At 52.8% G+C, this 57,671-nt stretch carries 51 protein-coding genes and 2 pseudogenes (1 of these 53 running past the window's edge); 41 read left to right on the top strand and 12 right to left on the bottom strand.

The annotated features are described in order from the left end of the window. The 7 genes from SJI19_RS15395 to hcr all read left to right on the top strand — a co-directional run. Positions 1-861 carry the end of a carbon starvation CstA family protein gene (locus SJI19_RS15395; protein WP_323479150.1) on the top strand. Its footprint begins 1,290 nt before the window's first position, so the window shows 861 of its 2,151 coding nt (coding positions 1,291-2,151); its start codon lies off the left edge, out of view; it ends in the stop codon at positions 859-861. Between the two features lie 62 nt (positions 862-923). Next, complete coding sequence (locus SJI19_RS15390) at positions 924-1,127, top strand: YbdD/YjiX family protein (protein WP_323479149.1); 204 nt, start codon at positions 924-926, stop codon at positions 1,125-1,127. 91 nt (positions 1,128-1,218) lie between these two features. Then, entirely contained in the window at positions 1,219-2,178 is a 960-nt protein-coding gene (gene yjiA, locus SJI19_RS15385) for a GTPase (protein ID WP_323479148.1), read from the top strand. Between the two features lie 298 nt (positions 2,179-2,476). Beyond that, positions 2,477-2,662 (top strand): GhoT/OrtT family toxin, encoded by a 186-nt coding sequence (locus SJI19_RS15380; RefSeq protein ID WP_323479147.1) that lies wholly within the window; start codon positions 2,477-2,479, stop codon positions 2,660-2,662. Positions 2,663-2,742: 80 nt separating this feature from the next. Continuing rightward, the gene (locus SJI19_RS15375; RefSeq protein ID WP_323479146.1) at positions 2,743-3,168 is read left to right on the top strand and encodes an Rrf2 family transcriptional regulator; all 426 of its coding nucleotides are present in this window, start codon (positions 2,743-2,745) and stop codon (positions 3,166-3,168) included. A 204-nt stretch (positions 3,169-3,372) separates the two neighbouring features. Further along, positions 3,373-5,031 carry a hydroxylamine reductase gene (gene hcp / locus SJI19_RS15370; protein ID WP_323479145.1) on the top strand — a complete coding sequence of 553 codons (1,659 nt, stop codon included), beginning with the start codon at positions 3,373-3,375 and terminating at the stop codon, positions 5,029-5,031. Between the two features lie 11 nt (positions 5,032-5,042). Then, positions 5,043-6,023: an NADH oxidoreductase gene (gene hcr, locus SJI19_RS15365; RefSeq protein WP_323479144.1), complete on the top strand. Its 981-nt coding sequence runs from the start codon at positions 5,043-5,045 to the stop codon at positions 6,021-6,023. Positions 6,024-6,042: 19 nt separating this feature from the next. Here hcr and SJI19_RS15360 read toward each other — a convergent pair whose 3' ends face one another. Next, on the bottom strand, positions 6,043-6,936 hold the full coding sequence (locus tag SJI19_RS15360) for a MurR/RpiR family transcriptional regulator (protein WP_323479143.1): 894 nt from the start codon (positions 6,934-6,936) through the stop codon (positions 6,043-6,045). A gap of 39 nt (positions 6,937-6,975) precedes the next feature. Beyond that, positions 6,976-7,752, bottom strand: a pseudogene (locus SJI19_RS15355) (ABC transporter substrate-binding protein); the annotation flags it as partial. Between SJI19_RS15355 and SJI19_RS15350 the strand changes: the two are divergent. From SJI19_RS15350 to argE, 10 genes and pseudogenes are all read left to right on the top strand, one after another. Beyond that, positions 7,742-7,957 (top strand): annotated as a pseudogene (locus SJI19_RS15350) (TonB-dependent siderophore receptor); the annotation flags it as partial. The pseudogenes SJI19_RS15355 and SJI19_RS15350 overlap by 11 nt on opposite strands. Positions 7,958-8,266: 309 nt before the next feature. Further along, positions 8,267-9,142, top strand: coding sequence for a MurR/RpiR family transcriptional regulator (locus SJI19_RS15345; protein ID WP_323479142.1), 876 nt, complete (start codon positions 8,267-8,269; stop codon positions 9,140-9,142). Positions 9,143-9,189: 47 nt separating this feature from the next. After that, positions 9,190-10,158, top strand: a complete 969-nt coding sequence (locus SJI19_RS15340) for an agmatinase (RefSeq protein WP_323479141.1) — start codon at positions 9,190-9,192, stop codon at positions 10,156-10,158. An 80-nt stretch (positions 10,159-10,238) separates the two neighbouring features. Then, on the top strand, positions 10,239-11,027 hold the full coding sequence (locus tag SJI19_RS15335; protein ID WP_323479140.1) for a transporter substrate-binding domain-containing protein: 789 nt from the start codon (positions 10,239-10,241) through the stop codon (positions 11,025-11,027). Between the two features lie 31 nt (positions 11,028-11,058). Then, entirely contained in the window at positions 11,059-11,430 is a 372-nt protein-coding gene (locus SJI19_RS15330; RefSeq protein ID WP_323479139.1) for an MmgE/PrpD family protein, read from the top strand. Further along, positions 11,430-12,104: an amino acid ABC transporter permease gene (locus SJI19_RS15325; protein ID WP_323479138.1), complete on the top strand. Its 675-nt coding sequence runs from the start codon at positions 11,430-11,432 to the stop codon at positions 12,102-12,104. Before SJI19_RS15330 ends, SJI19_RS15325 begins: the two co-directional genes overlap by 1 nt. Then, on the top strand, positions 12,101-12,763 hold the full coding sequence (locus tag SJI19_RS15320; protein ID WP_323479137.1) for an amino acid ABC transporter permease: 663 nt from the start codon (positions 12,101-12,103) through the stop codon (positions 12,761-12,763). The genes SJI19_RS15325 and SJI19_RS15320 overlap by 4 nt, the downstream gene beginning before the upstream one ends. Further along, entirely contained in the window at positions 12,756-13,508 is a 753-nt protein-coding gene (locus SJI19_RS15315) for an amino acid ABC transporter ATP-binding protein (RefSeq protein WP_323479136.1), read from the top strand. Before SJI19_RS15320 ends, SJI19_RS15315 begins: the two co-directional genes overlap by 8 nt. Before the next feature lie 197 nt (positions 13,509-13,705). After that, a complete protein-coding gene (locus SJI19_RS15310; RefSeq protein ID WP_323479194.1) occupies positions 13,706-14,113 on the top strand; it encodes a RidA family protein in 408 nt (135 codons plus the stop codon). Between the two features lie 13 nt (positions 14,114-14,126). After that, a complete protein-coding gene (gene argE, locus SJI19_RS15305) occupies positions 14,127-15,275 on the top strand; it encodes an acetylornithine deacetylase (protein ID WP_323479135.1) in 1,149 nt (382 codons plus the stop codon). A gap of 11 nt (positions 15,276-15,286) precedes the next feature. Here argE and SJI19_RS15300 read toward each other — a convergent pair whose 3' ends face one another. From SJI19_RS15300 to SJI19_RS15290, 3 genes are all read right to left on the bottom strand, one after another. Further along, a complete protein-coding gene (locus tag SJI19_RS15300) occupies positions 15,287-16,678 on the bottom strand; it encodes an L-cystine transporter (RefSeq protein WP_323479134.1) in 1,392 nt (463 codons plus the stop codon). Positions 16,679-16,867: 189 nt separating this feature from the next. After that, on the bottom strand, positions 16,868-17,770 hold the full coding sequence (locus tag SJI19_RS15295; RefSeq protein ID WP_323479133.1) for a LysR substrate-binding domain-containing protein: 903 nt from the start codon (positions 17,768-17,770) through the stop codon (positions 16,868-16,870). A 100-nt stretch (positions 17,771-17,870) separates the two neighbouring features. After that, positions 17,871-19,292, bottom strand: coding sequence for a PLP-dependent aminotransferase family protein (locus SJI19_RS15290; protein WP_323479132.1), 1,422 nt, complete (start codon positions 19,290-19,292; stop codon positions 17,871-17,873). 170 nt (positions 19,293-19,462) lie between these two features. On the opposite strand from SJI19_RS15290, the gene pdxS reads away from it, so the two are divergent. The 6 genes from pdxS to SJI19_RS15260 all read left to right on the top strand — a co-directional run bounded on the left by pdxS (position 19,463) and on the right by SJI19_RS15260 (position 26,165). Further along, positions 19,463-20,350: a pyridoxal 5'-phosphate synthase lyase subunit PdxS gene (gene pdxS / locus SJI19_RS15285; RefSeq protein ID WP_323479131.1), complete on the top strand. Its 888-nt coding sequence runs from the start codon at positions 19,463-19,465 to the stop codon at positions 20,348-20,350. A gap of 1 nt (position 20,351) precedes the next feature. Continuing rightward, positions 20,352-20,918 (top strand): pyridoxal 5'-phosphate synthase glutaminase subunit PdxT, encoded by a 567-nt coding sequence (gene pdxT, locus SJI19_RS15280; protein ID WP_323479130.1) that lies wholly within the window; start codon positions 20,352-20,354, stop codon positions 20,916-20,918. Between the two features lie 262 nt (positions 20,919-21,180). Continuing rightward, positions 21,181-22,170, top strand: a complete 990-nt coding sequence (locus tag SJI19_RS15275) for a LacI family DNA-binding transcriptional regulator (protein ID WP_323479129.1) — start codon at positions 21,181-21,183, stop codon at positions 22,168-22,170. A gap of 144 nt (positions 22,171-22,314) precedes the next feature. Continuing rightward, a complete protein-coding gene (locus tag SJI19_RS15270; RefSeq protein ID WP_323479128.1) occupies positions 22,315-23,124 on the top strand; it encodes an inositol monophosphatase family protein in 810 nt (269 codons plus the stop codon). 277 nt (positions 23,125-23,401) lie between these two features. Next, positions 23,402-24,748 carry an MFS transporter gene (locus SJI19_RS15265; protein ID WP_323479127.1) on the top strand — a complete coding sequence of 449 codons (1,347 nt, stop codon included), beginning with the start codon at positions 23,402-23,404 and terminating at the stop codon, positions 24,746-24,748. A 115-nt stretch (positions 24,749-24,863) separates the two neighbouring features. Continuing rightward, complete coding sequence (locus SJI19_RS15260; protein ID WP_323479126.1) at positions 24,864-26,165, top strand: histidine-type phosphatase; 1,302 nt, start codon at positions 24,864-24,866, stop codon at positions 26,163-26,165. A gap of 182 nt (positions 26,166-26,347) precedes the next feature. Here the strand turns inward: SJI19_RS15260 and SJI19_RS15255 are convergent, their stop codons facing one another. The 3 genes from SJI19_RS15255 to SJI19_RS15245 all read right to left on the bottom strand — a co-directional run bounded on the left by SJI19_RS15255 (position 26,348) and on the right by SJI19_RS15245 (position 29,441). Next, positions 26,348-27,808, bottom strand: a complete 1,461-nt coding sequence (locus SJI19_RS15255; protein WP_323479193.1) for an AMP nucleosidase — start codon at positions 27,806-27,808, stop codon at positions 26,348-26,350. A 71-nt stretch (positions 27,809-27,879) separates the two neighbouring features. Continuing rightward, entirely contained in the window at positions 27,880-28,371 is a 492-nt protein-coding gene (locus tag SJI19_RS15250; protein WP_323479125.1) for a DUF1456 family protein, read from the bottom strand. 194 nt (positions 28,372-28,565) lie between these two features. Further along, positions 28,566-29,441 (bottom strand): DMT family transporter, encoded by an 876-nt coding sequence (locus SJI19_RS15245; RefSeq protein ID WP_323479124.1) that lies wholly within the window; start codon positions 29,439-29,441, stop codon positions 28,566-28,568. 164 nt (positions 29,442-29,605) lie between these two features. Between SJI19_RS15245 and SJI19_RS15240 the strand changes: the two genes are divergently transcribed. From SJI19_RS15240 to SJI19_RS15210, 7 genes are all read left to right on the top strand, one after another. Continuing rightward, complete coding sequence (locus SJI19_RS15240) at positions 29,606-30,178, top strand: AraC family ligand binding domain-containing protein (protein WP_323479123.1); 573 nt, start codon at positions 29,606-29,608, stop codon at positions 30,176-30,178. 221 nt (positions 30,179-30,399) lie between these two features. After that, positions 30,400-31,635, top strand: coding sequence for a serine hydrolase domain-containing protein (locus tag SJI19_RS15235; protein WP_323479122.1), 1,236 nt, complete (start codon positions 30,400-30,402; stop codon positions 31,633-31,635). Positions 31,636-31,789: 154 nt separating this feature from the next. Beyond that, entirely contained in the window at positions 31,790-33,001 is a 1,212-nt protein-coding gene (gene mdtH / locus SJI19_RS15230) for a multidrug efflux MFS transporter MdtH (RefSeq protein WP_323479121.1), read from the top strand. A 317-nt stretch (positions 33,002-33,318) separates the two neighbouring features. Next, positions 33,319-34,023 (top strand): ABC transporter ATP-binding protein, encoded by a 705-nt coding sequence (locus tag SJI19_RS15225; RefSeq protein WP_323479120.1) that lies wholly within the window; start codon positions 33,319-33,321, stop codon positions 34,021-34,023. Further along, positions 34,023-34,907, top strand: a complete 885-nt coding sequence (locus tag SJI19_RS15220) for a metal ABC transporter permease (RefSeq protein WP_323479119.1) — start codon at positions 34,023-34,025, stop codon at positions 34,905-34,907. The genes SJI19_RS15225 and SJI19_RS15220 overlap by 1 nt, the downstream gene beginning before the upstream one ends. Next, on the top strand, positions 34,904-35,782 hold the full coding sequence (locus SJI19_RS15215; RefSeq protein WP_323479118.1) for a metal ABC transporter substrate-binding protein: 879 nt from the start codon (positions 34,904-34,906) through the stop codon (positions 35,780-35,782). The genes SJI19_RS15220 and SJI19_RS15215 overlap by 4 nt, the downstream gene beginning before the upstream one ends. Before the next feature lie 286 nt (positions 35,783-36,068). Further along, complete coding sequence (locus tag SJI19_RS15210) at positions 36,069-36,626, top strand: RBBP9/YdeN family alpha/beta hydrolase (protein WP_323479117.1); 558 nt, start codon at positions 36,069-36,071, stop codon at positions 36,624-36,626. A 95-nt stretch (positions 36,627-36,721) separates the two neighbouring features. Here the strand turns inward: SJI19_RS15210 and cycA are convergent, their stop codons facing one another. After that, positions 36,722-38,116 carry a D-serine/D-alanine/glycine transporter gene (gene cycA, locus SJI19_RS15205; RefSeq protein WP_323479116.1) on the bottom strand — a complete coding sequence of 465 codons (1,395 nt, stop codon included), beginning with the start codon at positions 38,114-38,116 and terminating at the stop codon, positions 36,722-36,724. Positions 38,117-38,456: 340 nt separating this feature from the next. Between cycA and dcuC the strand changes: the two genes are divergently transcribed. The 6 genes from dcuC to SJI19_RS15175 all read left to right on the top strand — a co-directional run bounded on the left by dcuC (position 38,457) and on the right by SJI19_RS15175 (position 47,571). Then, positions 38,457-39,812, top strand: a complete 1,356-nt coding sequence (gene dcuC, locus SJI19_RS15200; protein WP_323479115.1) for an anaerobic C4-dicarboxylate transporter DcuC — start codon at positions 38,457-38,459, stop codon at positions 39,810-39,812. Between the two features lie 181 nt (positions 39,813-39,993). After that, the gene (gene licT / locus SJI19_RS15195; protein ID WP_323479114.1) at positions 39,994-40,839 is read left to right on the top strand and encodes a BglG family transcription antiterminator LicT; all 846 of its coding nucleotides are present in this window, start codon (positions 39,994-39,996) and stop codon (positions 40,837-40,839) included. Positions 40,840-41,196: 357 nt separating this feature from the next. Then, the gene (bglF, locus tag SJI19_RS15190; RefSeq protein WP_323479113.1) at positions 41,197-43,086 is read left to right on the top strand and encodes a PTS beta-glucoside transporter subunit IIABC; all 1,890 of its coding nucleotides are present in this window, start codon (positions 41,197-41,199) and stop codon (positions 43,084-43,086) included. A 40-nt stretch (positions 43,087-43,126) separates the two neighbouring features. Continuing rightward, a complete protein-coding gene (ascB, locus tag SJI19_RS15185; RefSeq protein ID WP_323479112.1) occupies positions 43,127-44,521 on the top strand; it encodes a 6-phospho-beta-glucosidase in 1,395 nt (464 codons plus the stop codon). Positions 44,522-44,706: 185 nt separating this feature from the next. After that, positions 44,707-46,341 (top strand): carbohydrate porin, encoded by a 1,635-nt coding sequence (locus SJI19_RS15180; RefSeq protein WP_323479192.1) that lies wholly within the window; start codon positions 44,707-44,709, stop codon positions 46,339-46,341. 45 nt (positions 46,342-46,386) lie between these two features. Further along, positions 46,387-47,571, top strand: a complete 1,185-nt coding sequence (locus SJI19_RS15175; protein ID WP_323479111.1) for an alpha/beta hydrolase-fold protein — start codon at positions 46,387-46,389, stop codon at positions 47,569-47,571. Between the two features lie 106 nt (positions 47,572-47,677). Here SJI19_RS15175 and SJI19_RS15170 read toward each other — a convergent pair whose 3' ends face one another. Continuing rightward, a complete protein-coding gene (locus tag SJI19_RS15170; RefSeq protein ID WP_323479110.1) occupies positions 47,678-48,493 on the bottom strand; it encodes a GntR family transcriptional regulator in 816 nt (271 codons plus the stop codon). A gap of 316 nt (positions 48,494-48,809) precedes the next feature. Here SJI19_RS15170 and SJI19_RS15165 point away from each other — a divergent pair, with 316 nt between their 5' ends. The 4 genes from SJI19_RS15165 (at position 48,810) to SJI19_RS15150 (ending at position 52,951) form a co-directional block, all read left to right on the top strand. Then, a complete protein-coding gene (locus tag SJI19_RS15165) occupies positions 48,810-49,580 on the top strand; it encodes an ABC transporter substrate-binding protein (RefSeq protein WP_323479109.1) in 771 nt (256 codons plus the stop codon). Between the two features lie 108 nt (positions 49,581-49,688). Continuing rightward, positions 49,689-50,663, top strand: a complete 975-nt coding sequence (locus tag SJI19_RS15160) for an SIS domain-containing protein (RefSeq protein WP_323479108.1) — start codon at positions 49,689-49,691, stop codon at positions 50,661-50,663. A 73-nt stretch (positions 50,664-50,736) separates the two neighbouring features. Then, positions 50,737-51,624 (top strand): PfkB family carbohydrate kinase, encoded by an 888-nt coding sequence (locus tag SJI19_RS15155; protein ID WP_323479107.1) that lies wholly within the window; start codon positions 50,737-50,739, stop codon positions 51,622-51,624. A gap of 214 nt (positions 51,625-51,838) precedes the next feature. Continuing rightward, positions 51,839-52,951 (top strand): amidohydrolase, encoded by a 1,113-nt coding sequence (locus SJI19_RS15150; protein ID WP_323479106.1) that lies wholly within the window; start codon positions 51,839-51,841, stop codon positions 52,949-52,951. 119 nt (positions 52,952-53,070) lie between these two features. Here the strand turns inward: SJI19_RS15150 and cadR are convergent, their stop codons facing one another. Next, positions 53,071-53,502: a Cd(II)/Pb(II)-responsive transcriptional regulator gene (gene cadR / locus SJI19_RS15145; protein WP_323479105.1), complete on the bottom strand. Its 432-nt coding sequence runs from the start codon at positions 53,500-53,502 to the stop codon at positions 53,071-53,073. An 81-nt stretch (positions 53,503-53,583) separates the two neighbouring features. On the opposite strand from cadR, the gene SJI19_RS15140 reads away from it, so the two are divergent. Further along, entirely contained in the window at positions 53,584-55,833 is a 2,250-nt protein-coding gene (locus SJI19_RS15140; protein ID WP_323479104.1) for a heavy metal translocating P-type ATPase, read from the top strand. 137 nt (positions 55,834-55,970) lie between these two features. Here SJI19_RS15140 and SJI19_RS15135 read toward each other — a convergent pair whose 3' ends face one another. Continuing rightward, positions 55,971-56,279 carry a hypothetical protein gene (locus SJI19_RS15135; RefSeq protein ID WP_323479103.1) on the bottom strand — a complete coding sequence of 103 codons (309 nt, stop codon included), beginning with the start codon at positions 56,277-56,279 and terminating at the stop codon, positions 55,971-55,973. Between the last annotated feature and the right edge of the window lie 1,392 nt (positions 56,280-57,671).

Raw genomic sequence — 57,671 nt, 5'->3', positions numbered from 1 at the left:
GCGGCGACAGTGAGCTCCTGGGGTTTTGTTATCTCTCCGGATCAGATTTTGCAAACCGCCAAGGACATCGGCGAACCGTCGGTGCTTAACCGTGCCGGTGGCGCTCCGACGCTGGCGGTGGGTATTGCCCATGTATTCCATAAGATCATACCCGGCGCGAATATGGGCTTCTGGTACCACTTCGGTATCCTGTTTGAAGCGTTGTTTATTTTGACCGCGCTGGATGCCGGTACCCGCTCCGGTCGTTTTATGCTGCAGGATTTGTTGGGAAACTTTGTGCCTTTCCTTAAACAGACTAATTCGTTACCCGCCGGTATTGCCGGGACCGCAGGTTGTGTTGGTTTGTGGGGGTATTTACTTTACCAGGGCGTGGTAGACCCCTTGGGCGGCGTGAAAAGTTTATGGCCGTTGTTTGGTATTTCCAATCAGATGCTGGCAGCGGTAGCACTGATCCTCGGCACGGTGGTGTTGATCAAAATGAAACGGGCCAAGTATATCTGGGTTACGGTGACGCCGGCCGTGTGGTTGTTGATTTGTACCACCTGGGCGCTGGGTCTGAAATTGTTTAGCCAGAATCCGCAATTGGAAGGTTTCTTGTACCTGGCGCATGAATATAACCGCCGGATCGCTGAAGCCGGTGCGCAGGTGACTGCGCAACAAATTACCAACATGCATCACATAGTGATCAATAACTACACTAACGCTGTGCTGAGTGTCCTGTTTCTGATTGTTGTATACAGTATATTATTCTATGGTATTAAGACCGCCATCAAGGCGTTCGGCAACACCACGCGTAGCGATAAAGAATCGTCGTATGTCGCGACACCGGCAGAAGGGGTGATCACCTCGTCCAGCCATTAAGCGCTATCCCATTGGCCCAGCATAATGTTTCGATTATGCGGGCATTTACCTGGAGAAACCCTATGTTTGGCAATTTGGGACAGGCGGGAAAATATTTGGGACAGGCTGCCAGGATGTTGGTAGGTATTCCGGATTACGATAATTACGTTCAGCATATGGCACTTAATCATCCCGATCAGACGGCGATGACCTATGAGGAGTTTTTCCGCGAACGTCAGGAAGCACGTTACGGAGGCAATGGCAAAGGCGGTTTCCGCTGTTGCTGAAGGCCGCTGGAAAACCCACCTTTAAAAGAGGGGGGTGATCCTGTGCATTGACCCCCGCTCATTACCGCACCAACGTTAGAGGGAACTCCCCATGCTTAAGCCGCTGCCGGCCACTATCCTGTCCGGCTTTTTTGGCGCCGGCAAAACCACGCTGCTACGTCATATCCTGCATGATAATCATGGCGAAAAAATTGCCGTGATCGAAAATGAATTTGGTGAAAGTCCGATTGATAACCGGATTCTGGGAGAAGGTAATACCCAGATAACCACCTTAAGTAACGGTTGTATCTGCTGTAGCAGCGCCAATGAGCTGCAAAACGCACTGCTGGATTTATTAACCGGTATTGACGAAGGCAAACTGGCGTTTACCCGACTGGTGATTGAATGTACCGGCATGGCCGACCCTGGCCCGGTGATTCAAACCTTTTTTTCCCACCCGGTGTTAAGCGAGCGCTTTTTGCTTGATGGGGTGATAACCCTGGTGGACGCAGTGCATGCCGATCGGCAACTTACTGATTTTACTGTGGCGCAGGCTCAGGTGGGTTTTGCCGATCGGATTTTGTTGACCAAGACCGATATCGCCACTGACAACGACGCACTGTTGGCAAGGTTACACGCCATTAATGCCCGGGCTCCGGTCTATACGGTATTAAATGGCCAGATCAGGTTGGCGCAGTTGTTCAACCTCGATGGTTTTATTCTCAATGACCGACTGGAGTTGGCCAAACCGCGTTTCCGGCCATTATTGGCACCGCAAACCAGAATTAAATCTCTGGTCGTGAACCTGGACACGCCGTTGGCGCTGGCAACCGTATCGGACATGATGGAGAACCTCTTGGCCACCTATGCGGATAATCTCCTGCGCTACAAGGGCATTTTGGCGATCAAAGATGAACCACGCCGCTTGTTATTCCAGGGGGTACAACGCTTATACAGTGCTGACTGGGATCGTGAATGGGCGGAGGATGAACCTCGGACCAGCGTAATGGTGTTTATCGGCATCGATTTGCCGGAGCAGGAGATCCGCGCCGGTTTCGCGGCGTTAGTCTAAGGGTGGGGCGGCTGGGTATAATAGGCCTATCGCGTTGACCACCGGTGCTGTCAATGATCATCGTTTCAGCGTTTCATGGCATTTTCCGACACACGACGTTGCCGTTCTTTCGGGAAGATATTTCCGGGATTTATCCCGTGCACCCATTGTATTAATTGAAAATAAACCCCAGGTCACAATGGGCCGCATACAAGGGTGTCAGGATATCACACAACAGATGTGATGATGATCGATGGCGCCCTGATCGCAGTCGTCATCCGAACACGCAACAACCATGTAACTAGAAGCCAATCATGTTATGGACGAACTTACCGGCTGGGATTTTGTAAAAATCGCTTACGTCTGCGGTGCTGTGGTTGCGGGTAGCATAACCTTTCGGCTAACGAGTGACCCCTCAGTAACCATACGGTTACTTTGCGCCGTTCTGATCGCCTACACCTGGCCACTGAGTTTGCTGGTGGTACTGGTTATCGGCATGTTTTAATCTTGTGCGAACCGGAGGTTGCCCCCCCAGGGTGAAGATTCTTATGCTACCCTAATGGCCTTTAGTGTTGAGGTACCGTCATGAAACTGTCGCGTTATACCGATTATGCCGTGCGGGTGGTTATTTTCCTGGGTGCCCACGGGGAGGGGTTGTGCTCTATCGCCGATATTTCGCGCCAATACGCCATTTCCCATAATAACCTGATGAAAGTGGTGCAGGATTTGGCCCGGCTTGGTTATATCGACACGCTGCGTGGACGCAACGGCGGAATTCGTCTCGCTCGCCCCCCGAGTGAAATTAATATTGGCACCCTGATCCGCCATACAGAAAAGGGGTGCGCCATGGTTGACTGTGAACATTGCGTTATTGCCCCAGCCTGTAAATTACCCGGCGTATTGGCCAAAGCGACCGATGCCTTTTTTGACGTGCTTGATAATTATACGTTGGCCGATTTATTGACCGACCGCAGCCAGATCCAGCAAATTGTTAGCTTACTTGACGTCTGAAACTGTGGTTGTTTTTAGCGAGATCCGCCGTAAACCCTCGCCCAATGCGGGCAAGGATATAAGGTAATAAACCCGCCTTGCCACTGTGCCAAAACTTGCGCTAAATCAAACAATACCTCGATAAGCAGGGAAATGCTGTTCTTTAGTGGCCGCTAACCATAACCTTAAAGATGCATTTAAAATGAATCTTATAAAGAGGCCATCATGTTTTGTGTGCAATGTGAACAAACCATCCGTACTCCATCCGCTAATGGATGTGCCTATACCCAGGGCATGTGTGGTAAAACCGCAGAAACCTCCGACCTGCAAGATTTGCTGGTAGCTGTGCTGCATAGCCTGTCGGCTTGGGCGGTCTGCGCGCGCGCGCAGGGTGTCGTCGACCACGATGTGGACAGTTTTGCCCCCCGTGCTTTTTTTTCCACCCTGACCAATGTCAATTTTGATTCGCAGCGTATCGTTGCTTATATACACCAGGCCCTGGTGCTACGTGATGCTCTCACTGCGCGTTGCCTCGCCGAACAGCCCGAATGTCAATTGGATCATCCGCTGGCCTATCTGCAGGTGGAAGCGACCAGTTTGGCCGGATTGCAAGAGCAAGCCGGGCACTATGCTCTGGATCTGGATAAAACCGCCGTGGGTGAGGATATCCATGGGCTGCGTATGCTCTGCCTGTATGGGTTGAAAGGGGCCGCGGCCTATATGGAACACGCGCATGTGCTGGGGCAGTTCGACGAGGATATTTATCGCCAATATCACGAGATCATGGCTTGGCTGGGTACGCGTCCTGCGGATATGGCGACATTGCTCGCCCAGGCGATGAATATCGGTAAGATGAATTTTTCCGTGATGGCGATCCTGGATCGTGGTGAAACCGAGGCCTATGGACATCCGGTGCCCACGCGGGTGAATGTCCGCCCGGTAGCCGGTAAGGCTATTTTGATCTCCGGTCATGATTTAAAAGACCTGCGCCTGCTGCTGGAACAAACGGCGGGTAAAGGTATTAATGTCTATACCCATGGAGAAATGTTACCCGCCCATGGCTATCCGGAATTAAAAAAATATGCCCATCTGGTCGGCAACTACGGCAGCGGTTGGCAAAATCAGCAAGCAGAATTTGCGCGTTTTCCTGGCCCGGTCATCATGACGTCCAACTGTATTATCGACCCGGCAGTGGGCCAATATAACGATCGGATCTGGACGCGCAGCATTGTCGGTTGGCCAGGCGTCAAACATCTGGACGGTGAGGATTTTTCGCCAATAATCGACCAGGCCCTGAGCATGGACGGTTTCCCTTACAGTGAAATTGAACACCTGATCACCGTCGGTTTTGGCCGCCAGACGCTGCTGGACGCGGCGGATACCGTCATCGATCTGGTCACGCGCAAAAAATTACGCCATGTGTTCCTGGTGGGCGGCTGCGACGGCAGTCGCGAAGAGCGCAGCTATTACACCGATTTTGCCCGTGCAGTGCCAGAGGATTGCCTGATAATGACGCTGGCCTGCGGAAAATACCGTTTCAACAAATTGGATTTCGGCATGATTGAGGGTCTGCCACGGCTGCTCGACGTCGGTCAATGCAACGATGCTTATGCGGCTATCACGCTGGCGGTAAAACTGGCGGACAAGCTGGGCTGCGGGGTTAACGATCTGCCGCTAAGCATGGTGTTGTCCTGGTTTGAACAAAAAGCCATCGTGATTTTGCTCAGTTTGCTGTCTCTCGGGGTCAAGAATATTTATACCGGTCCGACGGCACCGGGTTTCTTAACGGAAAATCTGATGGCTGTGTTGCACCAACAGTTCGGTATGCGTTCCATCACCACGGTGACGCAGGATATGGATACGATTTTGGCCGTCCCGGCCTGAGGAGTCTGGTTATGAACTCACCTTCACCTCTGTGCCAATATCGCATGCAGGTACACCATATACATCAGGAAACGCCGGATGTCTGGACGCTGTCGTTGATCAACCATGATGTCTATCCTTATCAACCGGGACAGTTCGCGCTGGTCAGTATCGCCAACAGCGATCGGCTGCGGGCCTATACGCTGTCTTCTTCACCGGGACACAGCCAGTTTATTAGTCTGACCGTCCGGCGCGTAGTGGGCGGTCAGGGTTCCCATTGGTTGACCGATCAGGTGAAACCCGGCGATTATCTCTGGTTATCATCGGCCCAAGGCGAATTTAGTTGTCAACAGGAACAGGCCGACCGTTATCTGTTTCTGGCGGCCGGCTGTGGTGTGACGCCGATCATGTCCATGTGCCGCTGGTTAGTCGCTGAGCGTCCCGAGGCAGATGTGCAGGTGATATATTGCGTACGCACCCCAGAGGACATTATTTTTGCCGACACCTGGCGATCACTGGACAACCGGTTGCGGTTAACGGTTTATACCGAACGGGGCGGCGGGGCGACGCATCAGCCTGGCCGCCTGCACTTGGCCGCCCTGCGCGCCGAGGTGCCCGATATTGCCGCCAGAACCGTCATGATATGCGGTCCGGCACCCTGGATGGCACAGCAGCAGGCTGACGTGCAGGCGCTCGGTGCCGTGAAGGTGTTGCTGGAACGCTTTCATACCCCGGCTCCGGTGCTGTCCAACGGTCGGTTTACCCTTACGCGTACCCGCCCGTTGGCTACCCTTGACGCGCCGGTGGGGGTCTCGCTGTTGGCTGCCCTGGAGGCCGGGCAATGGCCGATTACCGCTGCCTGTCGTGCCGGCGTCTGTGGGTGCTGTAAAACCCGCATTACCGCAGGGCCTTACCACAGCACCAGCACGCAAACCCTAAATGAAAATGAGATCGCCGACGGTTATGTGCTGGCCTGCAGTTGTTACCCTGATGGCGATATCGTGATGGTGTGAACCGCCGAGCGGACTACGCTCAGCCGTGCCCCGGTCGACCGATGACATGGTAGATATCATGCAAACGTTCCATGGCGGCAATGGACACCCGTGGGGTGGTCGACGCCAGAGCCAGTATCATCATCTCCAGGCAGACTAATACCGGGCCGTGCAGCGGCATGCTGCGACCTTCACCACCCCGGGGTATCAGGATAACCGTATGGGCCTGCTGGCAAAATGGCGATCCGCCGGCCCAGGTCAACAAAATCGTCGGCACCCCAAGGCGTTTGGCTTCGCGTAGGGTCGCCAGCCCTTCGCGATGGGCCTTGCGCTGGGCCATCATGATCAATACATCCCCTTGGCGCATGCCAATCAGTTGCTCGGCCAGCGCCACCCCGGTCCGGTTCAAGGGGTAGGCGGGGGTGCCGATACGACTGAACAGCCGCGCGGCGTAATCAGCCAGAATGCTGGATGCACCTATGCCAAAAATGCCAACGTTCTGGGCCCCTTGCAGCCGTTGCAATGCGCGAGCCATGGCTTGGCGATTATGCGGTTCGGACAAAGCCAGACAACCGCGTTGATGTCCTTGCAATACAAAGTCGATACTGGCATCAAGGCCTTGCGACAACGCCAAGACTGTCGAGCTCATCTTATCCGTGGCGGACAAGGTGGGACCGTACTGGTTTTCCAGCGTTCGTTTTAAATCGCGCAGTCCGGTAAAACCTAACGCCTGAATGGCTCGCACCACCGTCGCGTCGGACGTCTGGGTGGCGGCGGCTATTTGCAACGCGGTATGTTCCATGATCACATGACGGTTTTGATTAGTATAATCCGCTACAGCAAGCAAACGCGGTGACAGCACATGGCGGCGGCAGCGAAAGCGTTCGCCATACACATCGGTGGGTCTTTTTTTAACGTTAGCCACGGTTACCATGATTGCGTCTCGGGTTAGGGGCAGGGCAGAACCGGGTGATCAGTGTATCGACCCGGGCAAGGGGCGGCCGGACAGATGCGATTGAATGTGCGACACCATCAGGCTCAATGCGGCATAGGAGTTCGAAATGACCTCCTCGCGCGACAGCAGGATATAGCGCCCTTCGCGGCAGGCGCGTAATACGGTGCAGTAACCGGGCATGACCTGGTTCATGGCGTCAATTTCGTCCTGGGGGCCCCCACCGGTATCGGCACGATAGGTATCAAAGATAAAATCCGCATCCAGTTCGGGCAGGCGTTCGGCGCTGATGTCCACCCGATCCCCTTCGCCAATTCGCTCCACCAGCGGTGGAAAATGGAATCCGGCGTCGCGCAATACCCGCCCCAACGCCTGATAGGTATGGTGAACGGTGATTTTGCCGCCGTTGGCCTGTATTACCGACACGGTAATATGCTGACTATCCACCCGTTGCCGGAGTTGGTTGAGCTGTTGTTGATAGCGGTTTTCCAGTATTGCCAGACGGTCCTGGGTGCCCGTCAGTTCGGCCAGTTTGGCGTAAATACGCGGTGCCCCACCCAAAAGATGGTTGATACTTACGGTCGGTGCAATCTGCTGTAACCGTTCAATGGGCACATTACGACTGGGCTCTGTGATGATGAGATCGGGTTTGGCGGCAACAATGGCTTCGATATCGATATCCATCGCGCCAATAAACGCAATAGAGGAATTATTGAAATCCCCGCCGGTAAGCAAGGCACCGGAACGCAGGTAACGCGTGCCATCGGCACGGATGCGGCCATGGCTGGCCACCAGCGGCGCCGATTATTACCTGCCGTCTTATATCGTGGCGGATGCATTTGCCGCCTACCATATTAAGGCAACGCATCCGGTAACGTTACAGCTCAATTTGAAGAATCTGTTTGATAAAACCTACTACACCTCATCCATTGGCACCAATAACCTGGGCAATCAGATAGGCGAACCGTTCCAGGCGCAGTTTACGGTTAAGATAGCATTGTGACGTACGCCCGCTTATGGGGCACGTACGTCCCATAAAAGTGCATTATATCGCCGATGGGCGCGTACTGACATAACGAAAGTGTTGTCCGTGCCCGCAGTGATTGTTTGCAGAAAATTAATCCACCGCAAAAATGAATCAAACCAATCATTATATCGATCTTTTGGTGCGATTTTTTCCTACCCTTCCTTCTTCCCAAGCTGATACCTGTGTTGACATCGTTCTCAATAGTGAATCAAGTGAATCATTCCCAATCAATTTTGGCATAAGCGTTGCAATTATGATTGGGTCGATCCCAACACGGACTCTCCTATGGAACAGCTTGAGCTGTGTCAGGCCATAAAAGCGCAGTACGAATCCTTACCCAAGCAGGTACGTCAGGCGGCAAGTTTTGTGCTGGATCACCCGCAAGAGGTCGCGATGATGTCCATGCGTGAACAGGCGCGTTTGGCCGGTGTACCGCCTTCCACCATGACACGTTTGGCGAAGCGCCTTGGCCTCTCGGGTTATGACGCGCTCCGCGCCGCTTTTGTCAACACCGTTCGCGCCAGGGGATCTGAATATGGTTCACGGGTGCCGGCGTTGATGGCGATGAAAATGAAGGTCGGTGAAATCTCGTTACTTACTGCGCTGGCAGATACCACCACGTCCCATATCCAGGCGATGTGTCAAGGGGACAACCTGGCGTCAATTGTCCGTGCCGCGCATACCCTCGCAAACGCGCGGGACATTTATTGCCTGGGGCTGCGGTCTTCCTTTCCAGTGGCATTTCATTTTTCTCATATTGCATCGTATTTCAAAAACAACGTCCATTTGGTCGAGGGGGCAGGGGAGAGTGGCATCATGTCGTTGATGAGCTCCATGGGGCAAAAAGATGCGCTGCTGGTCTGTAGCCTGTCGCCCTATTCGCGCCGGTCAGTGGCCCTGACCCGCTATCTGTCTCAACAAAAAGTGAAGATCGTCGCCATCACCGATAACGCGAGTTCGCCGGTGGGTCGGCTGGCAGGTGAGACGATCCTGGTCAAAAAAAAGACTACCGCATTTTTTGACACCCTGACGCCGGCATTTCTGGTCAGCGAACTGCTGGTTGCCCTGTTGGCTGCTATCGCCAAAGGGGATGTTCGCACCCTGGTCAGTCAAACCGAAGAAAAATTATGGGCGATGGGCGAATGGTGGAGTGTGGATTAATTCCCCGCCCATTGCGTAAAAGTATGCCAATAGTACAGGAAACGATCATGACTTTTTATGCACCTGAATTGACCACCGCGCCAAAACACGGCCACAAAAGCCTCCTCTACGCCGAGGTGGTCAACGACTTGAACCAGCTCAATTCGGTGGACATTGCTGTATTGGGTATTCCCTATGGTTCGCCGTATTCCATCGATGAGGTCACCAACGATCAAACCAACGCGCCTACCGCTGTGCGCCAGGCAACCGATCGTGCGGTACGCAGTATCGAGCGTTACGATTTCGATATCGGCGGCCCGCTGATGGACAATCAGCCTATTCGCATGGTTGATTGCGGTGATATTGCCGCCGATCCCCGTCAATTGGGCGGCCATTATGACGCTGCCGAGGCCGTAGTCAGAAAAATCATCGCCTTGGGCGGCATGCCGTTAGTGATCGGTGGTGACCATGGTGTACCGATCCCGGTGCTGCGCGCACTTGATAGCCTCGGCCCCATTACGCTTATCCATATCGACTCTCATTTGGACTGGCGCCAGGAAGTGAATGGTGTAACCGATGGGTATTCCAGCCCCATCCGACGCGCGTCAGAAATGGCGCATATCGGCGATATTTTCCAGATTGGGTTGCGCGCCAATGGCTCCGCCCGCCAGGAGGAAGTGGACGCCGCGCTGGCTTACGGCGCACACCTCATCACGGCCCATGAGTTACACGATGAAGGGGTGGACGCGATCCTCAGTCGCATCCCGGCAGGTGGACATTATTATATTACCCTGGATGCCGACGGCATCGATCCTACCATTATGCCGGCAGTCAACGGTCCGGCGCTGGGTGGGGTGACCTACTCACAAACCCGTAAAATCATCCATGGTTTGGTCAAAAAAGGCCGAGTGGTGGGGATGGATATTGTCGAGATTACGCCAAAAAAAGACCTTAACGGTATTACCGCCATCACCGCCTGCCGGTTCTTTGTCAATTTGATCGGCATGGCAGTGCGGGCAGGTTATTTCAATAAATGATCCACACATCATAGCCGAAAACCGTGACGACTGTCCGGCACGGCGATATTGACTTCTTCTGATGCTACAGGATGACCTAAATGAAAAAAAATTATCTGATTTCTGCCGTGGTCGGCGTATTGGCCGCGTTCTCGGTAATGAGCGCCAACGCGGCGACCCATCTTCTTGAGACGATCATAAGCCAGAAAACGCTGCGCGTGGCGGTCCCGGTGGACTATCCCCCCTATGGTTATGTGGGCGGGGACATGGTTCCCCAAGGGCTGGATATTGATGTGGCCAATCTGCTTGGGAAAAAACTGGGCGTCAAGGTTGTTCTCGTGCCGGTTACCGGACCCAACCGGGTGCCCTACCTGCAAACCGGTAAGGCCGATCTGACCATCTCGTCTCTGGGTAAAACCGCCGAGCGGGCCAAGGTTATTGATTACAGTATCGCCTACGCCCCGTTCTTTGATGCGGTGTTTGGCGCGGCGAAAACTCAGGCAACGAACTTTGGTGAACTGGCCGGCAAAACGGTATCGGTGACCCGTGGTTCAATGCAGGATGAAGAGCTGACCCGTCTGGCTCCGGGCGCGGAAGTCAAACGTTTTGAAGATAATAACAGCACTATTTCCGCTTTTCTTTCTGGGCAGACCCAACTGGTGGCTATCGGAACCACCGTTGCCAGTGCGATGAAACAAAAGCATCCACAACTGGACTTGCAACTGAAGGTGATCCTGTCCAATTCGCCTTGTTATGTCGGGCTGCCTAAAGGTCAGCCTGAGCTCCTTAGTAAGGTCAACGAGATCCTGCGCACCGCCAAAGCCGACGGTACGCTAGACACTATTTCGCGGCGTTGGCTGGGTGCACCGGCGGGTGAATTACCGGAATAACCGAAAATAACGGTACATGAGGGGGGATAGGATGACGATGACGATAAGCGGTACCCAGCGGCTGGCCCGCTGGCTGGTCATCCTGACGCCAGCGGCCATACCCGCCCCAGTACTGCGGGTGGGAGTGCGCTGCCTAGTGGATACGCTCGGCATCATGCTGGCGGGTGCAACGACCCGAAGCGCGACATCGGCCCGGCAGGTGGTGTTGGACATCGCCGCTCCTGGCGATGTTGCCGTGGTGGGAAGTCCTCGGCGTCTGACCGCATCGGCCGCTGCGTTTGCCAACGGCGTGGCGGCCCACGCACTTGATTTTGATGATAACTGCAATGCCGGCTTTGTACACGGCTCAGCAGTGATTATTCCGGCGGCTCTAGCGGCGCAATCGCTGAAGGAGTGTGGGTAATGGTATTTGATTTTTCCTCGGTTTTGCAACAATGGCCACTCTTGCTGACCGGTACGCTGATTACCCTGCTAATGACGTTGGTTTCCACACTGCTGGGACTGGGGCTGGGTATCGCCTGCGGCTGGGCACGGGCTAACGGTGCCCGTTGGTTGCGGCTACTGGTGGGGTGTTATGTCGAGCTGGTGCGCAATACGCCCTATATTGTACAGCTGTTTTTTATTTTTTTTGGTTTGCCATCCTTGGGACTGCAAATGTCGGCGCTTACCGCCAGTATTCTCTCGTTGATCCTGAACCTTGGGGCCTATGCCGGGGAAATCACCCGCGCCGGCATTGTCACCACCGAGCGTAGCCAGATAGAAGCGGCCCAAAGCCTGGCATTGGACCGCTGGCAGATATTTTCCCGGGTGGTATTGCCACCGGCGCTGGCCCGGGTTTGGCCATCGCTGATAAGCCAAGTGATTATCATCATGCTGGGCTCGGCGGTATGCAGCCAGATCTCTACGGAAGAGCTTTCGTACAGCGCCAACCTGATTTCCAGCCGCTCCTTTCGCAATTTTGAGGCGTTTATTATTGTTGCCGCGATTTACCTGATGCTCGCGGTACTGGTGCGCCAGTTCCTTGGTTGGTTTGGCCCGCGGTTTATTTTTGGTCCGGCATTAGGAAAAAAATCATGAGCGATTTTTCTTTATGGGACATTTTCCGTAATCTCCTGTTGGCGTTGCGCTGGACGGTAGGACTGTCATTGATTGCGTTCGTCGGCGGCGGCATTGTTGGCGGTTTCCTGCTGGTGTTGCGCTTGTCACCACGACGTTGGTTGCGGCTGCTTGTGAGCCTCTACGTGAATTTGTTTCAAGGGACGCCGCTGCTAATGCAACTGTTCCTAACCTATTTCGGTCTGGCGCTGTTTGGCCTCAATACCACGCCGCTGGTGGCCGCCAGTGTCTGCTTGACCCTCTACGCTAGTGCCTATCTTACCGAGATCTGGCGCGGTAGTGTCGAAAGCATTCCGCGTCAGCAATGGGAGGCCTCGGCCAGTCTGGCGCTATCGTTCAGTGAACAACTGCGCTACGTCATCCTGCCCCAATCGCTGCGGGTAGCGCTGGCACCCACAGTGGGATTCATGGTGCAAGCCATCAAAGCCACGGCCTTGGCATCGGTAATCGGTTTTGTGGAACTGACCCGCTCCGGACAAATTATCGCAAATGCGACGTTCTCTCCGTTTTTGGTTTATGGCAGCGTCGCGGTGCTCTATTTCATATTGTGCTTTCCACTGTCCTGGTGGAGCCGGCATTTGGAACAGCAATTGACCCAGGGAGCCGACCGGCATGACTGATCATGATAGTGACAACCCCTCTTTCGCGGTGGTGGATATTCGTGGGCTGCATAAGCGTTTTGGTGATAACGAGGTGCTAAAGGGCATTGATTTACAAATTAAACGCCAGGAGGTGGTGTGCATTCTGGGTAAAAGTGGTTCCGGTAAAAGTACACTGCTCAGATGCATTAACGGGCTGGAGACATTTGAGGAAGGGAGCCTGACGGTGGACGGGCAGGCCATTCGACAACATGATCCGGCCGCTATGCGCGAACTGCGTCAAAACGTCGGCATGATTTTCCAGAGTTTTAATTTATTCCCCCATTTGTCCGTGGGTAAAAACATCATGTTGGCGCCTACCCTGGTAAAAAAACAATCGCGCGAACAGGCTGAACGCATGGCCCGCCAGTTGTTGATGCGGGTCGGGCTGGAAGAAAAATTTGCGGCCTGGCCAGCTAATCTTTCGGGCGGACAGCAACAGCGGGTTGCCATTGCCCGCTCGTTGGCCATGAATCCGGAAGTGCTGCTGTGCGACGAAATCACCTCGGCGCTGGATCCCGAACTGGTGGGCGAAGTGTTACAGGTGATCGAGTCCCTGGCCGCCGAAGGTATGACCATTATTATGGTGACCCATGAGATGAACTTTGCCCGCAAGGTGAGCGACCGTATCGTGTTTATGCACCAGGGACGGGTGCATGAAATGGGCACACCAGAGGCGATTTTTACGCATCCGCAGACCGAAGAATTAAAACAGTTCCTGGCCTGAATCGAGGCTGCGCTGTTGTCGTATCTGACCGGTGGCAAATGCCCCGGTCATGACAAACGCTATACCCAAACGATGTCGTGTTGCAACAAAGCGGTGAATCCGGTGCTTATCAGATGATGTGGATCAACGGGCACCGCCAACAGAGTGGCGCACGAAACATGCAGGGTATTAACCCGTCAAACGTTGGAGAAAATGGCATGAACCATACCCGTATACGTCCTTTTAATACCAAAGATACCTATCCCGAGCAGCATTTGGATAATGATTTATGCCAGGCCGTAGTGGCCGGCAATATGGTGTTTCTGCGTGGCCAGATTGGCCAGGATTTAGACACCCGCGAGTCGGTGGGTACGGGCGATGTGGCCGCACAAACCGAACAGGCCATGTACAACATTAACATGCTGCTGGAAGAGGCGGGCAGCAAGCTTGAGGATATCTGTAAAATCACGGTATACCTAACCGACGTGCGCTACCGCGAGACGGTCTACACCATCATGGGTCGATGGTTAAAAGGGGTATTTCCGGTGTCCACCGGTCTGATGATCAGCCACCTGGCTCGGCCGGAGTGGTGGGTTGAAATTGATGTTATCGCGGTAAAATCATAAGGATGAATTGATAATGCCTACCGCTATCGAACTGCTGTCGACGCTAGTGGCTTTCCCCACGCTGAGCCTCGATTCCAATCTACCGCTCATCGATTTTGTCGAATCCTATCTGGCGGATTATACGATTAACGCTCGGCGGGTCTATAGCGCCGATGGCGGCCGCGCTAATCTCTATGCCACTATCGGACCTGCGGACCGCGGAGGTATCTGTTTTTCTGGGCATTCTGATGTGGTGCCGGTAGCGGGGCAACCCTGGTGTAGCGACCCTTTTATCCTGACCCGGCGAGATGGACGACTTTACGGTCGAGGCAGTGCCGATATGAAGGGATACCTGGCCTGCGTCCTGGCCATGGTACCGCACTTTATCAAGGCCACTCGGGGGAAGGACGCGACGCCGGTACATATTGCCATCAGTTATGATGAGGAGATTGGCTGCGTTGGTGTGCGAGGCTTATTGGCGGAGTTGGCGAACGATGACGCCCGCCCCACCGCCTGCATTATCGGCGAGCCGACTCTGATGAGGGTAGCCACCGCGCATAAGGGTAAAAGCGCCTGGCGTTGCTCGGTACAAGGGCAGGCGGCGCACTCTTCCCAGAATCATCTTGGTGTTAACGCCATCGATTATGCAGCTGAGCTGGTGCTGTTTCTACTCCGGCGGGGACGGGAGTGGCGCAGCGGTGAGCTGGATCGCCGCTACGATCCACCCTGGTCGACGGTACAGGTTGGCACGATCCACGGCGGTAGCGCCGTAAACGTGGTGCCCGACCACTGTGAGTTTGATTTTGAAATCCGTCCACTGCCGCACAGCGCGCATCATCTGCTGGCAAATGAACTGGCACGTTTTGGCCGTGCTATGCTGCCCGAAATGCACCAAGTGGCCGCCGGAGCAGATATTTTACTGCGATCATTGGCGGACTACCCTGGCTTATGCGATGACGGCACGTTGGACCCACTTAAACATCGATGCGCCCATGTCCTCGGCCAAAAGGGATTCGACTCCCTGGCGTTTGGTACCGAAGCGGGGTTGTTCCAAGGCGTGGGAATTCCCACCGTGGTATGCGGCCCAGGCTCAATTACCCAGGCCCATAAAGCGGATGAATATGTTGATGAGACACAGCTGGACCTGTGCCAAAGGTTCTTGGCACAGGTCGTCAGTGGCTAAGTCCGCCGGTGTTAGCCTTGGCTCAGTTCGACCTCATTGTCGGCATCGAATATCCGCTTATCAGTCTGTCCCATCAGTTGACTGGTGAGAGTACCGGCGGTCATCGAACCGCTCACGTTGAGGGCGGTGCGGCCCATATCAATCAGCGGTTCCACGGAGATCAACAAGGCCACCAAGGTGACGGGCAAACCCATGGCGGGCAGCACGATCAGCGCAGCAAAGGTGGCACCGCCGCCGACACCGGCCACACCGGCAGAGCTCAGCGTGACTATCCCGACCAGCGTGGCAATCCACAGGGGGTCAAAAGGATTAATGCCAACGGTTGGGGCCACCATAACGGCCAACATGGCAGGATAGAGACCGGCACAGCCATTTTGACCGATAGTCGCGCCAAATGAGGCGGCGAAACCGGCAATGGAAGAGGGAATACCGATGCGCCGGGTCTGGGTTTCTACGCTCAGTGGAATGCTGGCGGCGCTGGAACGGCTGGTAAAAGCAAAGGTCAACACCGGCCAGGCTTTACGGAAAAATTTCGCTGGATTGATACCCACCAGCGCCAGCAGGACGGCGTGTACCGCAAACATGATCGCCAGCCCCAAATAAGAGGCCACCACAAAACTGCCTAATTTGATAATGTCCTGGATATTCGACCCCGCCACCACTTTGGTCATTAACGCCAGTACGCCATAAGGGGTCAGTTTCATCACCAGGCGCACCAGTTTCATTACCCAGGATTGTAACGTATCGATGGCGTTCAGCACCCGCTGTCCTTTTACGCCATCGTCTTTGACCAACTGTATCGCCGCGACGCCCAGGAACGCGGAAAAAATGACCACGCTGATGATGGATGTGGGATTGGCGCCGGTCAAATCGGCAAACGGGTTTTTAGGAATAAATGACAGCAGCAACTGCGGTACGCTTAAATCGGCCACTTTGCCCACATAACCGCTTTGCAACGCCGCCAACCGGGCATTTTCTTGGGTGCCCTGCACCAGCCCTTCGGCCGTCAGTCCAAACAGATGGGTAACCAGTACGCCCACTAACGCGGCGATCATCGTGGTAAACAGTAAGCTACCCAGGGTAAGAAGACTGATTTTACCTAATGACGATGCATCATGCAGTTTGGCCACCGCACTGAGGATCGACGCGAACACCAGTGGCATAATAATCATCTGCAACAGTTGGACATAACCGTTGCCGACGATGTTAAACCATTGGATGGAGTGCTTCAAAACCGGATTGTCAGCGCCGTAGACGGCTTGTAATGCTAGCCCGAACGCCACGCCTAGCACCAGGCCGAGCAAGACTTTTTTCGCCAGGCTCCAGTGTGGCCGTGGTATGCGCGCCACGGCCAATAACAACGCGATAAAGACCAATACATTGGCCACCAGCGGTAAGTTCATGGGTGATTCTCCAGCAGATTTTCAGATAATGCTAACATGTTAAATTGTATGCTTATATATTAACAGTTGGATTATGTTTTTTCTTATAATTAATAAGAATTAATAGGATGCGCTCGCCCCCGAGAGATCACCCAGCGTAGCCGCTGTTTAGGGTTGCACGGCTGTGTTCGCGGGGGCCGGTTGGCGGGGTTAGCTGTCGATGTCATTACCGTCGAGGCAGCGCCGGAGTTCATCAATAAAGGATGAAATGCGCGACGATAACGCGCTATTGCGGTAATAGACGGCATTGATCGGCTGTCGGATAGTCAAGGTTAAGGGCTGCAGCACCGCCTGCAACTCGCCGCGTTGTCGATCCCGGCCAGTCATAAAATCCGACAGGCATACGATACCGGCACCATTTAGCGCCAATTGCCGCAGGGTTTCACCACTGGACGCGCACAGCACGGGTTGGATATGCACGGGTTGACCCTGTTCATCCTGCAGCGGCCAGTCATTAAGCGAGTCGGGCTGGTTGAAACCCAACAGGGCATGGTTTAACAGTGCCGTGACGCTGTGCGGGGTGCCATGTTCAGCCAGATAACCGGGACTGGCGAGAATACGCAGCCGGCTGCTGCCGATGGGGGTGGCATGCAGTGTTGAGTCTTTAAGCGGACCGATGCGAATAGCCACGTCGGTGCGTTTTTGCAATAAATCAATCACCGCATCATTGCTGTTGAGCTCAAGTTGTACCTGCGGATAACGTTGGTGATAGGCACGCACCATCGGTACGATAACGTGCAGCATAAAGGGGGCGGCGGCATCAACCCGCAGCAACCCGGCGGGGGCATGGCGCCGTCGGGTCAGCATCTCTTGTGCCTCTTGCATCGCCGTCAGGATCCGCCGCGCCTGGTCCAAAAAAAGCCGACCCTCCTCGGTGAGTTCCTGTCGACGGGTGGTCCGGCGTATCAGCGTGGTGTCCAGCTTATCTTCCAGCCGCGCCAACGTCCGGCTCGTGGCGGAGTTCGTCATTGCGAGCCGTTCGGCGGCGCCGGTAATCGAGCCGCTGTCTACTACTGCGATAAACACCCGCAGTTCATCTAGCGTTGTTTGCATAGTAGTGGTTATAACAAAATTACCCGCTATTTGGCAGCACCCCATGAAAATGTGTTCGGTAGGGACAACATGGCACCGGGTCGACAGACGTCACGGACTATCATCGCGACGGTGCGGTCGTGAAATGCGCGTAATTTAAGCGTAATGCCGGTTTTTTATCACCAAAATCATCCCCACGGGCGACAATGATATGTTTTTCCAGCAAATCGAATAAAATCTCATTAAGGCTTGAGCCGGTGGTAGCCGTAGTAAACCGGGCATACAAAAAATAGCCGCCAAGGGGTTTTTTGACCAAAAATTCGCCGGGGTATTGCTGCGCCAACCAGCGGGTCAATTGCTCCGCTCGTGCGCCAAGTTGGGTTTGTAGCAGCAACGTATGCTGTGCCATATGATTGATAAGATAGTGCTCCGCCAACAGTTGCGGCAGGGCGCTTAACCCGGAGTCGATCTTTTGGCGGATATTTGCCAACTTATTAATAATGGCTTTTGGAGCAACTAACCAGCCGGCACGGATATTATTGCCAATATATTTCGACAGGGAACCGATATAGATCACCTGCTGCTGGCGGTCGTATTTTTTTAACGGGGTAATATCGGTGTACGGATCAAAAGATAATAAACTATAGGCATCATCTTCCACGATTGGGATCTGTTTAGCGCGGCAAAGCTGCAGTAATGCTTTTTTTCGCTCGGGGCCCATCACATAACCAGTAGGATTCTGGAATATCGGATTGATAAAAATCATTCTCAGTCGATTCTTCTGCGACAATTGGCTGAGTTTTTCAGGTATGACCCCCTCTTCATCGATCGGCAGGGCGCACAGTCTCAGCCCTGACGCCTGAAAAATAGGCAACAGATAAAAATAGGAGGGGGACTCAACACCGATGATATCGCCGGGTTTGAGCAGGGTTTGGGCAATCAGGAATAACGCCTGCTGGGCACCGGAGGTGATCAGAATCTGATCAAGATCGACCTCAAGCGCCAAGGTATCTCTTAAGTGACGCTGTACGGCGTGCCTGAAGCTGTGCAATCCCAGCAAGGCGTTTTCCACGTCTTGCTCCTGCGCGCAAAGCGTATACCAAGACAACTCCGGAAAGGTTTGTTCCGGTAGCAAATCCGCTGTGATATTGCCGCTACCCAGGTCCAGCAGGGGCAACTGCTGCAGGGTACATTTTTTACGCAGCGCCTCAGCCCGGATAGCGTAGTCATCCAGGCCACTGCGCCCTGGCACCCTGCCGGGCGGGGACCAATTCAACACTGGATAGGCCTGCAGCCCCCATTTTTCCGGGTTAACAAAGGTGCCACTGCCGGTTTTACGCAGCAGCACCCCCTGATCGGCCAAATGGTCCAGCGCGGTGATAACGGTGGATCGGTTTACCCCGAGCAGTTCGCTGAGCTGGCGCTCCGAAGGGAGTCGCTCACCGGCATTAAGCATGCCATTGCCAATACCCTCTTCAATCAGCTGAATAATTTGCCGGTAAAGTGGTTTTTTTTCGCTGGCGGATATCGGCAAAACCCACATGATTCCGGCCTTCCTTATCGTTGATATTACGTTGCCCCGTCATGTTAATTCAACGCCGCGGGTGGGTGGAGGGTAACAAATTGGATGGTAAAATAACACCCAATTGGAGGTGTTTTTCATATTGGTTCAGCGCCACATTATCCAACACGCAACAATATACTGGAGTCAACATGAGCACAACCACGGGTTCGGATAATGTAAAACGCGGCATGGCACAAATGCAAAAAGGCGGGGTGATTATGGATGTTGTCAACGCGCAACAGGCCAAAATTGCCGAGGATGCGGGGGCGGTAGCGGTGATGGCGCTCGAACGGGTACCCTCCGATATCCGCGCCGCCGGTGGTGTAGCGCGCATGGCCGATCCCAGGATCATTGAAGAAGTGATGAACGCGGTAAGCATTCCGGTGATGGCCAAAGCCCGAATCGGCCACATTACCGAAGCCAGAATGCTCCAGGCCATGGGGGTAGACTACATTGATGAAAGCGAAGTCCTGACCCCGGCGGATGAAGAGTTTCATCTGCTCAAACGTGATTTTTCAGTGCCGTTTGTCTGCGGCTGCCGTGATTTGGGCGAAGCGCTGCGACGTATTGGTGAAGGCGCCTCAATGTTGCGCACCAAAGGTGAACCGGGTACGGGCAATATCGTCGAAGCGGTACGCCATATGCGTAAAGTCAATCAACAGATTCGTATCGTTATCAGTAAAAATGACGAAGAGCTGATGAGTTATGCCAAAGAACTGGGTGCGCCCTATGAGTTGTTATTGCAGCTTAAGGCACGCGGAAAACTACCCGTGGTGAACTTTGCCGCCGGTGGGGTGGCGACGCCGGCAGACGCCGCATTAATGATGCAACTGGGGGCGGATGGCGTGTTTGTAGGCTCGGGCATTTTTAAATCTGAGGACCCGGCTAAATTCGCCCGCGCCATTGTGCTGGCCACCACCCACTTTGAAGATTATCCCTTATTGGTGGAAGTCTCCAAAGGGTTGGGTGCACCGATGAAAGGGATTGATATCGCCACTCTGGCTGTCGGGGAACGTATGCAGGAACGGGGATGGTAATATGAAAACCGTGGGGGTGCTGGCGTTACAAGGTGACGTTGCTGAGCATCTACAACAGCTGCAACAACGTCATTTTCACGCTGTGGCGGTCAAAAAACCCGCAGATTTGACTGCGTTGGCGGCGTTGATTATCCCTGGTGGTGAATCCACCGCCATGAGTTATTTGCTGCAAATCGGGGGGTTATATGAACCGATCAGGGAATTTGCCCACCATCATCCGGTGATGGGCACCTGCGCCGGACTGATTATGTGTGGCGCACGCATTGAGGGCGGACAGCATCCGGTTATTCCGCTGGGATTAATCGATATCAAGGTCACCCGCAATGGCTTTGGTCGGCAGGTGGACAGCTTTGAAACCACGTTGTTTATCGCCGCGTTGGGCAAGTCGGTTCCGGCAGTGTTTATCCGGGCGCCGTTTATCGAGTCGATAGGTGACCACGTCACGGTGCTGGCGCGCTATGAAAATAGAATCGTGATGGCCGAGCAGGGGAATATCCTGGTGTGTTCCTTTCATCCCGAACTGACCGACGATACCTCGGTGCTGGAGTATTTTCTCAACAAGATCTGATCGGCCTTTCCGGCTGGTTCACCCCGGCCGGAAAACAAATAATGCCGTACCATTCTTGGATAACGCAGTCCGGTCGAGTTAAACCGACCGGACTGCGTTATCCATCGTGTCGGCCAAGATGGCTGGCATTGATTTGATTATTCGGCACTGCGCCGATTGTTATATACTGCCCAATAATCCTCCGAGCCTTAGCCTGACAATGTTTCAAGCTAAGTGACCTTTCCCCGGAACCATCCCCGGTAAAAATACAAGGGCAGGTAAGATGAGTGAACCAAAAAATCACTGGGCTACCGCCAGCGACGTGGCACGCTTGGCCGGGGTTTCACGATCAGCGGTTTCGCGCACCTTTACTCCGGGCGCCTCGGTGTCGGATAAAACCCGTCGCCGGGTCGAGGCGGCAGCGGCGGAACTGAACTATCAGGTCAATGAGATTGCCCGCTCTATGATCACCGGCAACAGCAATTTCATCGGCCTGGTTACCGCTGGGTTTGATAATCCTTTTCGAAGCAAATTACTTACCCCTTTGGTCCATCATCTGGCGTTACGTGGTTTTATGCCGCTGTTATTAAATGCTGACGATCCCAAGCAGCTTGAACCGCGGCTGCGCGAATTACTGAGCTATCATGTGGCCGGGGTTATCCTGACATCCGGTGCGCCGCCGCTCTCCCTCGCGCAGGAGTATTTGGCCCGAAGAATCCCGGTGACCTTGATCAATCGCCAGGCGGAACTGCCGGGGGCCGATCAAGTTTGCAGCGATAATGCTCAGGGTGCACGGCTGGCGGCCAAGCATCTGATCGGAATGGGTGTGTTGACTCCGGGATTTATCGGTGAAAGTCCCGCCCATTTCAGCACCCGGCAGCGCCATGACGCTTTTAGCCACGCGCTGGCGCAGTGTGGCCTGGAATGCGCCGCGTATTTTGGTGCCACCGGCGGCTATCAGGCCGGTTGGGAGGCGGCGGCGGCACTCACGGCACGTTTACCTCGATTGGACGGGCTATTTTGCGCCACTGATATGCTGGCCATGGGGGCGATGGATTATCTACAATGTCATGGCTTGCGATCGCACGTTGTTATGGTTGGTTTTGACGATATTCCCCAGGCTGATTTTGCTGCCTACCGACTCACCACGCTGCGTCAGGATACAGAATGCCTGGGAAGAACGGCGGTGGAATTATTAATGAATCGTGTCGATTGTTTTGACTGCCCCGCGCAGCAGAGGGTGGTACCGGTGGAGCTGATCGTCAGGCAATGAGCATGAGTGAAAAATATATTTTATGTGTAACCGATCACGGAATAATATTTTCATTTATCCCACTATTCGTTAGCGGAGAGGTTTATGAGCAAGGTTGCATTTAATTTTGCACACGAGTGCAAAAACATAATCACAGGAGAAATCATGGATAACGTTAGGGCGCAAGAGATTGCGGATCGCTATCATTTTGCCCGCGAGGTAGCGCAAGCGGCGGCTGATTTGGCTTTCGGCTTTTACCAGCAACGCCAGCAACTGGCGGTAGAACATAAGGGCAACGACCTGCAGGATGTGGTCAGCCGGGCCGACCGCGAAGTGGAACAATTGACGCGAAATATGATTACCCAGCGCTTTCCTCACGACGATTTCCTCGGTGAGGAGAGTGGCGGAGGTACATTTCAGGCCACCTGCACCTGGGTAGTCGACCCCATCGACGGGACGGCCTGTTTTCTTAATGGGTTACATACCTGGTGTGTATCGATTGGGGTAGTCGTTAACGGTGAACCGACTATCGGCGTCGTTTGCGATCCTAACCATCGGGAGATGTTTCATGCCTGTCGCGGACAGGGCGCATTTCTCAATGACCTGCCAATGCGGATACATCAGGGCAAAACGGTTCGCGACGGCGTGATGGGCGTGGGTACCTCGCACCGCATCACCCCTGAGGGCTTTTTGCCATTTCTCAGCCAACTACTGCATGCGGGGGGGATGTTTATCCGCAGCGGTTCCGGCGCGTTGATGACCGCCCAGGTTGCCGCTGGCCGACTGTTAGGTTATTACGAGCCCCATATGAACGCGTGGGACAGTTTGCCCGGTATCGTACTGGTGCGGGAAGCGGGTGGGGTAACCAACGACTTTCTGGCAGACCAGGGGCTACTAAACGGTAATGTGGTGTTAATGGCTAATCCTGATGTATTTAAGCAACTCGCGGGATGGGTTACACAGCCGCTTAAATAAAACGTGATATTCCCTGGGCCCGTGCCCACACTATTTTCCAGATCGGCAACGCGACCTGATTATTTACACTACCTATACCCAATCGATTTCGCGACGCAGTAAGGCAGCAAATAATAGAATCCCGATGAGCTTACCGCGTAATTTGGGTGAGTGAGCACTGCCAAGGTGAAAGATGAAGGGTTTAAAAGGCTTTTATGGATAAATCGCTCCCCCAGGGAATAACGGGAGCAAAAATAATCAGCATGCGCAGTGCCTCTCTGCCCTACGGAGTAAATTTATGTCTGGTATCTTCGCGTTGTTTAAAGCGGCGCCGGCCGCGCTCGTCCATAGTCAATTTAATGAGCGAAAATTTAATCTCTTGCGTTGGCGAACCTTTCTTTCCATGACCGTGGCTTACGTCATGTTTTATGTTTGTCGCCTATCATTTACTGTCGCGAAAAGCGCGCTGGTTGATCTTGGTATCAGTCCCACGGAACTTGGCATGATCGGTTCGGCTCTATTTTTTACCTATGCCATTGGTAAATTGGTCAATGGTTTTATTGCCGATCATGCCAATGTGGTGCGCTTCATGAGCCTTGGCTTGCTGCTTAGCGCAGGCATGAATTTTATGATGGGTTCTACCACCAATGCATTATTACTTGCGTTGTTCTGGGGCATTAACGGCTGGGCGCAGTCCATGGGTGTAGGCCCTTGCGTGGTGTCGCTGGCACGTTGGTATGGCAATAAGGAGCGGGGCACCTTCTATTCTATTTGGTCTACCGCACACAATATTGGCGAGGCGATAAGCTACATAGTGATCGCTGCGGTGATTGCCGGTTTTGGCTGGCGCTTTGGGTATTTTACCACTACCGCGCTAGGTGTCGCCGGAACGGTATTGATCTTGCTGGGAATGTGCGATTCGCCGCAGAGTGCCGGATACCCGTCCATTGGTGTTATTCGCAACGAGCCGGATAACCCATCCCACGAACGGGGTTCGGTACTGAAAAACCAACTTTGGTCATTGCACAATCCGGCATTGTGGACATTGGCCATGGCCTCGGCGTTTATGTACATCGATCGGTACGCCATTAATTCCTGGGGCGTTTTCTTCTTGCAACAGGCTAAGCATTACACCACGATTGAGGCGTCGAGCATTATCGGTGTGAACGCGGTTGCCGGTATAATCGGCACCATTGTCGCCGGTATGTTATCGGACCGGTTTTTTCCGCGTAACCGCAGCATAATGGCGGGAATAATCAGTCTATTAAATACCGCTGGCTTTGCCATGATGATTTGGTGCCCACGTAATTATTATACTGACATTATTTCAATGATTATTTTCGGCGCCACCATCGGCGCGTTAACCTGTTTTCTCGGCGGACTAATTGCTGTGGATATTTCATCTAAAAAAGCCGCTGGGGCAGCGTTGGGCACAATTGGTATTGCCAGCTACGCCGGCGCCGGGTTGGGGGAGTTTCTTACTGGGGTCATCATTGATAAAACGTCGGTTATCGAGGCTGGGAAAGCGCTGTATAATTTCCACTTTCTTTCTTTATTCTGGATAGGGACTGGGCTTTTATCAGCGGCATTCACCTTTATTACTGCCACTATTGTTGCCAGACGGCTTGCGGTAAAAATAGGGTAAGTATTTTTACTGACCCATTATTACATTTATGAACACGTTTACGCTAAGGAAGTGTAATAAAATCACACGTTATAAACGAAGCCATTGAACACCTACAATCTAATAAAGGGGTAATATGTTGCTAGCACAAAAGTCTTTGCCATGCTTATTGCTTGCCATCGGCCTGATAACTCTCGCCGTCAATAGCCAGGCGGCAGATCGTTATGTATTAGAAAAAGTAGTGGAAGTCAGTCGGCATGGGGTGCGGCCGCCAACCGCAGATAATCGGCAATCGATGCAGGTTGCCACCGGTCGGGAATGGCCGTTGTGGGTAACCCATGATGGTGAACTGACCGGCCACGGTTATGCTGCCGCTGAGCTCAAGGGGCGCTATGAGGCCGCCTATTATCGCCAGCAGGGTTTATTAACGACGGGTTGTCCCAAAAAGGGGGATGTCTATGTCTGGGCCAGCCCGTTGCAGCGCACTCGCGCCACCGCGCAGGCGTTGTTGGACGGTGCGTTTCCTGGCTGTGGTGTTGTTGTACATTTCATCTCCAGAGGGCTCGATCCGCTGTTTCAAACTGATAAAATGGGCTTGGCACCGTTGAATCCTCTCAAAACCAGGGCTGGTGTGCTGGCGGCCACGGGAGGCGACCTGGTACAGGTTCAGCACCGGTTTCAGGCGGACGTGGAACGGTTAAAGGCGGCGGTGTGTCCACCAGGGCAAGCATGTCCGGTCTTTGCTCAGCCATGGCGGCTAACGCAGCAGCCGGATGGCCGCGTAGGCATCAGCGGGTTGGGTGTCTTGTCGAATATGGCCGAGACTATTCGCCTGGAGTACAGCGAAAACCTGCCGCTGGCACAGGTTGCTTTCGGTCATGCGGCCAATGCATTGCAGGTAAGCAGGTTGATGCCGCTGTTGACTGCGCGCTACGATTATACCAACGATGTGCCTTATATCGCACGTCGCGGTGGTTCGGTGTTGCTTAACCAAATTTTATTGGCTCTGGATCCCCCACGCGGTCATTCTTCCCGCAGCGCCGTCGCACTGGAAGGTCTGCCGCCTGACGCCTCATGGCTGCTTTATGTCGCCCACGATACCAACATCGCCTATTTGCGAACGTTGTTGGACTTTACCTGGCAACTCGGTGTTTATCCGCGTGGCAATATTCCACCTGCAGGTAGTTTGGTGTTTGAGCGTTGGCGGGACACACAAGATGGTGAGCGCTTTCTGCGCCTCTATTTTCAAGCACAAAGCCTCGATCAAATTCGTAACCTGACGCGTCTGGATGCCAAACAGCCGCTGCTGAAAAGCGAATTCAACCGCCCAGGCTGCCGTGTGACCGCGGTGGGCGTATTGTGCCCTTTAGCTCCGGCTATCAAGCGCATAAAACGCGCCATTGACCCCAGCGCCGTAACGCCGGTGCAGTATAATTAACCGGATTTACACTGCGGCACTGCGTCAAGATTCGTGACTGCGGTGCAACATGTCACTTAACGAACCGGGTAACGCAGCGGTGGGTTGTCGCCACCGTTATTGTGCTAAAGCAATAGGCTCAATAACGTATTGGTTATCACCACCGCTGTTGCGCCGAGGCAATGGTCTGAACCCCGTATGGGTTAGCGGAACGGTGGCTCATTAAAGGTGCGGAGCTTGCGGGAGTGTAACCGATCACCTTCCGCGCGTAGCAGATCGATGGCGCGGATCCCGATCTGCAAATGTTCCGAAATGGCTCCTTCATAGAAGCGATTCGCCTGTCCCGGCAGCTTGATTTCACCGTGCAGTGGCTTATCGGACACGCACAACAGGGTGCCGTAAGGCACGCGGAATCGATAGCCCTGCGCGGCGATGGTCGCACTCTCCATATCCACCGCCACCGCACGGCTTAAATTAAAGCGCAGCGCAGAGGCGGAATACCGTAACTCCCAGTTCCGGTCGTCGGTGGTGACCACAGTACCGGTGCGTAAACGCTGTTTTACCTCTTCTCCCGGCATATTGCTGACCATTTTGGTGGCGTCATACAGCGCACGTTGTACTTCGGCGATACTGGGAATGGGGATATCCGGTGGCAGCACGGCATCAAGCACGTGATCGTCGCGCAGATAGGCGTGAGCCAGCACATAATCGCCAATCGACTGGCTTTCCCGCAAGCCGCCGCAGTGGCCGATCATCAACCAGGCGTGAGGGCGCAGCACCGCCAGATGATCGCAGATGGTTTTGGCATTGGACGGGCCGACGCCGATATTCACCAAGGTAATGCCTTGGCCGTTACGTGAAATCAGGTGGTATGCCGGCATCTGGTTATTTTTCCAGGCCAAATCTGACACCGCCAGCTCGGGTTGGCTGGTTTGGTCGGTAATATAGGCGCCGCCGGCACAGGACAGGGCCTCGTACTGCGAGGACGGATCGGCAATCTGTTCGCAGGCCCAACGCACAAACTCATCCACGTAGCGGGTATAGTTGGTGAACAGGATAAAGGGTTGAAAATGTTCCGCCGGGGTGCCGGTATAATGGCGCAGGCGTGCCAGCGAAAAATCGGTACGCAGTGCGTCGAAATGGGACAGCGGGAACGTATTGGTCGCATGGAACAGCCCGTCGGCAGTCTCATCACCGATCTGCGCCAGCTCGGTGGTAGGGAAATGCTGTGCCAGCCCGGCACTCATGGTCCGATCCAGTACCAAACTTGAACCGTCGATAACATAAGGGAAAGGAATTTCCAACTCAGAGGGCACGACTTCGATTATCGCGGCATATTCCGCTTCCAATATCGCCAGCTGTTCGGACAGGTAATGGCGGAATAGCTGGGGCCGGGCAACGGTGGTGGAATAGCAGCCGGGATGGGTAAAACGGGCAAACGCCCGGTTTTTGGCATGCCCTGGTGCAACCCCATCCCAACTGACCCGCAACTGGGGATAAGAGAATAACCCGGCTGCCCGGGCCGCCGCGTCCGGCAGACTGCCATGACCGATATAATCGCTGATGGCGTTACGCAGCGCCGCAACCGCGTCATCGTAGAGCGACTCGAGTTTATCAAGCGCTTCGGCAGTGGTGAGCGACGTGACGGATGTGTTTGGTGTCATCATATCTCCAATCTCTAGCCGTTCCCCAGCGGGAAACTGCGGGCTAAAACCTATGGGGTAAATTATCGGTGCTATCGTTTTATGGTGCCAGTAGGCGTGCCACTTTTTCGCTGCCGCGCCGCCAGCCCTTTCAGGAAGTAGCGCAAAACCTGATCGCCGCAGGGACGATAATTTTTATGGCCCGGTGCGCGTAGCATCGCAGTCACTTCGGGTTGAGAAAGCCGGAAATCCTGGGACTGTAAAATATCCTGAATATCGGTCGATTTAAGTGAAAACGCGATGCGCAGCTTTTTTAAGATAATGTTATTGGTGATTTTACGTTCTATTTTGGGGGCGGGTTGGTTATCGTCCTGACCCCGTTTGGAAATAATTAATCCATGCAGGAAATAGCCCATCACGATATCGGGGCAGGGTTGATAGCCCTCTTCGTCGTCTTTTTTGACAAAACTCGCCATCTCCTGCGCACTCAGAGTGGTATCCATTAACGCCAGAATGGCCAACAGCTGATCATTATGTAGATTCAGCATATAGCGCACGCTGCGCAGCACATCATTGTTCATCATTGCCAGGTTACTCGCTGTCAATTGCTATTGATGCCCGGCAGTATAATGGTATCCGCCGAGAAAAGCAGGGAACAATCGCGTCATTGACATCCTACCCGTCCTGAAGGACGGGGTTTGACGGCGCACTGGGTAAATACATCAACCCGGTAACCTTTATCACCGGCTAGCATGATACCTCTGCGGCGACGGCGGTTTCAGGTCGGTAGGACGGTAGCGCGCGGGCGGGACGTCATGGCGCTGCCGACCCCGGCGGTGATGGAAAATACGATCGCCAGCACCTGCGTGGGTGTCAGGCTTTCCGACAGCATAAAAAATGCCACAAAGGCGGCGACCGCCGGCTCCATACTGACCAGAATACCGAAGGTTTTATGCGGCAAGCGTTTTAGCGCCGCCATCTCCAGCGACATCGGCAATGAACTTGAGACTACCGCCACCACCAGGCCTATCAACAACAAATAGGGATGGGCTAAAATAGCGCCGGCGTCCAACAGGCCAACGGGCAGGGTTACCATGGAAGCAAACACCAAACCGATAGCCACGGTATGCCCGGACGGCAGATGGCTGACCATTTTACCAAAAATAATATACAGTCCCCAACAGCAGGCGGCCGCCAGTGCAAACATCACGCCGGTTAAATCCAGTCCGCTATGGTTACCTTCTAAGGGCAGAATTAATAGCATGCCGGTGACGGCCAAGGCAATCCAGAAAAAATCAGCCGGTTTACGCGAATAAAGGACCGTTACGGTCAGCGGGCCGATAAACTCAATGGCCACCGCCAAGCCGAATGGGATGGTTTGTAATGAGAGATAAAAGCACAAATTCATCGACCCGAGCGTAACGCCATACAGCGCGATAAATTTCAGGTCGCGTAGCGTGATATTTCGTCGCCATGGGCGAAACAGTGCCAGCAGTACCAAGGCTGAAAACCCGGTGCGCAACGCTGTGGTACCAGTGGCACCGACTAATGGGAATAAAAACGCCTTGGCAAGCGAGGTGCCGACACCCATTGACAAGATCGAACCCAAGACCATAAGAAAGGGCACCAGTCGAGGGGACGCTGACGATTGCATTAGGTTATTCCTTGTGAAGTCTTTCCATTAATAGGCAGGCTGTAGACTAACGTTTTTACCATCGAAATCGGCTTTTTGGCAATCGAAAATCCTGCCGGCGCAGGCGTGTTTACCCTAAAGGCAAAATGCTAAGGTCATTTATCCCTTTGTGTCAGAGTCACGCCATGATTGTATTTCGAAATACCCATATTGAGTTGGCCGCGCTGACGAATGGCCGCAGCTTCCCTCGGCATACCCACGACGAGTTTGTGATTAGCGCCAATCTCAACGGCCTCGAGCAGGTATGGCTGGACGGCGACGTGTTGGTGGCCGATACCCAAATGATCACCACGTATAATCCTGGTCAAGTGCAGGCCAGCATGAATCAGGCCGACAGTTGGCAATGTGTATCGCTGTATCTGCGTTCGGATGGCTTTGAACACTATTTCCATCGGCGCGTGCAATTTAATCAGGGCGGCCTGATGAGTCCCGAGCTGTCGGCGCGGCTGAAAAACTTGATATTACAGCCACAAGAGGATGCCCGCCTGCGGGAAGAAGCCGCAGTGATGTTGCTCGCTGACCTGCAAAACCTTACCGGCACGGCATGTAGCCCGCGCGACGCTCGGGGCGAAAGCCACCGGGCGCGGCGGGTAAAAGCGCTAATGCTGGACGATATCAGCCAGACGATAGGCCTAGAGGCGTTAGCGCGCAGGGAGGGTGTCAGCGCGGCCCATTTGGTACATGCTTTTGCGGTATGACGGTAATGACATCAACGTAGGGTAACTAACCGGCGATTTATGTTTTTCTGGCGCAGGCAATGCTTTACCATAGCCCGTAGATTGGTTTCTGTGTTCTGTATGTGCGGGGTTTCGGCGTCGCGACCGGGCGAGTCAGCTGTCGATCGCCAACGCACATACCGATAGTTTAACGCTGTCAGTGGATGGGTTTTCAGCTATTTTAATTTTCACTTTCGGCTATCATGATAACAATAATAAAACGTATCACATTAATACTAAGCGTATTGCTTCTTTCTGCCTGCAGCACCTTATCTAACCTGCCTGTCGATGCTGTCAACGTTGCCGACCAGAATTTGGCTCCAGGGGGCTCTCTGCGAGCCGAGGTCGACAGCCTGTCCATTCCGCTGTTAACCGCCGGGCAAACCCCGGGGTTGGTGGTTGGCGTATTGCAATCGAACGGCCGTAAAAGCACGTTCGGGTATGGTGTTACTGACTATCGCGATGGTTACAGCATTAACGGCGAGACGCTGTTTGCCGTGGGGTCAGTCAGCAAGGGTTTTATTGCTGAAATTACGGCCATCCTGGTACACCGAGGCCTGTTGCACTGGGATGAGACCTTAACCACGTTATTACCCTCAAATGTGGTGCTCAGTGCCGACGCCCGCAAGATTACTCTGCTGCAGTTGGTCACGCACACCTCGGGACTGCCGCGGCAGATGATGACCAGTGAAATGTTAGCATCGTTTATTGATTATCTGTTTACCGGTAAAAACTTCTATCATTCATTGGATAATGAAAATGCCGTTAATTATTTGGCAACTTTCCGTAAGCCGGCAAAGTTTGAACCGCGTTATTCCAATCTCGGCTACGCGTTATTAGATGATATTTTGCAGCGTCGTACCGGTAAAACGGTCACCCAATTACTGGCAGACAATATTACCCGGCCACTCGGCCTGACCCATTCCGGTTACGAGGCTTGTCGACTCCCGGGTTATGCGCGGCGCGCCCTCGGTCATGCCGGTGATCAACCAAAATTTATCCGCCGCGGGCAGGTGGTGCCGGATTGGCATTTTTCTTCCCTGATGGTCGGTGCCGCCAGCCTGTACACCAACGCCGACGATCTGCTGAGTTATGCCCAGGCGCATTTTAACACCACCGGTGATCCTGCCTTGGACGCAGCGCTGCATGATGCGCTGACGGTGCGCTACGAACGCACCCGGGAAGCGGCGGCGCTGGGCTGGATCGTCGACAGTGTCGGCGATCAGCGCATTACCTACCAGGTGGGATTTATCGGCGGCTATTCCAGCTATATAGGATTGGACCGACGCCACCATATCGCGGTGGTGGTGCTGCAAAATAGCTTTAACTGGACTAATAATATCGGGCATCGGCTATTACAACGCCTGGGTGAGGCGGCGGATCGGCAGGCCATCGCCGCGCGAGTTAACGGTGCCGGTGCGGCTAACCCGCTATTATAGCTATGAAGAACTTTCCATTTTTGCACAAATGTTATTAACCCAATGGGGGCCGCTGACGGAGTGAAAGCGTAAAAACGTTTATCATTGGTTTATATGAAGGACCTCACTATGGGATGCCGTTAATATAACAACAGATCATAGGAACGGGCTTTGTATGCTTCCAGTCACCGTGCGCGCAAGACGTGCAGGTAAGCGCTTTTTACTGCTTGATAATATGTTGTTGGAATTAGGTTTCTCGGTGGTTTTTCCCTTAATGTCGGTTCATTTTGTCGAGCATCTCGGCTGGCCGGCGGTGATCGTCGGCATTTCGCTGGCGATCTGGCAGTTTATCCAATCGGGCACCAGTATTCTTGGTGGTGCCATTGCCGACCGGTTTGGGGTCAGGCCGATGCTGGTGCTCGGCATGCTGCTGCGCGCGGCGGGATTTGGTCTGATGGCCTATGCCGATCGGGCCTGGATACTGATGCTGGCCTGCGCGCTGGCGGCCATTGGCGGTATGTTGTTTTCTCCCTGTCGAGCGGCACTGGTGATAAAATTGGTGCGACCGCGTGAGCGCGGGCGTTTTTTTTCGATTTTGATGGTGGAAGACAGTGCCTTTCGTGTATTGGGAGCCCTGCTGGGCACGTGGTTGCTATTGAACTACGATTTTCAGCGGGTCTGTTTTGCCGGTATGGTGATGTTTATTCTGTCTGCTGGATGGAATGCTTGGAAATTACCTGATTACAAACTTTCCAGCGTGCGTGCGCCGGTGGCGGCGGGTATTGCGCGAGCGTTTAAGGATAAACGGTTCCGTCGTTACGTGATGATACTGACCGGCTATTATACCCTGAACGTACAGGTGATGCTGATGCTGCCTCTTGCCGTTAAGGCGATGTCCGGCACGACGGAAGCGGTGGGCTGGATGTACGCGATCGGTGCCGTGATGGCGCTGGTGCTGCTTTATCCTCTGGCGCGTTGGAGCGAGTGCCATTTCCGTCTCGAACAGCGGCTGATGTTTGGCTTGGGGTTGATGGCGCTGAGTCTGATGCTGGTGGGGTATGTGGATACACTGATGGTGTTGTTTACACTGGTGATCTGTTTTTATCTGGGATCACTTATCGCCGAGCCGGCGCGGGAGACGCTGAGCGCCGAATTGGCGGATTTCCGTGCCCGGGGCAGTTATGTGGGTTTTAGCCGCATGGGTGCGGCGGTGGGCGGGGCCTTGGGATACAGTGGCGGCGGTTGGTTGTTCGACATCGGCACCCATAGCGCCACCCCGGCGTTGCCGTGGCTCATCCTTGGCGCTATCGGCTTGTTGACCTTGTTGGCGTTGTTTATGCAGTTCAGAAAACACCCCACCCCAATGGCGGACTTGAGCAGCCTATAGAAGGGCATAACCCTGCGGACCAGGACTGATTAACGCCCAGTGCGATTCTTATCTTTATACCCCTGAGCGTCAAGCCAAGCACGGGCAGGAAACGCCGGTGCTGCGTTAACACAAATTCTTGCCTTCAATGGATAATGAGTGTTATGTTATACAGTAACACTTACTAACCTTTCTTTTTTTATGCCCAAGTCGATTAACATTACCGATCCGCGTGCAAGGTTCAATCTGCTGACTGCGTCGTGGTTGGCTCGCCTTTTGTTGGCCTGTTGTGCGCTGGTACTGCTGTGGGGCGCGATTTATTGGGCGACCTTATTACCATGATAACACTTGAAAATATTGTTTTGGGTTACCAAGGCCAGGGGATTTCGCTGCCGATCAGCGGCCGTGTCCACACCGGCAGCATGACCGCGCTAGTGGGGGCTAATGGCAGTGGTAAATCCACCTTACTGAAAACCCTTGCCGGGCTGTTGCCCGCGGTATCGGGACAACTGACGTTTAATGCTGCTGTCCGGCCGCGCATGGCCTATTTGCCGCAACAGTCAGAAATGGACCATCAATTCCCCATCAATGTGGTTGATGTGGTTGCCATGGGCTGCTGGCCGGCTACCGGGCTGCTCGGACGTATTGGTCGCGCTGATAAAAAACGTATTGAGCAGGCCCTGGAGCGGGTGGGTTTATCTGCGCTGTCGTCTCGCCCCATCGAAGCGCTGTCAGGGGGACAATTTCAGCGCATGCTGTTTGCCCGTCTGCTGGTCCAACACGCCCCTTTAGTCTTGCTCGATGAACCCTTCACCGGTATCGACAGCCAGACCTGCCGGTTGCTGATGGAGGTGATCGCTCAGTTGCATACCCGCGGGCAAACGTTGTTGGTGGTGCTGCATGATAGCGATCTGGTCGCTCGCCATTTTCCGCAAACCCTGATGTTGAGCCAAAAACATGTCCATTGGGGTGCCTCTGCCGAGGTCTTGTCTCTCAGTACGGCCGAACGCCGGGACCGTCCCTCACTATTCCAGGTAAGTTAATGATTATCCATTGGTTAATTGACCCTTTTGTCTCTTATGGGTTTATGCGTCGTGCGCTGGTGGCGTGCTGCGCATTATCGCTGAGTACCACGCCGCTGGGGGTATTTCTCCTGTTGCGCCGTATGAGCCTGGTGGGGGATGCCTTGTCCCATGCGATCCTGCCCGGCGTGGCCGTGGGGTATTTACTTTGCGGTATGTCACTGATGGCAATGGGTATCGGTGGTTTTATCGCCGGTCTGTTGGTGGCCATTCTCTCCGGCCTGGTGACGTCGCAAACCGCGTTAAAAGAGGATGCCAGCTTCGCCGGTTTCTATCTTGGATCACTGGCGCTGGGGGTGACGCTGGTGTCCTTACACGGTTCCAGCGTAGATCTACTGCATCTGCTGTTCGGTTCAATCCTGGCAGTAGATATAAACGCCATTAGCTTTGTCGGTATTATCACCACCTTTACCGTCCTGGCGCTGGCGCTGCTTTATCGTGCGCTGATTATCGAGTCCTTTGACGTGACCTTTCTGCGTGTCAACCGACGTGGTTATCCCAAAGTGATCCATGCGCTGTTCTTGGCGTTGGTGGTGCTCAATCTGGTGGCGGGTTTTCAAATTCTCGGCACATTGATGTCAGTAGGGCTGATGATGCTACCGGCGGTAGCGGCCCGCTGCTGGTCCGGACATCTCACCACCACGCTATTGCTCGGTGTGATGATCGGTTTATTAAGCTCCTTGATGGGGCTGCTTTGGTCATTTTATGCCTCGCTGCCGGCCGGGCCGGCTATTGTGCTGACAGCGAGCCTGTGTTTTTTTGTGTCGGTTCTATTGGGTCCACGCGGCGGGTTTATGGCAGCGCTGCGGCGGCATCGAGTCGTTAATAGCAAGGAGAAAGAATGAAACGTTTACCGGTCTCATTGGCAATGGTGATGATAGTCCTAAGCCCGAGTGTGTGGGCAAAAACCGTTGATGCGGTGGCCAGTTTTTCTGTGTTGGCCGATATGGTCAAGCAAGTGGGTGGTGAACATGTCAAGGTCACAAGCCTGGTGGGGCCCAATGGGGACCCGCACAGTTTTGAACCTTCACCACGGGACAGCCAGGCGTTGAAACAGGCTGATGTGGTATTTGTCAGTGGCCTGGGTATGGAAGGCTGGATGAACCGTCTGATCAGTGCCTCTGGCTATCGCGGTCAGGTCATTACCGCCTCCAACGGAGTGAACGCCCGTAAAATGGTGGACGAGGGCAAAACGGTAACCGATCCGCACGCCTGGAACAGCGCCGCCAATGGTGCCATTTATGCCCGTAATATTATGGAAGCGCTGGTTGCCGCCGATCCTGACGACGCGGGGGATATCCGCCGGCGCGGCGAGGCGTATATTCAACAGCTGGATAAACTGGACCTGTGGGCAAAAACGCAATTCGCCGCTATTCCACGGGCAAAACGCAAGGTCATTACCAGCCACGACGCCTTTGGGTACTTTGGTCGCGAATACGGTGTGACCTTCCTGGCCCCGGTCGGTTTCTCCACCGAATCGGAGGCCGGTGCCGGTAATGTGGCAGCCCTGATCGATCAGATTAAGCGGGAACATATTAAAACCTACTTTATGGAAAACCAGACCGATCCCCGGTTGGTCAAACAGGTCGCTGCCGCCAGTGGCGCGCAGCCGGGGGGCGAGCTCTATCCAGAAGCGTTGTCCAAGGCCGACGGTCCCGCCGCCACCTATGAAGCGGCGTTTAAGCACAATGTGGACACGATTGTGAACAGCATGAAATAACCCCCGCATAACGATGCCGGGTCTCCCCGGCATCGGATTCAATGTCGATGGGCTATGATAGTGGCAGATCGGTCGCGCAATGCCCGGACGGTGATGGTAACATCCCTATGACTGGCGATGCTGCCCGGCAACCGAATTGGGGCCATTTGCTACCCCGAGGATGCAGCACCGGCAATATAATCAGCTTTGCAAACTGAATGACATATACCGCGTTTATTCTGGCTATTAAGCAGCGTGAATTCCCCGATGGCTGGGTCTCCGACCACCGTTAACCGAGGGTGAATCAATGAATAAACCTGATCAACTGGTCATTGTCCACGGATTTTTATCCACACCGCGACATCACTGGTTTCACTGGCTGAAAAGCCAAATTGAAAAAAAGAGTATCGAGGTGATCCTGCCGCGAATGCCTTTTCCGCGCGCCCCCAAGCCCGATCAATGGTTATCCCATCTTAAAGCCAGCGTTCCTCTGCCTTCGCGTAATACCTGGTTTATTGCGCACAGCCTGGGCTGTGTCACGCTACTGCAGTACCTGGCCAGCCAGAACGTCACGGTGGGAGGCATCGTGCTAGTCGCAGGGTTTGCCGATCCGGTACCGGGCCTTCCTGAACTTAATCAGTTTACCCAGGCCGGTATTGACTTCCAACAGGTGAAAGCCTGTACACACCACCGCATTATCTTGCAATCCTTAAACGACGATGTGGTACCAAACTATCTTACCGAGACCTTGAGCAGCTCGCTTTCCGCCGAGCTATACAGTTTCCCTGCCGCCGGTCATTTTCGCGCACTGGATGGGTTTAACCAGTTTCCCGCCCTGATGGCGGTGCTAAAAGACTACTTTTAGCCTTGGGCACCGACAGTGAAATCGCGGCAAGACTAAGTCAAGGGTGACTGTCAACGACATCCGCCGCCTATGTCACCTCGTGCAGGCAAGTCTGCCTACAACCCTTTTTTCTTGCGCAATTGCCAGCCAATGGCCAGGATAATAAACCACAAAGGCGTGACTATCAGCGCTTGTCGGGTGTCAGGTTGTAACGTCAGCAGCACCAGGACAAAGGCAAAAAACGCCATGCCGACCCAGCACATCAGTTTACCCAGCGGCATTTTGAAGTTGGATTGGCTATGACGCTTGGGGTATTTTCGGCGATACGCCAGGTAAGAACACAGAATAATGGTCCAAACAAACATAAATAAAATGGCGGACACCGTAGTGACCAGAGTAAACACCGTCATGACGTTGGGAATCAGATAGATCAGCGCAACGCCCGCCAGTAAGCAGAAGCAGGAGAACAATAATCCATTGATCGGCACTGCCCTGCGCGACAACTGCGCGAAGCGGCGATGGGCCACTCCCTGTTCTGCCATGCCGAACAGCATGCGGCTGGTGGAAAAAATGCCGCTGTTGGCCGACGAGGCCGCCGAGGTCAGCACCACAAAATTCACCACACTGGCGGCGGCAGGTAGCCCCGTTAGCATAAACATTTCAACAAACGGGCTGCGGTCGGCGATGACGCTGCTCCAGGGCGTTACGGCCATAATGGCCAACAGCGCCAGCACATAAAACATAATCACGCGCAGAGGAATGGCATTAATGGCTCTCGGCAGGACGTTGTGCGGATCATGGGTTTCGGCGGCGGCAGTACCCACCAACTCAATGCCGACAAATGCGAACACCGCGATTTGGAAACCAGCAAAAAAGCCGCTGAGTCCTTTGGGGAACATACCCCCATATTGCCAAATATTGGCCACCGATGCGGTGGTGCCGGAAGGCGAGGGATAATGCAGTGCCGCCAGCACAATGCCAGTACCGATCAGGGCGATTATCGCGATGATTTTCACGATCGCAAACCAAAATTCCATTTCACCAAACAATTTTACCGTGGCGATATTCAGGGACACAAACACCACAACACAAAGCAGGGCGCTCATCCAGATCGAAAAGTGTGGAAACCACAATTGAAAATAGGCGCTGATGGCCACCATATCGGCAATGCCGGTGACCACCCAGCAAAACCAGTAGGTCCAACCCGTAAAATAGCCCGCCCACGGCCCCAGCAAATCGGCGGCAAAATCGCTGAAAGATTTGTACTCTAGGTTTGATAACAGCAGTTCACCCATCGCGCGCATCACGAAAAACAGCACAAATCCGATGATCATATACACGAAGATGATCGAAGGACCTGCCAGGCTAATGGTTTTGCCCGATCCCATAAACAGGCCGGTACCAATGGCTCCGCCAATGGCCATTAGCTGGATATGACGGTTATGTAAGCTGCGCCGCAGCTTTACTGGACTCTCTGTGACGAAAACGGTGTCTTTCGTGTTATCAACCATATGGAACAGTTCCTGTCAGTAATGTTATGTCGGCTCTGCTGGCTGATATTGTTGCAAACCGCGCCGGCGTGGCCGGCACATAAGATAGGTAATAAGGAGGTTTAAGGGAAATGTTTTTTTATCGGCTGCGCCGCGATAATGAGCAGCAATAATGTGAGCAATATTTTATTTTTCATTATTCCTTGCTGCTGGTGGATACATCCGTGATATTCCTTGATGAGCGTCATAACATCTGCACGCACTTATAGGCAAAGTGCAGCGTTGACTTACCAGTAGTTTCCCTATTGGCACCAATTAATAAAATAGTCACGCCTGAGCGTTGGCTAAGATGAGAGGAATTATGCTTGATTTGATGATTGGCGTTGTTGTCGCCATTGTGGTGGGCCGGTACATTATCAAGGGATATTCAGCCATTGGCGTGTTGCTGGTTGGCGGTTTATTCCTGCTGACGCTCAGCGCACTGATGGGCAAGGCTGTCTTGCCGGCCAGCGCCACGACGACCGGATGGCGGGCTACGGACATTGTTGAGTATGTCAAAATCCTGCTAATGAGCCGTGGCGGCGATCTTGGCATGATGATCATGATGCTGTGTGGGTTTGCCGCCTATATGACCCATATTGGCGCCAACGACGTGGTGGTGAAAATCGCCTCGCGCCCGTTGCAGATGATTAATTCACCCTATTTGCTGATGGTGGCCGCCTACCTAGTGGCATGCCTAATGTCCCTGGCGGTGTCTTCAGCCACCGGCTTGGGCGTGTTGCTGATGGCAACCCTGTTCCCGGTGATGGTTAACGTCGGTATTAGTCGAGGCGCGGCGGCGGCGATTTGTGCCTCGCCTGCGGCCATTATCCTGGCCCCAACCTCTGGCGACGTGGTCTTGGCGGCTCAGGCAGCACAATTGCCGTTGGTGGATTTTGCTTTTAAAATTACGCTGCCTATCTCCATCGCGGCGATCGCCAGCATGGCCATCGCCCATTATTTCTGGCAGCGGTATCTGGATAATAAAAGCGATGAACCGCATCAGATGTTAGACGTTAGCGAGCTCAAAACCAATGCGCCGGCTTTTTATGCCCTGTTACCCTTTACGCCCATTTTTGGGGTACTGATCTTCGATGGTAAGTGGGGGCCGGAACTGCATATTATTACCGTGCTGGTGATCTGCATGTTGCTGGCCGCGCTCATTGAGTTTTGCCGCACCCGCAGCGCACAAACGGTGTTTTCTGGTCTGGAAGTGGCTTATCGCGGTATGGCGGATGCTTTTGCCTCAGTGGTGATGCTATTGGTGGCAGCCGGGGTGTTTGCCCAGGGGCTTAGCACCATTGGTTTTATCAGTGGTCTGATTAGCCTTGCGCAATCCTTTGGCACCGGTGGCATCATCATGATGCTGGTCTTGGTGGCGATAACCATGCTGGCGGCCATGACCACCGGTTCTGGTAACGCGCCGTTTTACGCGTTTGTGCAACTTATCCCCAAACTTGCCGCCCAGATGGGCATCAACCCAGCCTATCTGGTGATTCCGATGCTGCAAGCATCCAATCTCGGTCGTACGCTGTCACCGGTCTCGGGGGTGGTGGTGGCGGTCGCGGGAATGGCGAAAATCTCACCGTTTGAGGTGGTGAAACGCACCTCGGTGCCGGTATTGGTTGGATTAGTGGTGGTGGTGGTTGCCACTGTGCTGTTGGTTCCAGAGCAGTAAGCCTATCTTGGGCTTTTCCTTGATGGTCGCGATCAACATCACGTTTTCATCCCAAGGCTATTGAATGGCGTCCATTAAGTGCTATTTTAATAGCCAGTTGGATTGTTACTGCGTTAGCAGGCAAAACCAGATATTTGACATCGAGTCTGATATCTGGTTTTTTGCATTTTGGGATTGGGCGATGAAAATTGACAAAATACTCAATAATAATGTCGTTATCGTCATGGATAAGGATTGTCTCGAACAGGTGGTGATGGGACGCGGTCTGGGGTTTAAAAAAAAACCGGGTGATGCACTGGACGAAAGTTTAATTGAGAAGGTGTTTGCGCTGAAAAGTGGCGAACTGAACGCGCGTTTAGGCAGTCTGCTGGCGGAAATTCCCCTTGAGGTGCTGACTACCGCCGATCGTATCATCGCTTTGGCAAAGCTGCGATTAACCGGAAAGTTGCAAAACAGTGTGTTTATTTCCCTGATCGATCACTGCCATTTCGCCATTGAACGGCACAAGCAGGGTGTGGATCTGCGCAATGGTTTGCAATGGGAAATCAAGCGGCTCTATCCCAATGAGTTCGCGGTTGGCCTTGAGGCGCTGGAGATTATCAACCACCGCCTTGGCGTAAGGTTGCCCGAGGATGAGGCGGGATTTATTGCCTTGCATCTGGTTAACGCACAGCTCGACGGTGAAATGCCCGAGGTGATTCAAATCACCCATGTTATGCAAGAAATCCTCAATATCGTTAAATACCAACTGCAGCTCAATTATAATGAGCAGTCGTTAAGTTATCACCGGTTTGTTACGCATCTTAAGTTTTTTGCCCAGCGCATGCTGGGTAAAAATGGCGTATATAGCGATGACGAATCCTTGCACGATCTGGTCCGCGACAAATATGTCATTGCTTATCAGTGTGCGCAAAAAATACAGATTTTCATCTTGGATAAATATGAATATTTATTAACCAAAGAAGAGATGCTGTTCCTGTGTATCCATATTGAGCGGGTGCGAACAGAACGGCCGGAAGAAGAGTAAATAAGTGGTAAGATAACGTTAACCCCATCACGTTATCCACCTGAAATTCAATGAACCTGTTGCAATGATAAAATAAATTAGTCACTATAATCGAAGAGATGTTGCTATTTCAGTGTGTGCGGAAATCGAACCGTGCGCTTGGATAGTCGTAATGAAATAGCATACGGATTGTTACTGTAAAGCCGCAAACGCCATAAGGTGCATGTCAGGCATTACAGGCAAAACCTAAATATTTTTTCCACGCAAACTCTGTGCGCTGGAAAAGAATATTTAGGTTTTTTTTTGCCCTAAATACAGCGTTTGGACGGCAAGCCGCCCAGTTGTTCCTGTGTAGTTACTCGGTGTTAAGGACGGATCATGAAATATGAAGCACTCGCCAATGAAATCGTTACAGGGGTAGGTGGCACTAGCAATATCAATAGCTTGGAGCACTGTGCCACGCGTTTGCGTTTCAAACTCAAAGACCAGCATAAAGCCAACGCCGCTGCCCTGAAACGCAATCCAGGGGTGATCATGGTGGTCGAAAGCGGTGGCCAGTTCCAAGTGGTTATCGGCAATCATGTCGGTGACGTTTATCAGGCCGTTATGAAGGCAACGGGTTTGGGGGAAATCAGCGCTGATGAAAGTAGCAATGGTGCAAAAGAGAATATTGCGGCGCGTTTCATTGATGTGATTTCCGGCATTTTCACGCCTATTATCGGTATTATGGCCGCATCGGGGATTTTAAAGGGTTTTTTGGCTTTAGCCTTGGTCTGCGGTTGGGTCAGCAGCGCAACCGGTACCTATAAAATATTATATGCTGCCAGCGATACATTGTTTTATTTTTTCCCCATCGTCTTGGGTTATACCGCCGGCAAAAAATTTGGTGGTAATCCTTTTGTCACCATGGTCATTGGCGGCACGCTGGTACATCCCACCATGATCGCCGCGTTCTCGGCGATGGGGCAACCCGGTGCTGAAACGCTCTATTTTCTGGGGCTGCCGATTACCTTTATTAATTATTCATCTTCCGTCATTCCGATAATATTTGCCGCGTGGTTATCTTGCCGCCTGGAAAAACCACTCAACGCCCTATTACACGCCAATATTCGTAATTTTTTCACGCCGCTTTTGTGTGTCGTCATTACGGTCCCGCTGGTGTTCTTATTGGTAGGTCCCGCTGCGACCTGGCTTGGCCAGATGTTGGCTGCGGGTTATCAAGTGGTTTACGGACTGAATTCCGCCTTGGCTGGTGCCTTGGCCGGTGCGTTTTGGCAAGTGTGCGTCATGTTCGGTTTGCATTGGGGACTGGTGCCGCTGATGATCAATAATTTAAGCATGCTGGGCCACGATACCTTGCTGCCGTTGTTGATGCCGGCGGTATTGGGGCAAGCGGGCGCTGCGCTGGGGGTGATGCTGCGCACACGCGATGCCAAGATTAAGGGCATTGCCGGTTCAGCGGTATCCGCCGCGCTGGTGGGAATTACCGAACCGGCGGTGTACGGGGTGAACTTGCCTACGCGCCGGCCCTTTATTTTTGGCTGTGTCGGGGGTGCATTGGGTGCCGCGGTACTGGGCTTTTATCACACTACGGCCTATTCGTTCGGCTTTCCCGGCGTATTCACCTTTACCCAAATTATTTCCCCCGCTGGACTGGATGCCTCTTTCTGGGCCGCAGGGGTTGGGGCATTGCTGGCTTTTGGTTTCGCCGCCATTGCAACCTGTTTATTTGCCTTTAATCGCGTTGAACAGACCCCTGCGCCAGCGAATAATCCGACAATGCCAGCACCGAGTCAAACCGAACCGATGCTGCGCAGGCAGTTGATCAGCAGTCCGCTAGACGGCGAACTCTCACCGCTGTCCGCGATGACCGACCCAACGTTCTCCAGTGGCCTGTTGGGCAAAGGAGTTGCAATTATACCGAGCGCTGGCCGGGTAGTGTCACCGGTTGACGGCACCGTGGCCTCGTTGTTCAAGACGCACCATGCCATCGGCCTGGAATCAGAGGAGGGGATTGAACTGTTGATCCATGTCGGCATCGATACCGTTAAGCTCGATGGCCAGTATTTTACCGCCCATGTCAGCGTCGGTGAAACCGTCAGGAAAGGTGATCTGTTGATTGAATTCGATCTGCCGGCAATTGTTGCTGCGGGTTTTGATATCACCACGCCAGTATTAATCACTAACAGTGATTGTTTTATGGATGTGTTGCCGGTAACCGATGAGCACATCGTTGCGGGATTGCCATTGCTGACCATCATACGTTGAATCGTCGGCAAAACGCTGTGCCGAACTGAGGAGTTAAGAAATGAAATATGTATTTCCAGATAACTTTTTATGGGGCGGTGCCACTGCCGCCAACCAAATTGAAGGGGCCTATTTGGCTGATGGCAAGGGACTTTCCACTGCTGATATGCTGCCAAATGGCATTTTCGGCGACCGGGTGGAGCGCAAGGAAGGGGACCATGCACTAAAGGATCTCGCTATCGATTTTTACCATCGATACCCGGAAGATATCGCACTGTTTGCCGAAATGGGTTTCAAATGTCTGCGCATTTCCATTGCATGGACCCGAATATTCCCTATGGGTGATGAGGATATCCCTAATGAGGCTGGCCTCGCATTTTATGATCGGGTCTTGGATGAAATGGCCAAATACGGCATTGAGCCATTGGTCACGTTGTCTCACTATGAAATGCCTTATGGGTTGGTGACGCGTTATGGCGGCTGGGCTGACCGTGCCACTATCGATTGTTTTGAGCGCTATGCCCGCACGGTGTTCGAGCGTTACCGGCATAAGGTAAAATACTGGCTGACCTTTAACGAAATTAATTGTGCCCTGCATGCGCCGTTTAACGGCATCGGCCTGTCAGCGCAAAGCAGCAAACAGGACATCTACCAAGCCATTCATCACCAATTAGTGGCCAGCGCCAGAGCTGTGCGGGCATGTCATGAACTGATACCTGGCGCGCGCATTGGCAATATGATTATTGGCGCGCTGATGTACCCCTTATCCAGTCGGCCGGCGGATGTGTTGAAAAGCCAGTGGAAAAACCGCGAGTGGCTCTATTTTTCCGATGTGCAGGCACGCGGCGCTTATCCAGCCTATATGGGCCGTTTGTTTCGCGAGCTGGGCGTCACCCTTGATATTACGCCGCAAGACCGTATCGACCTTGGCCATACGGTTGATTTCATCTCGTTCAGTTATTACATGACCGGTTGTGTGACCACCGATGAGCAACTCAACCAGCAGGCACGCGGCAATATCCTCAGCATGGTGCCAAATCCGCATTTGCCGAGTTCGGAATGGGGCTGGCAAATCGATCCTATCGGTTTGCGCATTATTCTAAATGAGCTCTACGATCGCTATCAGAAACCGCTGTTTGTGGTAGAAAACGGCCTGGGCGCCAAGGATATCATTGACAAGGAGGGGGCTATTAACGATGACTATCGAATTTCCTATCTTAACGATCATCTAGCACAAATCGGCGAGGCGCTACAGGATGGCGTCGAGGTGATGGGGTATACCAGTTGGGGGCCAATTGATTTGATCAGCGCCTCTACGGCACAAATGTCCAAACGTTATGGTTTTATTTATGTCGATCGTGATGACGCCGGTAAAGGATCGTTGGCACGGCGACGGAAAAAAAGCTTTTACTGGTACGCGGACATTATTAAAAGCAACGGTGCCCACCTGAAATAAATAAGCGCAGTAGGCACGCAACCTAGCCTAAAAAACGCCTCTTGGCATGAACGCTAAGAGGACTATTGCGCAAAAAATACCGGTCGACGTTAGCGCGCCGACCGGCAGGCAACCTATTGGCATTATAGCGGACCGATAGGTTGGTTTTTTTTGGTCTTTATATTATTCATCAGAGGATAGTCATGATGAAATTGTACCCTCTAAAAATAATGGTAGTCCTAATCAGCACAGCACTTTTATCTAATCATGCGCTGGCGGCGAAATTAACGGTTGAACAACGTCTGGAGTTATTAGAACAGGAACTGAACGCCAACAAAAAAGAGCTACAAAACACGAAAAATGAATTTATAGCGTATAAGGCGAATGCTGAACGGCAACGTGCGGCGAACACAAATCAGCAATCGACCAGCACCGCCGGCCGGTCCGCTGCCTTGCCTGTCGCAGCAGTAAGTTCAGGCGCCGTGGCTACGGCACCGTCGAATGTGTCGGCCGACGGATCCTCCGCGACCCGCGTAACGACACCACCGCAACTGAGCCTTAAGGATATTAGCCAGTATGTCAAAGATGATATCGGGTTTACCTATTCCGGTTATATCCGCACCGGTTGGGCTAGTGGTAGCAATGGATCACCCAAGTCCTATGCCATTGGTTCATTGGGACGTTTTGGCAATGAGTATAGTGGTTGGTTCGATCTTTTCCTAAAACAGCGGGTTTACAACCAAGATGGCAAAACTGCCCAGGCGGTGATTAAACTTGATGGTAATGTTGGACAACAATATAGCGCTGGTTGGTTCGGTGACGACAGCAGCAACGAAAATAAACTGCAATTCTCCGATATTTACTTAACTACGAAAGGTTTTTTGCCATTCGCACCGGAGGCGGATTTCTGGGTAGGCAAGCATGCGTTACCGGTATATGAAATCCAAATGCTAGATTGGAAAAGTGTGAGAACCGATTCCGGCGGTGGTGTAGGTATTGAAAATATGAATGCTGGAATCGGCAAATTGGATATGTCTTTGACCCGCGAAGATCTGGACGTGTATTCACGGGATTTTGCCAGCAAAACCCAGATGAATACCAATTCACTGGATTTACGTTATAAAAACATTCCACTTTGGGACAGTGCGACATTGTCATTTATGGGTAAATACGCGTTAGCCAATAAAAATGATACTCAAGATGACAATGAGCGCAATGGCAGCTATTTTAAACTCAAGGATGCATGGATGGCCGCAGTGATTGTGCGCCAGCAACTTAGTCGTAAAGGGTTTAATGAGTTTACCCTACAAGGCGCCAATAATTCTTTTGCCAGTAGCTTCGCCCGCTATTCTGGTGCCAGTCCATTTATGGGCTATAACGGTTATTATTACGGTGACCATACTAATGGCGTGGCGCTGCGGGCAATTTCCCAGGGTGAAATGTACCTGGCGAAACAGATCATTATGGCTAACGCACTGGTCTATTCTCGCGGCAACGATGTGTATAGCTACGAAAGCGGTGCTCACAGTGATTATGAAAGCTTCCGCACCGTCGTGCGCCCCGCCTGGATTTGGGATAATTATAACCAGACGGGTGTGGAATTGGGCTGGTTTACCCAGACCAATAAAACCCAGGCGGGCCAAGATTTAAAAGAATCGGCGTACAAAACCACTCTGTATCACGCGCTGAAAGTGGACACCAGTATGCTGACCTCACGGCCTGAAATCCGTTTTTATGGTACCTATATCCACGTGTTGGAGAACCAGTTATCTAACTTTAGTTTCCAGGATAGCAAAAAAGATCAATTTACGTTGGGTATTCAGGCCGAAGCCTGGTGGTAACACATTGTGTTTTTTAACAAAGTAGATAAATAAAGGATCAAAATAATGAAAAAAACGTCTCTTTCATTCATCATCCCAGGTTTTTTATTGTGCTCGACGTTTAATGTCGGCGCAGTTACCTTACCAGCAGGTTTCCCGCCATTGCCGCCGCAAGACCAGGCGGTTAAGCAATACGTGACCGGCGTAAACGCGGATAAGAGTATTAGTTTTCGTTTGTTTGCACCTACCGCCAAGAAGGTCACGCTGTTTACCGGTGCCACGCCGGAAAGCTTTGTGGCCCATCCGATGAATAAAGATGCTAATGGCATTTGGACCTTTCGCTCCGCGCCGATGAAACCCAATTTGTATGAATACTTTTTTAATGTAGATGGTTTCCGCAGCATTGATACCGGTACCGCGTATACCAAACCACAGCGCCAGGTGAATACCAGTCTTATTCTGGTGCCCGGCAGCATAGTAGACGTTCGCAAGGTGCCCCATGGTGATCTGCGTACCTTGACTTACCGCTCCCATGAGCTGAAAAAGGAGCGTCAACTGATCGTCTGGACCCCGCCGGGTTACGATAGCGCCAGCGAACCGCTGCCGGTACTCTATTTTTACCATGGTTTTGGCGACAGCGGCCTATCGGCCATTGATCAAGGACGTATTCCCCAGATCATGGATAATCTCTTGGCTGAAGGGAAAATCAAACCGATGTTGGTAGTGATTCCCGATACGGAAACCGATACCGCCACCACCACGCCGGAAAACTACCTACCGAAAGAACGTCGCAAGGTGTTTTATCCGAGCAATGCGGCGGCGGCCGATCAGGAGTTGATCCATGACATCATTCCCCTGATTGATAAACGATTCCACGTACGCAAGGATGCCGCCGGTCGTGCATTAGCGGGTCTGTCGCAAGGCGGGTATCAGACACTGGTTTCAGGTATGAGTCATCTGGATTATTTTAGCGCGCTGGCCACCTTTAGTGGTGTCACCACCACGAGTGTCCCTAACGCCAACGTGGCGGCACAGTTAAACGATCCGGAAAAAATCAATCGACAATTGGTCAATTTTACGGTGGTGGTTGGCGAAAAGGATAATATCACCGGTCAGGATATTGCCGGGCTGAAACACACATTGGAACAGCGCGGGATTAAGTTTGACTACCATCTTTATCCCCAACTGGGCCATGAGATGGATGTTTGGCGTCCGGCCTACATTGATTTTGTACAAAAACTATTCCGTTAACCCACCGACCCGGCCGGCCCGATAACGGGTCGGTCAAAAGAAACCTGCAATGAGAGCCTCAAACGAGCAAGTGCTTGTCGATTGAGGTTATTACAACAATGAATGTCTACCGGGGTGTAGATTGAGCACCGTCTTGGTCGATATCCTCTGACGGTATCTCTGGGTTGGCTGGGTTATTGGTGGTTATCTTAAACGCGACGCGCTGTGCATGATTTACCGATACCAAGTATTCGTTTGGCTGCTTCAGAGCATCAAAAATAACCCCACGATAAGTCAGGGCTGGCGCCCCCGGTCCGGCTTGCAACAACTGTTGTTCCTCTTCGCTCATAATACCTGCCCTGATGGTGCCTTCGTCCGACGTCCCAATAATGCCATAACGCTCGGCCAGTAACTGGTTAAGCGACGTGCCTTGACGCATATCCTCGGCGCACAGCCCCGGTACCCGCGCCTGGGGGAGATAGCTGGTTTCCAGGCAGAAAGGTTGGGTATTGGCTAAACGCAGACGTTTGATAATCAATACCGGCATACCGGTATTGATATCCAGCAGACGGGCGATGCGCGAACTGGCGGCGTCCTGATGGAAGAAAATCAGCTTGCTGCTGGGCACCGCCCCGTTCAATTCGACGATTTTACTGATCCCTTGTTGCACCGGCTGGCTTAACGGCCGCTCAATGGCCGTGCCGGCCAGGAAAGTGCCACGGTTGCCATTACGTTGCAACATTCCGCTCGTTATCAGCTCGTCGATGATTTTGCGCAGCGTCATGCGACTGATACCCAGCATGTACGACAGTTCACGCTCGGCGGGAATTTGATCACCGGGGTTGTACTCCGGCGTTTCCAGCAGGCTCAGCAGGGCTCGACGTGCTGCCAGATAGGCCTTACGCGGGCGTTTACCGACGGCTTTTTCGGAAGGTAGAACCATGGTCTATTTTCACCTGGATACACCGTACGGTGTTTAACCAAAAGAATGGCGACAAATCACGCCATTGGGGTCACTAAACATTGTATACCATCTACTTATACTTATACCACGATATAAAAATTAACGCCGAAAGGCACATTATTGAGCCATAACCAGACCATCACAGCGCTTTTTAGTGGGAAATTATTGCTTATCTGAACGCTATAAGATATACCATTAATCGTTGGTCTATTTAGTGGTATGTTTTATTAAGACCTAACCATTCACGTTCTGAATGGTTAGGTCTGACCGTCAATTATCCTTCGGAGCCATTTTAATGAAAACAAGGCATTGGTTATCTCTTTCTCTGACGTTACTGGCCTGTTCCGTGCAGGCACAGCAAAGCATTCGTTTCGGTGTTGATCCTACATTTCCGCCGTTTGAGTATAAAACTTCCGATGGCCGGTTGGCCGGTTTTGATATCGACCTAGGTAACGCTATTTGCAGTGAATTGCAGGCGCGATGCCAATGGGTAGAGAATGGGTTTGACGGTCTGATCCCGGCACTGAAAGCCAAGAAATTCGACGCTATTCTGTCGTCACTGAGCATCACCGCGGAGCGCGGCAAAGCCATAAACTTCAGCGACAAGCTCTTCAATACGCCGGCTTTTCTGGTGGCGGCTAAAAACAGTGGCTTAACGCCCACCGCCGAATCGCTCAAAGGCAAACGGGTCGGCGTGCAGCAAGGGTCGGTATTTGAAACCTACGCGAAAAAATATTGGGCGCCGGCCGGGGTGGACGTTATCCCTTATCCCAGCGCCGATGCAGTCTACGCCGATTTGGTGGTAGGGCGTCTGGACGCGACGCTTGATGATGCCACGGTGGTGACGCAATCCCTATTGAGTAAACCCCAGGGACAAAATTTGACCTTGATACAGCCACGGGTCAACGATCGGGAAATTTTTGGACCCGGTACCGGCATTGGATTGCGTAAAGAAGACCAACGCTTGCAGGCCTCGTTAAATCAAGCCATCGCTAAGATTCGCAGCAACGGCACCTATGACAGACTGGCCGCGAAATACTTCAATTTTAATATTTATGGCGATTAATACCAACACCGGATGGCGGCTACGGTTTTTGTCACCCATCCGGCGCGATCGCAGTTCGAACCGGCAGCAGGACGCCAAATTATCATCTTATTAAACAAGGTTTTTGACATGAATGCGCATTCCATAATTGCCGCCACAGTGGCCAGATTAAACCACGTCGGCGGTGTACGACAGGTATTCCTGGTGGCCTGCGGGGGATCGCTGGTTGATATGTATCCGGCGAAATATTTCCTCGACAGTGAGGCGCTGACGCTACGCAACGGCATGTATACCGCCAATGAGTTTGTTTACGCCGCTCCGGCAAGTCTGAGCGAAAATTCGGTGGTGATCGTTTGCTCCCATGGTGGCAATACCCCGGAATCCGTCGCTGCCGCCGAGTTGGCGCAACGACGTGGGGCCACCACTATTGCCTTGACCCATAACCCACAAGCGGATTTACAACGTGTTGCCGACCACAATATTATCTATGCTTGGGGCAATGACTCAAGCGTAGCGGATAACCCAATGGCGATTATTCTTGGACTCTGCGTCGAGATCCTGCAACAAACTGAAGGTTACGCGCATTACGCGGCATTCCAGCGCGGCGTGGTGCAGATAGATGGGGTTGTAGTGCGCGCACGCGCGCAGGTCGCCGTTCGGAGCGTGCGTTTTGCCGAACGTTATCAGCACGAGTCATTATTTTATATTTTGTCCAGCGGCGCATCTTACGGGCACGCCTACGGTTTTGCCATCTGCTCACTCATGGAGATGCAGTGGCTGAATGCGGCGCCAATCCATTCCGGGGAATTTTTCCACGGACCGTTTGAAGTGACTGACCGGGAGACGCCGTTTATTCTGATGATGAACCAAGGCCGCACTCGGGCATTGGACGAGCGTGCGTTGTCATTCCTTAACCAGTATGCGGATAAAGTGGAAGTGATTGATGCGAAGGAGCTGGGCATTGCGACGTTGCCTCCAGAGGTGGTGGAGTACTTTAACCCCGTACTGTTTTATAGCGTCATGTGTGAATACCGCGCGGCGCTGGCACAACGACGGGAACACCCACTGGAAACCCGTCGGTATATGGGCCAGGTAATCTATTAATTGCCTGGAAGGGCGAAACATGTGCTCCGGCAGGCTGCCGCAGCGCCAAAGGGTCAGACAGAGTGGAGTCGTGATGAAAGTTATCGGTATCGGCGATAATGTGGTTGATCAATACCATCATATCCAAACGCGTTATCCCGGTGGCAACGCACTTAATTTCAGCGTGTACGCTACCCTGCTCGGCTGCCCTTCCGCCTATCTAGGGGTGTTTGGCGATGATTCGGCGGCGGAGCAGGTCAAGACAACGCTACAACGCTTAGGCGTCGATGCGTCGCGTTGTCGGCAGGTCAGCGGTGAAAATGGGTGCGCCAGTTTGACCATTGAACAGGGCGAACGGCGTTTTCTCGGGTCAAATCAAGGGGGGGTAAGTCGTTTCACCTCCATGGATTTTGTGCTGGATGACCTGGACTACCTGAGATCTTTTGCGCTGATCCATACCGGCAGTTATGGCTATCTGGACGCTCAGCTACCGGCGCTATACCGGCTAGGTTTACCACTATCCTATGATTTTTCAGACGATTTTCTGCTGGCGACGGCGTTGGCGTTATGTCCTTACCTCGATTTCGCTTTTTTTTCCTGCGCTGAGCAAACCCCTGAACGCAGTCGCGACATCTTGTCGCAAGCCGTAGCGGCGGGGGCCGGCTGCGCGGTGGCGACGCGAGGTGCGCAACCCGCGCTACTGTATGACGGTCGGCACTGGTATGAACAAAGGCCGCGGCAAGTGGTTCCGGTGGATACTCTGGGCGCGGGGGATGCGTTTATCACAGCATTCTTGCTGGGCTACTTTGATCTCAGTACGCAGGTAATCGCTATGGCAGAGGATAGGCTGCAGCCCATGAGCATATCCAATACCGCCGCGCCGGACGCGGACAGAATCGTCGCCAGCCTGGCGATGGCCGCCGATTTTGCTGCCGACATCTGCCTACAAGACGGTTCATTCGGTTGCGGTGAGCGCTATTGATAACTCTCGATCCCATCGATACTAAATCTGTTGTAGTTAATACACATACTCGGCACGCTATTTGCCTCCTTAATGAGATTGTTGAGACTGCCGGGTGAAACCATGACCCTATTCTGATCTCATGGCTAACCTTATATCCCAATGATTTTATGCGTATCTTTTCGTAATATGCGCCATTTTTTATCTGGTATGATGATGTCTAGGACGCCCGACCATGAGCACGACGTTAGAGCATTACCAATTTTTGCATCAAATACCTGAGCTGGGGTTTGCTGAATTCAAAACCGCTGCGTATATCGCGGATACCTTGACCGCCGCTGGGTTCGCCGTCACCCGCAATGTGAATGGCACCACCGGTGTTGTCGCCGAGCTGGACAGCGGGCAGCCCGGCCCGGTTCTAGCCTTACGCGCCGACATGGATGCGCTGGGTCATATTATCGATGGTGCTATGGCAGCGCGCCACACCTGCGGTCACGATGGTCACTCTTCGGTCATATTGGGCACTGCCCAGCAAGTGATTAACGAGGGTATTGTTAAACGAGGCCGTTTAAAGCTCATCTTCCAGCCTGCGGAGGAACTGGGCACTGGTGCACTGGCGATGGTTGACGCCGGCGTAATTGATGATGTGGATATGCTACTGGGTTTTCATGTTCGCCCACTGGAAGAATGTGCGATGGGCTTGGCGATCCCGGCGATGCATTATTCGGCATGCGCGGCGGTGGACGCTATCATTACCGGCGTTCCCGCCCACGCGGCTCGCCCGCATCTGGGTGTAAACGCGCTAGATGCAGCGGTAGGTGCCGTCCAGGCGGTAAACACCATCCACTTGGCACCCAATTTGACTTACAGCGTTAAAGCCACGCGGTTTGTCTGCGACGCGGGCGTGACCAACTCCATACCGGCGCAGGCGCGCGTATGCTGGGATCTCCGCACGCAGTTCAATGAGCCGATGGAAGAACTGCAAGCCAGAGTTATTCAGGCCATCAAGCACAGTGTGGCGGCACTGGGTGCCAGTGCTGAAATCACCCTATTCAAGCAAATGCCCGCCGCGATCATAGACCAGGACATGACCGCCCTGATTGCTGATGCCATTGTGGAGGTCCTGGGTGAAAAAGGGCTAACCGAGCCTAAGTTTACGCCAGGCAGCGAGGACTTTTTCCACTATCCGCGCCAGCGTCCGGCAATCAAGACCGGTTTCTGGGGATTGGGGGCGAATTTGACCCCGGGTCTGCATCACCCTGAAATGCGTTTTGATACGGCGGCACTGGATATCGGCGTGCGGGTGTTTAAAACCTGCGTAAAAAAGGTATTGGGTACAACGACTTAAATGGGGCGCTGCGGATGCACTAGGTCTCAGTTGCGGTGGGGGACCACCGCGCGATAGCCGAAATAGCGCGGAGAAAACCGGATGGCGAGAAATATCGTCCATCGTGGTGGGTTACGTTGTCACCCTAAATGCGTATGTTTTTCCGGCGTCGGTTCGGTCTCCATGGAGACGATGCCCTGTAAGATACCGCAGGCGTCCATGCGCTGTTCCTGCTGACAGCGCTGGCGCAACTGTGTGAGCTGCTGCTTGAGGCGGGTCAGCTGTGCAATACGCACCTCCACGTGGCAAACATGTTCATCCAGTAGCTGATTCACTGCGCCACAGCCAGCATCGGGTTGGTCCATCAGGCTCAGCAACTGACGAATTTCCCCATGGGTCATATCCAGCCCGCGGCAATTGCGAATGAAACGCAGACGCTCAACATGATCGTCCCCATAGCTGCGATAGTTGGCCGCCGTTCGCAGCGGTGCCGCCAGCAAACCTTCCTTTTCGTAATAACGTACGGTTTCCACCGTACAGTGCGCCAGTTGCGCCAGTTGACTGATTCTCATAAACCACCTCCGTTATGTATTGACTCTATAGTAGCTTTAGGGTGTGCAATGTGCCATGGATAATATGATCGGGAGAGTGCCATGGCCTTGCAGTCAGTCAAATTTACCAAAATTTCGCCTGCCGGCGATCGTGCAAAGATCGACCCGGTGCGGGATTGTTGCTCACACGGCTGCTGTCCAGTCGACGAAGCGCCAGCATCTGCACAAAAAAAACCTGTATCAACAGCGATTCCGCCTGGCAGTATCCATAGCCAACTGCGGATCGCCCAGATGGATTGCCCAACCGAAGAGACGCTGATCCGCAAAGCCTTGGGTGGCATGGACGGGGTACAGGAGCTGGAATTTAACCTGATGGCGCGGGTGCTCACCGTGGTGCATCTGCCGGGCCAATTGCCGGCAATCGAGGCGACTATCCGCACGTTAGGTATGGACAGCATTGCGCTGAACGACGAGGATGACGGTGCACAACAGTCCATGCCTACGAGTAACCTTGGGTGGCCGCTGGCGCTGGCTGGCATGGCAGCGTTGGGGGCTGAAGCGGTATCCTGGTTTTCGTGGCCGGTGTGGATAGGTGCCGTGCTGGCGCTAGCGGCCATTGCCATCAGTGGCGTCGGTACTTATAAGAAGGGTTGGATTGCGCTACGCCACGGCAATCTTAATATCAACGCGCTGATGTGTATTGCCGTCACCGGAGCGGTACTGATCGGACAATGGCCGGAAGCGGCCATGGTGATGGTCTTGTTTACCTTGGCCGAGCTGATTGAAGCCAAGTCGCTTGACCGCGCACGTAATGCCATTCGCAGTCTGGTGCAACTGACGCCGGAAGTGGCGACGGTACAGCAGGCAACCGGCGGCTGGCGCGAAGTGGCCGCCAAGACAGTTGACGTAGGTCAGGTGGTACGGGTCAAACCCGGCGAGCGCATCGCCCTTGACGGGGTGCTTATTTCCGGCGAATCCAGCGTTAACCAGGCGCCAATCACCGGTGAAAGTTTGCCGGTGGAGAAAACCCACGGTGATGCGGTGTTCGCCGGCACGATTAATGGATCGGGGGCGTTTGAATTTTGCGTCACGGCGCGTAGTGCCCAGTCGACGCTGGCACGTATTATCCATGCGGTGGAGCAAGCTCAAGGGGCGCGGGCGCCGACCCAGCGTTTTATCGATGGATTTGCCCGCTACTACACACCAGCGGTGTTTGTCTTTGCGTTGGCCACTGCGCTGCTGGCGCCGGTATTGTTCGGCGGAGGCTGGTATGAGTGGGTCTATCGGGCGCTGGTGCTGTTGGTTATCGCCTGTCCCTGTGCACTGGTGATCTCCACCCCGGTCACTATCGTCAGCGGCCTGGCGGCGGCGGCCCGTCATGGCATCTTGGTTAAAGGCGGTGTCTATCTTGAGCAAGGACATAAGCTCGCCTGGTTGGTACTCGATAAGACTGGCACCATCACCCACGGTAAACCGGCGTTAACCGATACCGTGGTGCTGGATGCGCCTGAGGAATTGGACGCGGTGCGCATTGCCGTGAGCATCGCTGCCCGTTCCGACCACCCGGTGTCACGCGCTGTGGTGACGGGGCAACAAAATGCTCCCCAGTTGCTGGATGTCACCGAGTTTGCCGCTCTGCCGGGACGTGGGGTGCGCGGCACGGTTGGCGGCCGGCGCTACCAGCTTGGCAATCATCGCTTGATTCATGAATCGGGTGCCTGTTCACCAGCGCTTGAGGCGCGTCTCGGTACGCTAGAAGCACAAGGTAAAACCGTGATCCTGCTTACCGATGGTCAGCGAGTATTGGTGCTGTTCGCCGTGGCGGATACGGTGAAGAACAGCAGCCGAAAGGCGATCCAGGCACTGCATGCACTGGGCATTAAAACCGTTATGTTGACTGGCGACAACCCGCATACCGCCCGAGCCATCGCCGATCAGGTCGGTATTGATACCGCCCTGGGAGATCAATTGCCTGAGGACAAACTGCGCGCGGTAGAAACCTATGCCCGCAGCGGCAAGGTCGGCATGGTGGGGGACGGCATCAATGATGCGCCGGCACTGGCGCGGGCCGACATCGGTTTTGCCATGGGCGCGGCGGGAACCGATACTGCCATCGAAACCGCCGACGTGGCGCTGATGGACGACGACCTCAACAAGATTGCGCGTTTCGTGCGCCTCTCGCGCGCTACCCGATCAATATTGGTGCAAAATATCGCTCTGGCCCTGGGCATCAAGGCTGCCTTTTTAGTGCTTACCATGCTGGGTATGGCTACGCTGTGGATGGCGGTGTTCGCCGACGTCGGGACAAGCCTGCTGGTGGTGGCCAACGGGCTAAGATTGGCGCGTCGGTAATAAATACGGGACGATAGGGTATATCGTGAGTCATAAATATTGTTGTTGATGCTACAAAAAAGAATTCTCAGCCAGTGGGCTGAGAATTCGACCTTTCTTTTTTTTTGTAATAGCCTATAGTTCACCTGGTGTTTCATCTAATATAAAGTACAGAGATAACCTCTTTTGCCAAAATAGGTGCCATCGTATTTTTTAGGATTAGGGTAATAACCAATGGCTTTTTTATTGCCTTGGGTTTGGCAAGCTTCGTTGCCCTCCGCTTGATATTCTGTTGGGACCGGTCCAAATAAACTTGCATTGTCCCAGTACTGTTTCTGGCCAGGAGGCGTGGTTATCTTTGGTGCAGTTGATGATGGTTTAGAACCTGGACCAAAACCTAAACTTGAACATCCAGAGAGCACAATGGATGCTGTTAAAAAAGCAATATAGAAGGGGGCTTTTTTCATTTTATATTCACCTGATGATGAGTTATTTATTTAAAAGTTTATTGTGATAACTTATATAGTCAAAGTATAGATAAACCCAACATGGGGTAATTAATTACCTATTTCTCATATAATATAATTGTACAAAATCAAAGTCGCGGAATATGCCTGATGACGCATGTTATTTATTTGTGATATTTTGTTGTCAGAAATGACTGTAACGCTGGACGTGCCGAAATGCAATTGCTAATGAATTGCACTTATCTAAAATTTTATTTTTAATAAAAAAATCAAACACATAATTTAATAATATCGATAGTTATTCTAAAAAAGAAATAATTTTTTTATTTTTTTTATAGTCTAAAATTGTAAGATCTATTTCACTATTTTAGTGAAATCATGGATTTTATGTTTTTTATAGATAACCTGTCGATGACATTAGTCACTTCAACGATTTGATGAAAATATAAAAATCGAGATACAGATAATATTTATATATATGATTATAATGTTTATTTATGGTAAATCACATGAAACGTATTGACAGGGTAACCGCTGGGAACTTTTTAGGATGATGCTTATGTCGTTTGCTATAAGTAAAATTTTACATATCCCTATATTTTTTACTTGACGTTTTTTCCGTGATTTAACTATCAACAACATAACCAGTATTGTCACCAATACGAACGTTGGCGTACTGGCCAACGCTTGTCATGCAGTTGCACGCTGCGGGCGGCACCGTGCCCACCCCTACCAGTAAAATAAGACAGTGGTCAACGCGTATCGGTTTGCCATACCGGCTTGTACCGCTTTGTAAGGTACAGTTCATCTTGTGGCAAGGACACAGCCTTACGCTGTCCCCTATGCCGATAAAAGACCAGTAGGAAATGAAACCCATACTGGCTAAAAAAACACATTAGTCAAAAGTCGTATTGTTAGGATTTTTCACAATACACCTTCTCCCAGTGTAAGGTCCGTTAGTTGGACCCACTTGGTACTCATTATTAATGTGAATAGCGCCTGGGTTAGTGAGACTACTTATCGCCACGGGTTGGTAATTGGTCAGCGCAGGGTTGTATATGGGAGAGACTATCCGGAAAGCACCCAGTTGCACGCCCTGTAAGGATGTGGGTGGAGTTAAACCCAATGCGGGAGTGACATATAATTTCACTGATAACTATTTTATAAGTACGTTGATAGTTAATCTGCCCTGAATATCACACCATGAAGATGGTTAAATCAATTTAATATAAACGATGTAATGATCATGGTGGCCAAGTACTGGGCGTGGATAACATCATATCACAGGTGCTTTTACCCATAAATGACACCGGATATACGGTAGAAAACCGCATTAAGTCAGTAGTGTTACTACATTTGATGTCCATAACAATTGGACGAAGGTGGTACGCT

This window comes from Acerihabitans sp. TG2, from assembly GCF_035013185.1.
Taxonomy (GTDB): Bacteria; Pseudomonadota; Gammaproteobacteria; order Enterobacterales; family Enterobacteriaceae; genus Acerihabitans.
The sequence above is the reverse complement of the archived record's forward strand: the minus strand, read 5'-3'. Positions and strand labels throughout refer to the sequence as shown.

Coding starts and splice junctions, on each gene's coding strand:
- SJI19_RS15390 (WP_323479149.1), top strand. CDS start 924: ATGTTTGGCAATTTGGGACAGGCGGGAAAATATTTGGGACAGGCTGCC.
- yjiA (WP_323479148.1), top strand. CDS start 1,219: ATGCTTAAGCCGCTGCCGGCCACTATCCTGTCCGGCTTTTTTGGCGCC.
- SJI19_RS15380 (WP_323479147.1), top strand. CDS start 2,477: ATGGACGAACTTACCGGCTGGGATTTTGTAAAAATCGCTTACGTCTGC.
- SJI19_RS15375 (WP_323479146.1), top strand. CDS start 2,743: ATGAAACTGTCGCGTTATACCGATTATGCCGTGCGGGTGGTTATTTTC.
- hcp (WP_323479145.1), top strand. CDS start 3,373: ATGTTTTGTGTGCAATGTGAACAAACCATCCGTACTCCATCCGCTAAT.
- hcr (WP_323479144.1), top strand. CDS start 5,043: ATGAACTCACCTTCACCTCTGTGCCAATATCGCATGCAGGTACACCAT.
- SJI19_RS15360 (WP_323479143.1), bottom strand. CDS start 6,936: ATGGTAACCGTGGCTAACGTTAAAAAAAGACCCACCGATGTGTATGGC.
- SJI19_RS15345 (WP_323479142.1), top strand. CDS start 8,267: ATGGAACAGCTTGAGCTGTGTCAGGCCATAAAAGCGCAGTACGAATCC.
- SJI19_RS15340 (WP_323479141.1), top strand. CDS start 9,190: ATGACTTTTTATGCACCTGAATTGACCACCGCGCCAAAACACGGCCAC.
- SJI19_RS15335 (WP_323479140.1), top strand. CDS start 10,239: ATGAAAAAAAATTATCTGATTTCTGCCGTGGTCGGCGTATTGGCCGCG.
- SJI19_RS15330 (WP_323479139.1), top strand. CDS start 11,059: ATGACGATGACGATAAGCGGTACCCAGCGGCTGGCCCGCTGGCTGGTC.
- SJI19_RS15325 (WP_323479138.1), top strand. CDS start 11,430: ATGGTATTTGATTTTTCCTCGGTTTTGCAACAATGGCCACTCTTGCTG.
- SJI19_RS15320 (WP_323479137.1), top strand. CDS start 12,101: ATGAGCGATTTTTCTTTATGGGACATTTTCCGTAATCTCCTGTTGGCG.
- SJI19_RS15315 (WP_323479136.1), top strand. CDS start 12,756: ATGACTGATCATGATAGTGACAACCCCTCTTTCGCGGTGGTGGATATT.
- SJI19_RS15310 (WP_323479194.1), top strand. CDS start 13,706: ATGAACCATACCCGTATACGTCCTTTTAATACCAAAGATACCTATCCC.
- argE (WP_323479135.1), top strand. CDS start 14,127: ATGCCTACCGCTATCGAACTGCTGTCGACGCTAGTGGCTTTCCCCACG.
- SJI19_RS15300 (WP_323479134.1), bottom strand. CDS start 16,678: ATGAACTTACCGCTGGTGGCCAATGTATTGGTCTTTATCGCGTTGTTA.
- SJI19_RS15295 (WP_323479133.1), bottom strand. CDS start 17,770: ATGCAAACAACGCTAGATGAACTGCGGGTGTTTATCGCAGTAGTAGAC.
- SJI19_RS15290 (WP_323479132.1), bottom strand. CDS start 19,292: ATGTGGGTTTTGCCGATATCCGCCAGCGAAAAAAAACCACTTTACCGG.
- pdxS (WP_323479131.1), top strand. CDS start 19,463: ATGAGCACAACCACGGGTTCGGATAATGTAAAACGCGGCATGGCACAA.
- pdxT (WP_323479130.1), top strand. CDS start 20,352: ATGAAAACCGTGGGGGTGCTGGCGTTACAAGGTGACGTTGCTGAGCAT.
- SJI19_RS15275 (WP_323479129.1), top strand. CDS start 21,181: ATGAGTGAACCAAAAAATCACTGGGCTACCGCCAGCGACGTGGCACGC.
- SJI19_RS15270 (WP_323479128.1), top strand. CDS start 22,315: ATGGATAACGTTAGGGCGCAAGAGATTGCGGATCGCTATCATTTTGCC.
- SJI19_RS15265 (WP_323479127.1), top strand. CDS start 23,402: ATGTCTGGTATCTTCGCGTTGTTTAAAGCGGCGCCGGCCGCGCTCGTC.
- SJI19_RS15260 (WP_323479126.1), top strand. CDS start 24,864: ATGTTGCTAGCACAAAAGTCTTTGCCATGCTTATTGCTTGCCATCGGC.
- SJI19_RS15255 (WP_323479193.1), bottom strand. CDS start 27,808: ATGACACCAAACACATCCGTCACGTCGCTCACCACTGCCGAAGCGCTT.
- SJI19_RS15250 (WP_323479125.1), bottom strand. CDS start 28,371: ATGATGAACAATGATGTGCTGCGCAGCGTGCGCTATATGCTGAATCTA.
- SJI19_RS15245 (WP_323479124.1), bottom strand. CDS start 29,441: ATGCAATCGTCAGCGTCCCCTCGACTGGTGCCCTTTCTTATGGTCTTG.
- SJI19_RS15240 (WP_323479123.1), top strand. CDS start 29,606: ATGATTGTATTTCGAAATACCCATATTGAGTTGGCCGCGCTGACGAAT.
- SJI19_RS15235 (WP_323479122.1), top strand. CDS start 30,400: ATGATAACAATAATAAAACGTATCACATTAATACTAAGCGTATTGCTT.
- mdtH (WP_323479121.1), top strand. CDS start 31,790: ATGCTTCCAGTCACCGTGCGCGCAAGACGTGCAGGTAAGCGCTTTTTA.
- SJI19_RS15225 (WP_323479120.1), top strand. CDS start 33,319: ATGATAACACTTGAAAATATTGTTTTGGGTTACCAAGGCCAGGGGATT.
- SJI19_RS15220 (WP_323479119.1), top strand. CDS start 34,023: ATGATTATCCATTGGTTAATTGACCCTTTTGTCTCTTATGGGTTTATG.
- SJI19_RS15215 (WP_323479118.1), top strand. CDS start 34,904: ATGAAACGTTTACCGGTCTCATTGGCAATGGTGATGATAGTCCTAAGC.
- SJI19_RS15210 (WP_323479117.1), top strand. CDS start 36,069: ATGAATAAACCTGATCAACTGGTCATTGTCCACGGATTTTTATCCACA.
- cycA (WP_323479116.1), bottom strand. CDS start 38,116: ATGGTTGATAACACGAAAGACACCGTTTTCGTCACAGAGAGTCCAGTA.
- dcuC (WP_323479115.1), top strand. CDS start 38,457: ATGCTTGATTTGATGATTGGCGTTGTTGTCGCCATTGTGGTGGGCCGG.
- licT (WP_323479114.1), top strand. CDS start 39,994: ATGAAAATTGACAAAATACTCAATAATAATGTCGTTATCGTCATGGAT.
- bglF (WP_323479113.1), top strand. CDS start 41,197: ATGAAATATGAAGCACTCGCCAATGAAATCGTTACAGGGGTAGGTGGC.
- ascB (WP_323479112.1), top strand. CDS start 43,127: ATGAAATATGTATTTCCAGATAACTTTTTATGGGGCGGTGCCACTGCC.
- SJI19_RS15180 (WP_323479192.1), top strand. CDS start 44,707: ATGAAATTGTACCCTCTAAAAATAATGGTAGTCCTAATCAGCACAGCA.
- SJI19_RS15175 (WP_323479111.1), top strand. CDS start 46,387: ATGAAAAAAACGTCTCTTTCATTCATCATCCCAGGTTTTTTATTGTGC.
- SJI19_RS15170 (WP_323479110.1), bottom strand. CDS start 48,493: ATGGTTCTACCTTCCGAAAAAGCCGTCGGTAAACGCCCGCGTAAGGCC.
- SJI19_RS15165 (WP_323479109.1), top strand. CDS start 48,810: ATGAAAACAAGGCATTGGTTATCTCTTTCTCTGACGTTACTGGCCTGT.
- SJI19_RS15160 (WP_323479108.1), top strand. CDS start 49,689: ATGAATGCGCATTCCATAATTGCCGCCACAGTGGCCAGATTAAACCAC.
- SJI19_RS15155 (WP_323479107.1), top strand. CDS start 50,737: ATGAAAGTTATCGGTATCGGCGATAATGTGGTTGATCAATACCATCAT.
- SJI19_RS15150 (WP_323479106.1), top strand. CDS start 51,839: ATGAGCACGACGTTAGAGCATTACCAATTTTTGCATCAAATACCTGAG.
- cadR (WP_323479105.1), bottom strand. CDS start 53,502: ATGAGAATCAGTCAACTGGCGCAACTGGCGCACTGTACGGTGGAAACC.
- SJI19_RS15140 (WP_323479104.1), top strand. CDS start 53,584: ATGGCCTTGCAGTCAGTCAAATTTACCAAAATTTCGCCTGCCGGCGAT.
- SJI19_RS15135 (WP_323479103.1), bottom strand. CDS start 56,279: ATGAAAAAAGCCCCCTTCTATATTGCTTTTTTAACAGCATCCATTGTG.